This window comes from Xanthomonas sp. BRIP62415, from assembly GCF_003993515.1.
Lineage (GTDB): Bacteria > Pseudomonadota > Gammaproteobacteria > Xanthomonadales > Xanthomonadaceae > Xanthomonas > Xanthomonas euroxanthea.
In genome coordinates this window covers 515,737-571,994 of sequence record NZ_QEZH01000023.1, presented here as the reverse complement: position 1 = coordinate 571,994, position 56,258 = coordinate 515,737, and the positions used below count along the sequence as shown (strand labels likewise).

The window sequence follows — 56,258 nt, the reverse complement described above, 5'->3', positions numbered from 1 at the left end:
GACTCCGGCAACAGGTGGAGATCACCTTAGTCGGTGCCGGTGAACCGTGGGTTAGCGCAACACCGGATGCAGGGTGGCCGAATAGATCTCCCAGTCGTCGCTGCCGCTGCGCGGCTGCAGCCGGTAAGCGCCGGCCAGGCGTTGGGTGCCGGCCTCGGTGCGCACGATCAGCCGCACCGGCACTTCGATCAGGCGCGGGGGCTGCGCGTGGTCCAGTGCGATGGGCGGGTCGTTGTCGATGCGCATCGACTGGATGTTGGTAATGCTGCGCAGCGCCGCATCGTCCGGTACCGGCGCAGGGCGACCACCGCTCCACAGTGCATCGGCATCGCCGCGCGCCGCGCCGGGCAAGGCGCCCAGATACCGCTGCACGGTTGCGCTTGCTTTGGCAAAGCTGGCGCGCGCGGCGGCATCGTCAAGGTTGGCATCGGTTGCGGGTCGTGCGGGCGCATCGCCCTCAGTGGCGCCCCCTGGCGTCTTGGTCGCCGCCATGACTTGCGAGGACGCTGCCGTGGCGGTTTCTTCGTCAGCGCTGCGATGACAACTGCAACCGGCGATGGCCGCTGCAAACATGACGATCCCCAACCCACGCATGGCGCATCTCCCGTCCCCGATATGCGCAGTGTAGCGATCACCGCGGCGTCGGTCTCAGCTGCCGGGAGCCGGCTGCACGCGCTGCAGGCGCTCCAGCAACAACTGCAGTTTTGGCCGCAAGGCCTCCAGCGCATCGCTTGGCTGCGCGCGCGGGCGGGCGGCCAGGTCTTCCAGCAGCTGCGAACCGACGGTCAGTGCGGCACATTCGTCGCTGCTAAGATCGCGTCGCAGGTGCAGTTCCTCGAGCAACCGCATCCAGTCGGCACGCGAGCGCTGTTCGAATTCGATGGTGCAGCGATCGCTGCAGGGGCGGCCATCGCTCTCGATGGGCGTGACCGTAATGCGATAGCGTTTTCGGGACATGGAAAGGGCGTCGTTCCTTGGGCTGACTCCACCATAGGCGCAGCCAGCAACGGCCTCGATAGCGCGGGCCATGACGCAGTGTTCCAGCATGCTCACTGTGCCGGCTGTGGCACGGGTTTGCGCAGCAGCGGCAGCGGATCGTACGCACCGTTGCGCCCATAGACACCATAGTGCAGATGCGGCGGCGTGCCGCGCGCGTTGCCGGTGGTGCCGACCATGCCGAGCCGTGTGCCGGGCTCAACGACATTGCCAACGGCCAGGCCGGCGGCCCAATCGTCCAGGTGCGCATAGTAATGGCGTTCCATCGCCGGCCCGAGCACCCAGACCTGTTTGCCGCCCAGGCCTTGATCGCGGATGGCACTGACCACCCCGCGCGTCGCGGACAGCACCGGCGTGCCGCGCGGCGCGAAGATATCCACGCCGGCATGGCGTCGGTCGCGACCGCGCGGTGCGCCGAAGGTATCGGCGATGCGGCGCGCCTGCACCCCTTCGACCGGTACCGATAACTGCGCCGGTGGCGGCATGCGCGACAGCTCCCAGCTGGTGCGCAGTTGCTCGGCAATCGGCAATTGCCATGCCCAACGCGCCGCCACACCCAGGACGCACAGCAGTGCAATCGACACCAGCAGGCGGCGCAGGCGACGTGCAGGGCTGCGGGCTGCCGATGGCATCGGTGTGGATGGGCGGGGAGACGATGGATCGGTCACATGCACCTGCTGCGTTGCGAATCAGCGTGCAGGGTAGGCAAGTGCCGATGAGCGGCATGTGGGTAGTGAGGCGGGCGGTCACGTGCGCAAAAAAAAAGACGGCCCGCAGGCCGCCTTCGTGGCACCGGAGGCATGCTCGGATTAGAGCGCGGCGTCCTTCAACTTCTTCAGCAGGCGCGCCTTGACCTTGAAGCTGGCCGGCTTCGCTGCAAAGGTCTGCTCTTCCTTGGTGAACGGGTTGATGCCCTTGCGCTTCGGCTTGGCCGGCACGTGGACGCTGGTCAGCTTCAGCATGCCCGGCAGGGTGAACGAGCCGGCGCCCTTCTTGTTCAGCGACGAATGGGCGGCCGTTTCCAGCGAAGCCAGAACGGCGCGAACGTCCTTCGGAGCCAGCTGGGTGGATTCGGCAATGTGCGCGACCAGGCCGGTCTTGCTCAGCGCTTCCTTGATCGGCTTCGGCGCAGCGGACTTGGCAGCAGCGGCCTTGGCCGGCTTTGCGGTCTTGGTCGCGGCGACCTTTTTCACTGCCTTCTTGGGGGCAGCCTTCTTAGCGGCGGTTTTTGCCATGAGTTATGTGTTCCGTGATCGTTGGTGGTGTTGGGTCTGCCGACCCGGTCGGCAACGCGAAATGTAGGGCAACTGCTGCGCGCCGCCAATAGGCAAACGATGAAACAACCGAAAAAAAGCGTCTTTTGACGGGGATTCGTTCACCGCTGGCAGAAAACCCCCGCCAAAGCGCTGTCGAAGCGGCTGCAATGCGCATGGCGATGCGGTGTCTGACGCACAGCAGCAGGTCCTTTGCGCGAAGGCATGTGTGCTTTTTTGCAGCGCGCTCGGTGCCGAGCGTCGCTCACGGTGTGCTGCCGGCGGTGGCGTTCGCTGCCGCGATCAGCGTTGCTGCGTGGCTACGCCTTGCAGGAGACGTCTGGCGTTGCCGGCGGTTGGTACGCGTACCAGAGGCCTTGTTCGATCCGTCGATCCGCTGCGTTCGCGCTGTTGCTGCCATGTGCGCCAGTCACGTGCGCCGGGTTTTTTCCTGCACCTGGCAGGCACCGATGCGCGACGCGTCGTGACGGTTCCACCGCACAGTCGCCTTGGCACTCCCGCGCGCGGCACGGCCGGCCGCTGCGAGACATTCCTGCTTTGGATGATGTCCCGTCACCGTCGACTAATCATTGGCCGCCGACAAGCTGCGGCCGCGTTCGGTCGCTGCGGCAATCGCCTGGGCGGTGAGCGCTTCGAACTGGCCGGCCTGAAAAGTTTCGATTGCCGCCTGCGTGGTGCCGTTGGGCGAGGTCACCCGGCGGCGGAGCAGCTCCGGTGCTTCGCCCGATTCGGTCAGCATGCGCGAGGCACCGAGCAGGGTCTGCAGCACCAGTGTGCGTGCGGTCTCGGCTGGCAGGCCTTGCGCACGCGCGGCGGCTTCCATCGCTTCGGCCAGCAGGAACACATAGGCCGGACCGCTGCCGGAGACCGCGGTCACCGCGTCCATCTGCGCTTCGTCGTCGATCCAGACGGTGACACCGGCGCTCTCCAGCAAGCCGGTTGCCTGCGCGCGTTGCTCGTCGGACACGCGGGAATTGGCATACAGCCCGGTGACGCCGGCACCGAGCAGCGCGGGCGTATTGGGCATCGCGCGCACCACCGCAAGGTTGCCGCCGGACCAGCGCTCCAGCTGCGGCGCGGTGATGCCGGCGGCGATGGACAGCAGCAACGGCTGTTGCGCCTGCGCAAGATCGGCCAGCTGCGCGCATACCGCCGGCAGCACCTGCGGCTTGACCGCCAGCACCCAGACGGCTGCGCCGTCCACCGCGCTGCGCGCCTGCTCCACGGCATGCACGCCGAAATCGCGCGCCAGCGCATCGCGCAGTTCGGCCACCGGCTCGGCGACGCGGATGCTGGCAGCGGGGACGCCTTGCCGGATCAGCCCGGCAATCAGGCTGCGCGCCATGTTGCCGCCACCGACGAACGCGGTGAGCGCAGCGGCAGTAGGCGAGGGCGCGGGGGCGGAGGGCAGAGTCATTGCGACACCTTAAATAAGAGGAAGCAGGATAAGAGGGCGCAGCGACGCTGCGCGCGGCTGACCGGAAAGCATGCTCAGGACGCTGCGGCAGCCGATGCCGCGCGTTCGCCGAACAAGGCAGTCCCCACCCGTACCATGGTCGCGCCAGCTGCGATCGCTTCGGCAAAATCCGAACTCATGCCCATCGACAAGGTATCCACCTGCGGATACCGGCGCTTGAGGTCTTCGAACAGGTTCTGCATGCGGGTAAACGCCGCCATGCGGCGCGCCTGCTCGGGAAACGGCGCGGGGATCGCCATCAGGCCGCGCAATTGCAGCTGCGGTTGCAGCGCGATGGCTGCGGCCAGGCCGTCGACGGCCTCCGGCGCGCAGCCGTGCTTGCTGTCCTCGTCGTCGATATTGACCTGGATCAGCACATTCAACGGGGCGCGATCGGCCGGCCGGTGCCTGGCCAGCGGTGCGATCAGCTTGGCGCGGTCCACGGTCTGCACCCAGTCGAACCACTGGCTGGCCAGTTCGGCCTTGTTGGATTGCAGGTGGCCGATCAGGTGCCACTCCAGGCCCAGCGCCTGCAGCCGGGCAATCTTGGTTTGCGCTTCCTGCACGTAGTTTTCGCCGAACGCCCGCTGGCCCTGCGCCGCCAGCGCGGCAACCGCATCCGCCGGCCGGGTCTTGGACACTGCCAGCAGGCGCACATCGGCGCGCGCGTGCCGAGCCGCGGCGGCGTGGATGGCATCGAGAATCTGCTGCAGCGACGAAGCCGGCACGTGGCAATCCAGGCGAGAAAGGAACGCTATAGTGCCGCCCCCGGCAGCGTCCTTCCAGCGGGGTTGCCGAATCGGGCCGGCCAAGGACGCTGCACCGGCGCGCGGCGGTGCCGGGACCGGCCGCAGGCGTGGCGAGCCGGCAGTCGATGTCCGAGCCGGACCAGGCAAGGAGCGTGCCCGTACCGCAGCCCCAAACCAACGCCTTCAGGCCCGCCCGATGGTGCCGGCCTGAACCGGCCGCGCGCCGCTTCCCGCCGGCAGCCAGAACGCTATACTGCCGCTTGGGGAGTAACTTCCAATCGCAGCCTAGGGGAAAAGCAGCGCATGGATATCGCTGAACTATTGGCGTTTTCTGTCAAGAACAAGGCATCGGACCTGCATCTGTCGGCTGGCTTGCCGCCGATGATCCGTGTCGATGGCGATGTCCGTCGCATCAATATTCCGGCCCTGGACCACAAGCAGGTACATGCGCTGGTCTACGACATCATGTCGGACAAGCAGCGTCGCGATTACGAGGAATTTCTTGAGGTCGACTTCTCGTTCGAGATCACGTCGCTGGCGCGCTTCCGCGTCAATGCGTTCAACCAGAACCGCGGCGCCGGTGCGGTGTTCCGTACCATTCCGTCCGAAGTGCTGACGCTGGAGGACCTGGGCTGCCCGCCGATCTTCCGCCAGCTGATCGACCAGCCGCAGGGCCTGATCCTGGTCACCGGCCCGACCGGTTCGGGCAAGTCGACCACGCTCGCCGGCATGATCGACTACATCAACAAGAACGAATACGGCCACATCCTCACCGTCGAGGATCCGATCGAATTCGTGCATACCTCGCAGAAGTGCCTGATCAACCAGCGCGAAGTGCACCGCGACACGCACGGCTTCAACGAGGCGCTGCGCTCGGCGCTGCGCGAAGACCCGGACATCATCCTGGTCGGCGAATTGCGCGACCTGGAAACCATCCGCCTGGCGTTGACCGCCGCCGAAACCGGCCACCTGGTGTTCGGCACCCTGCACACCAGCTCGGCGGCCAAGACCATCGACCGCATCATCGACGTGTTCCCGGCCGGCGAAAAGCCGATGGTGCGCTCGATGCTGTCCGAATCGCTGCGTGCGGTGATTTCGCAGGCGTTGCTCAAGAAAGTGGGCGGCGGGCGTACCGCTGCCTGGGAAATCATGGTCGGCACCCCGGCCATCCGTAACCTGATCCGCGAGGACAAGGTGGCGCAGATGTATTCCTCGATCCAGACCGGCCAGCAATACGGCATGCAGACGCTGGACCAGCATCTGCAGGACCTGGTCAAGCGCAGCCTGATCACTCGCAACCAGGCACGCGAATACGCCAAGGACAAGCGGATCTTCGAGTGATTCGGGAATAGGGAGTCGGGAATGGGGAATCGCAACAGCAGGTTTCCTGACCGGTCCCGGCTCCCGGTTGCTGGCTTTCCCGATTCCCGATTCTCGATTTCCCATTCCCGGCTCCGAAGGAGCACGCCATGAGCACCATCGACTTCACCTCCTTCCTCAAGCTGATGGCGCACCAGAAGGCGTCGGATCTGTTCATCACCTCGGGGATGCCGCCGGCGATCAAGGTGCACGGCAAGATCAGTCCGATCACCCAGACGCCGCTGACCGCGCAACAGAGTCGCGACCTGGTGCTGAACGTGATGACGCCGTCGCAGCGCGAAGAATTCGAAAAGACCCACGAGTGCAATTTCGCCATCGGCGTGTCCGGGGTCGGGCGCTTTCGCGTGAGCTGCTTCTACCAGCGCAACCAGGTCGGCATGGTGCTGCGCCGGATCGAAACGCGCATCCCCACGGTGGAGGAGTTGAGCCTGCCGCCGGTGATCAAGACGCTGGCGATGACCAAGCGCGGGATCATCATCTTCGTCGGCGCCACCGGTACCGGCAAGTCGACCTCGCTGGCGGCGATGATCGGTTACCGCAACCAGAATTCCACCGGGCACATCATCACCATCGAAGACCCGATCGAATTCGTGCACAAGCACGAGGGCTGCATCATCACCCAGCGCGAAGTCGGCATCGATACCGACAGCTGGGAGAACGCGCTGAAAAACACCCTGCGCCAGGCGCCGGACGTGATCATGATCGGCGAGGTGCGCACCCGCGAGGGCATGGATCACGCCGTGGCCTTTGCCGAAACCGGCCACCTGGTGCTGTGCACCCTGCATGCCAACAACGCCAACCAGGCGATGGACCGCATCATCAACTTCTTCCCGGAAGACCGGCGCAACCAGCTGCTGATGGATCTGTCTCTCAATCTCAAGGGCGTGGTCGCGCAGCAGCTGATTCCGACCCCGGATGGTCGCGGCCGGCGTGTGGCGATGGAGATCATGCTGGGCACGCCGCTGGTGCAGGACTACATCCGCGACGGCGAGATCCACAAGCTCAAGGAGATCATGAAGGAGTCCACCAACCTGGGCATGCGCACCTTCGATCAGAGCCTGTTCGAGCTGTACCAGGCCGGCGAAATCAGCTACGAAGACGCGCTGCGCTACGCCGACTCGCAGAACGAGGTGCGCCTGCGCATCAAGCTCTCGCAGGGCGGCGACGCCAAGACCCTTGCCCAGGGCCTGGATGGCGTGGAGATCGCCGAGGTTCGTTGAGCGATTGCAGGTGTGCTGCCGTGGCCGATGGCCGGGGCATGCGCTGAAGCAGGATGGCCTGCGCCGGGCGCGGCGTGTTGCTGACTGCAGCTGTCCGGTGCGCGATGCCAGCGGCGGATGGCGCCGCAGCGACACGGGCGCAGCGGACGGCGCGGACGGTGTGATGTTTCAGATGTAACCAGGTGCGCCGATAGTGTCTAATATCCGCACCCCACCGCAGTGCCCAGCCCGTGAGCCTTCCCGATTCCGATCTCCGTCCGGAGCAAGAGCCGTTGCCCGACGACGGTGCCGTGTTCACCTCCGGCCCGCTGACGCCGCCGCCGGATTCGGCCGGTACCAGCGCCGATGACCACGCGTATCACCACTCGGTGGCCGAGGATGCGCAAGGCATGGTGCTGGCGACGTTGGTGGCATCGCTGGGGCTGGCGATCTTCGCCAAGGGCGGCCTGATGATCGGTGGCATGGCCGGGGTGGCTTTCCTGCTGCACTACGCGTTGCACTGGAATTTCGGCCTGGTGTTCGTGCTGGTCAACCTGCCGTTCTATTGGTTGAGCGTGCGCCGCATGGGCTGGGAATTCACCTTGAAGACCTTCGCTGCGGTGGGCGCCTGCGGGGCCTTGACCGACCTGCTGCCTCGTTGGGCCGACTATGCGCACATGAGCACATTGTTTGCCGCAGTGGTGGGCGGTGCGTTGGCCGGGCTGGGCATCCTGTTCTTCATCCGCCACCGCGGCAGCCTGGGCGGCATCGGCATCCTGGCGGTGTATCTGCAGCGCGAGCGCGGCTGGAGTGCGGGCAAGGTGCAGATGAGTTTCGATGCGATACTCATGCTAGTCGCGTTCTTCGTGCTGACGCCGGACAAGGTACTGTATTCGGCCATTGGCGCGCTGATGCTGAGCCTGGTGCTGATGTTCAACCACCGGCCGCACCGCTACATGGGCGTGTGAGCGCGCAGCGGAATTACACGACCTCCTCGCGCGCCGGGCAGTCTGTGGGCAGGTCCAGTCGCTGCATCAGGCCGCGCGCATCGAACGGTGCGTGCACCTTCATGTCGTTGTCGAAATAGCAGTACACGTCGCGCCGCGCGCGCTTGCTGGCACGCGGCCCGACACGCTGCGCATCGGAGGGCTCACCGCCTGCGGCCCAGGCCGCGATCCGCTCGCGCCAGCGGTCCAGAGCGTGGTCGCTGTAGCCGCTGGCATACAGCTGCGCGTCGCCATGCAGCCGCAGGTAGACAAAGTCGGCAGTGACATCCTCCAGGTACGGAAACTTGCCTGCAGTGTCGGCCATCACCACGCCCACCTTGTGCTTGCGCAGCAGCTTCATGCAGGACGGGTCGCAGAAGCTGGAATGGCGCATTTCCAGCGCATGCCGTAGCGGGCGCTTGCGATCGACGCTCAAGGCCGTGCGCCCATGCATCAAGGTGGTGTCGCGTTTGCGCGCCAGGGTGAGTGCCGCCTCGGTGTCGTGCGGCAGGTTGGAGAGAAATGCATCCAGCACCGCTGCGTCAAAGCGCAGGCTTGGCGGCAATTGCCACAGGATCGGCCCTAGCTTTGGCCCCAGCCGCAGTACGCCGGATGCAAAGAAGTTGGCCAGCGCCTGTTCGCAATCGCGCAGCCGCTTCATATGCGTGACAAACCGCGGTCCTTTGACCGCGAAGACGAAGTCGTCCGGCGTCTCGTCATGCCAGCTCTGGTAGCTCTCCGGCCGCTGCAGCGAATAGAACGAGCCATTGATTTCCACGCTGGGAAAACAGCGCCCGGCGTAGGCCAACTCGCGCCGCTGGGCCAGGCCAGTCGGGTAGAACGTGCCGCGCCAGCGTGCATAACGCCAGCCTGAAATGCCGATGCGGATGCTCATGTGCCGACCATGCCGCGACGGGTGTGCAGTGATCGTGGATGCTGCGGCAAGGCCGCGTCATCTAGTGCGCCGCGTGCGTGCGAGTGGATAAGCGGGACGGCATCGTCGAAACGATCGCGCCGCTGCAAGGCGGGCGCGGCCGGTGCGCGGAGTAGGCATGGAGCGCGCGCCGGTACCCGCCTGGTGCGCAATCACTGTCTGGCTGTACCTGTGGGCGTGGGGGCGGCTGCGCGGAAGCCATCGTTATGACCCGCAGCACTGTGATTTGGGTAAATAGACCGGTGCCGCCCACATAGGCGTCATCCAGCAGATCGCGTTGGCCGTCCTCGTCCAGGTCGATCAGGGTGTAGTGGTGGCTGCGGTTCTCGGAGAGATCGTCTGCTTCGCTGGTGGTGCGCGTGCGTTAGGCTTGCAGCGCGTGCCACTCGGCATCGGTGACGCCGGCCGGCTGCGTGGGTGACACTGCCTAGGAGTCTTCCGCCGGATCCGGGCTCGCAATGTCGAAGCTTTGCCCGCTGGTAGCGGCGTAGCGTTTCATCACGGTGTCGATGGGCGTGGGGTCGCTGGCCGGCACGGCGGCAATGTCACGGCGCAACTGGTCCAGCACCTGTGTCAGCGAAAGCCCAGGCACCTTGTGCGCGTCTGCCTGCGGCACTGCCGCGGCGAAGGCAATCAGCAACGCTCAGCGAGCAGCGCAGGCGAGAGGTGTGATGCGGTGTGGCCGCGGCACGGAGTGCTGGCGCCCCGCACGCGGCACGCAGGGTGTCGCTCACGCGCTGCGCATCCAGGGCGGCGACAGTGCCTGAATGTCCGCAAATACCGGGCACTCGGGATGGTGCGCGCCGGGCAGGTAGCCCAGGCTCATCAGGAATTCGCCAGTGATCTCGCCGCCGGTGAAGCGGAAGGTCTTCTTGAACAGCTTGACCCAGGCGGCTTTGTCGAGCGGGTGCTGCGCGTCCAGCCATTGCGCGAAGCTGCCGTGCGTGGTGCGCAGCTGCTGGATGATCTGCGCGTTGTGGATGGCTGCCAGCACCTTCAAGCGGTTGCGGATGATGCCGGCATCGCCGAGCAGCCGTGCGATGTCGCTCTCGCCATAGGCCGCCACCGTGTCCACGTCGAAGCCGCCGTAGGCGCGCTGGAAGTTGCCGCGCTTGCGCAGGATGGTTTCCCAGCTCAGCCCGGCCTGATTGATCTCCAGCACCAGGCGCTCGAACAGCTCGGACTCCTCGCGTTGCGGAAAGCCGTATTCGTGATCGTGGTAATGGCCATGGACCGGATGGCCTGGGGCGATGCTGCAATAACCGCTCATGAGATGCCTGTTGTTGATGGACCGGTTGTAGGTGGACCGGCTGTGAGTGGACCAAGGGCCGGCGCTGTGGCCGGGAATCCGATGCACGGCCACAGCGACCGAACAGCGACGCGTGGGTGGATAGATCGACTGCCGTACCGGAGCAGATCGATCGCGGTAAGGCACAGCCTGTAGGGCCGCTGCGCAGCCGCCAGCAATCTGAATGGGCCGGTCTTGCCTGACGGACCATCGGTGGCGTCTGCAAGGTCCAAGTCCATCGGCCACATCGGCAGTCCAATGACGCCTGGGTGCAGCAAGTATGGCAGCGGCTCTGCGCGCGGCGAAGCGAACGGCTAGAATGCGGCCATGTCCGTTTTGCCCACGCCTCTGGCCAACCAACTGCTGATCGCGCTTCCGGCGCTGTCCGATCCCACCTTTTCGCGTAGCGTCGCGCTGATCTGCCAGCACGACGAGAACGGCGCCATGGGCGTACTGGTCAACCGGCCCTCCGAGTACACCCTGGGCGAGGTCCTGTCGCAGATGGGCATCGACACCGTCGACGACCACCTGCGTGAGCAGGTCGTGCTCAGCGGCGGGCCGGTGCACCCGGAGCGCGGCTTCGTCATTCACGACGATGCGCGCGACTGGGATTCCAGCCTGGAAGTGGGGCAGGGCGTGTACCTGACCACCTCGCGCGACATTCTCGAAGCCATGGCGGCCGGCGAAGGCCCGCGCAATGCGCTGGTGGCGCTGGGCTGTGCCGGCTGGGGCGCGGGGCAACTGGAATTCGAACTGGGCGAGAACAGCTGGCTGACCGCGCCGTCGGACGCCAACGTGCTGTTCGCCACCGCGCTGGAAGATCGCTGGCAGACCGCTGCCGGGCGCATCGGCGTGGATCTGTTCCGGCTGACGGATTATTCCGGGCATGCCTGAGGCGGGCGCGATCCGCCCCGATGGCACGGTGCTGGGCTTCGACGTGGGGTCGCGCCGGATCGGCGTGGCGGTCGGTACCGCATTGGGTGCCGGTGCGCGTGCAGTGGCGGTCATCCCTGTGCATGCGAATGGCCCGGACTGGGTCGCGCTGGACCGCGTGCACAAGGAATGGCGCCCCGACGGCCTGGTGGTCGGCGACCCGCTCACTCTGGACGACAAGGATCAACCGGCACGCAAGCGCGCACATGCCTTTGCCCGCCAACTGCGCGAGCGCTATGCGCTGCCGGTGGTACTGATCGACGAGCGCTCCAGTTCGGTCGAAGCTGCGCAGCGCTTCGCGCGCGAGCGCGCCGACGGGCGCAAGCGCCGCCGCGATGCCGAGGCGCTGGACGCGATGGCGGCCGCGGTGATCGTCGAACGCTGGTTGGCCGCGCCCGACCAAGCCACCCTTCTTCCCTGACACTCCCGACCTGCGATGACCACCATGCAACTCGATTCGGACGGACGCCTGCGCCACCTGCTCACCCTGGAAGGACTGCCGCGCACCACGCTGCTGCAACTGCTCGATCGTGCCGGCCAGATCCGCGACGCGGCGGTGGGGCGCGTAGGCAAGCGCAGCGTGCTCGCCGGCACCGCGGTGTGCACGCTGTTCTTTGAACCGTCCACGCGCACGCGCAGCTCGTTCCACCTGGCTGCGCAGCGGCTGGGCGCGGACGTGCTCAATTTCGATGCCTCGACCTCCTCGACCCGCAAGGGCGAGACCGCACGCGACACCTTGAAGAACCTCGAGGCGATGGGCGTGCGCGGCTTTGTGGTGCGCCATCCCGACGACGGTGCGGTGGAAGCGCTGGCCGCGGCCGCAGGCGAGGGCACCGCGCTGATCAATGCCGGTGACGGCCGCAGTGCGCATCCCACCCAGGGCCTGCTGGACATGCTCACCCTGCGCCAGGCCAAGGGCACCGATTTTTCCAAGCTCAAGGTGGTGATTGTCGGCGACGTGAAGCACTCACGCGTGGCGCGCTCGGACCTGCATGCACTGCGCACGCTGGGTGCCGGCGAGATCCGCGTCTGCGGTCCGGCCAGCCTGCTGCCAGACGACGACATGCTGGACGGTTGCGTGGTCGGCCAGGACTTCGATGCCATGCTGGACGGTGCCGACGCCTTGATGATGCTGCGCCTGCAGCGCGAGCGCATGGAAGAAGGGCTGGTGCCGTCGCTGGAGCAGTATCACGCCGACTACGGACTCACCCGCGAGCGCCTGGCACGCGCCGGCCGTGATGCCGCCGTGCTGCATCCGGGCCCGATCAACCGCGGTGTGGAAATCACCGACGAAGTCGCCGACGGCGCGCAATCGTGCGTGCTGCGCCAGGTCGCCAACGGCGTGGCGGTACGCATGGCCGTACTGGAAACCCTGCTAGGTTGAACCAGCCCGGCGACGCGACCGCGCATCCACAATGCGGTCGCGGTCGCCGCCGGCCGAGCGTCTTCGCGCAGACGCTCGCAAAGCCCTTGCGATCAGAGCGCACGCAGCCTGCTCTTACCATTCCCATTCCCATTCCCGATTCCCGATTCCCGACTCCCGACTCCCGACTCCCGACTCCCGAATCCCGAATCCCGAATCCAGGCACCACGCCATAACATCCACTCGCCTATCGTGACCGCTCCTTTCATCGCAGGAGATCGCAATGGGTATTTCACGTCACGCCACCGCTCACTGGGAAGGCGACCTCAAGACCGGCAAGGGCCAGCTCAGCACACCGCAGAGCGGGCTGATGGACAAGACCCGCTACGCCTTCAGCAGCCGCTTCGGTGACGAGAAGGGCACCAACCCGGAAGAACTGATCGCCGCCGCGCATGCCGGCTGCTTCACCATGGCGCTGTCCGCACAGCTGAGCGAAGCAGGCTTTCCGCCCACCTCGCTGGACACGCGTGCAGACGTGGACCTGTCGATGGAAGGCGGCCCGCAGCTGTCGCAGATCCGCCTCAAGCTCACCGCCGTGGTGCCGGGGATCGACGAAGCCAAGTTCCGCGAGCTGGCCGATGCCGCCAAGAAGAACTGCCCGGTGTCCAAGGCGCTGAGCGCGGTGCCGATCAGCCTGGAAAGCGAGTTTTCCAACCAGGCGTGATCCCTGTGCGTGCGCCGGCGATGGTGGCCGGCGTACGCAGCTGGCGGCGACCTGAATAGGGCTTTGCAGGGGGCGGTTCGGTTCAGGGCGGTTTCACTGGCGCAGGCCGAGCATCGGCTGCGTGTCCTCCCTGTGAAGCTGCTGCAATGAAAACTCTCGTGCTTGGTGCTCTGGTGGTGGGTCTGGCCGTTGCAGGCAATGCAACCGCGCAGCGCTATGACGGCGGCTACAACGGACGTGGCAACTACGAGGATGGTCGCTACGAATACGCGCGAGTGGTACGCGTGGACCCGATCATCGTCACCGATACGTACAACGAGCGCAGCAGCGAACGCTGCTACAACCGCCCGGCCGACGGCTACTACACCAGCAACGATGGTTACTACCGCGATGGTGGCAGCTACGGCCAGGCCGGCGTGTCCAATCGCGGGGTGGCCAGCGTGATTGGCGGAATCGCCGGTGCGGTGCTCGGCAGCCAGGTCGGCGGCGGCAATGGCCGCCTGGTTGGTACCGCCGTCGGCACCATGGCCGGGGTCGCGGCAGGCCGCTCGATCTACGAAGCCAATAATCGTAACTACCAGGGCAATGTCAGCGTCTGCGAGCCGGTGTCCTACCGCCGCGAACGCGATCGTGTCGATGGCTACGACGTGACGTACGAATACGCGGGCCGCACCTATCACACGCGTAGCGATTACAACCCGGGCGATCGCATCCGCGTGCGCGTGGACGTGCGTCCCGACTGACCGGTGTGGTGTCGCGCGCTGCGGTCAGGTAATCGACATCAGCCTCTTGAATGACGAAAACGCTGTGGGAGGCCACAGCGTTTTTCGTTTCGACCCAGGCGCGCGTCAGCCGCAGGATCAGGCGGCGATCACGCCCAATCCAGCGTGCCGCGAATCACCGTCTGCACCTGGCCGCCCGACCACACGTCGCCATTGGCATCGATGCGCAATTCCAGCAGGGCGTCGAAGCCGATCTCGCGGCCCTGGCTGACCACATAACGGCGTTCCTTGCCGGGCAATGCGTTGCGACTGTCCAGCCAGGCGGCAAGCACCGCATTGGCCGCGCCGGAGGCGGCATCTTCGAAGCGCCGGCCATTGCCGACGAAGGCGCGCACCGCCAGATCGTAGGCGCCGGGCGCTGCGGCGCCGGCATAGGCGAACACGCCCATGCTGCCGGTGGATTCGGCCAGCGCGGCGATCGCCTCCCAATCAGGCTGCAGGCCGCGCAGTGCCGCCTCGCTGGCCAGTTCCACCACCCACCAGGTGCGGCCGCCGTCCATCAGCGCGGGCGGCAGCCCGCCGAGGGGCCAGCCGCGCAATGCATCGCGCAGGCGCGGGTCGTCGGCCTGCACTTGCTCGGCCACGCGCGCGCGCGGGGTGCGGATGGCGATGCTGCGGTGACCTGCGATCTGCTCCACGCGCAGCGGCAACTGGCCGGCGATGCCGTCCTGGATCAGCACACCGTCGTCGGGCGCGGCCAGGCCGGCCTCCAGCACCGCATGTGCGGTGCCCACGCTGGGGTGGCCGGCAAACGGCACTTCCTTTTGTGGCGAAAACATCCGCAGCCGATAACTGCTGTGCGCGTCCGGCGCCGCAAACACGAAGGTGGTTTCCGGCAGCCTGGTCCAGCGTGCGATGGCCTGCATCGCGGCATCGTCCAGGCCTTCGGCGTCCAGCACCACTGCCAGCGGGTTGCCGCTGCCGGGGCGGGCGGAGAACACATCCAGTTGCAGGAAGCGGCGGGTGGTCATCGTGGCGGATCCGCGAACAGGGCGCGGCAGCTTACCAATCGATGCGGCCTTCGATCACTTGCCTGGTCGTTCCGCCGATCCAGACCTCGCCTTGGTGATCCACCTCCACGTGGACGCGGCCGTCGCGGCCGACCTCGCGGCCCTGGCTGGCGACATAGCGCGACGCCTCGCCCGGTACGCGTCCCTGGCCGTGCAGGCACGCAGCAATGCAGGCGTTGGCGCTGCCGGTGACCGGATCTTCCGCAATGCCGTCGCCGGGGCAGAAGGCGCGTACCACCAGGTCTGCGTCGCCATTGGCCTGCGGCGCGTAGATGGCCAGGCCGGTGGCCGCGCTGGCCTGGGTCAGGCGGGTGATCGCAGACAAATCGGGCGTCGCCTGGCGTACCGCCTGCGCGTCGGCCAGTTCCAGCAGCCACCAGCCGGGGCCGTTGTTCCAGAGGGCGGCCGGGTGGTCGGCCACGCGCAGACCCGCGCAGGCATCGTGCAACGCCGCGGCATGGATCGCGCCGGTCTCGATCGCTTGCGCACGCGGTGCCTGCAGCCGCACCAGCAGGGCGCCATGCCGGTCGATCACCTGCACCGGCTGCACGCCCGCCGCACATTGCTGGCGCATCCGGCCGTCCGGCTTGAACGCCACCAGCCCGTGGGTTGCCGCCGCCCATGCGGCGCCGACGCTGGGGTGGCCGGCAAACGGCAACTCGGCGCGCGGGGTGAAGATGCGGATGTGGTAATCCGCATCGGGCGCGCTGACCGGCAGGAAAAAAATCGTCTCCGACAGGTTCAGCCACGCGGCGATCTGCTGCATCTGCGCGGACGACAACGCCTGCGCGTTGAGGACCACGCCCAACGGATTGCCGTTGCCGTGCTGGCCGCCGAAGACATCCAGTTGCAGGTAGCGATGCTTGCTCATGGGGCATGGATCTCGATCGATGGAATGCGCGCGATGGTTGCAGCGCAAACCGTTGCAGTAGTGAAAGCGGCGCTCGGCATGCTGTGACCGCACGCGGGGTCATGCGGGCGACATTGGCAGTAGAATCGGAGGTTCCGCCCGGCGTACCGGGCGTTTTCCCCTCATCCTAAACGCCTATCTCCATGTCAGCTCCCCACTCTACCGATCGTTGGATCGTCCTCAAGTTCGGCGGCACCTCGGTGTCGCGTCGTCATCGCTGGGACACGATTGGAAAACTGGCGGGCAAACGGGCCGAGGAAACCGGTGGCCGTGTGCTGGTGGTGGTGTCTGCATTGTCGGGCGTGACCAACGAACTCACCGCGATCGCCGATGGCGCCGCCGACAGCGCCCAGCGCGTGGCCGCGCTGGAGCAGCGTCACCGCCAGTTCCTGGCCGAGCTGGAGCTGGATGCAGATGCGGTGCTGGGCGAGCGCCTGGCCGCCTTGCATGCCTTGGTCGGCGACGCGCGCGCGGCCGCGCGCGCGCTGGACTGGCAGGCCGAGGTGCTGGGGCAGGGCGAGTTGCTGTCTTCCACCATCGGTGCGGCGTACCTGCATGCCAGTGGCCTGGACATGGGCTGGCTGGATGCGCGCCAGTGGCTGTCGGCGCTGCCGCCGCAGCCCAATCAGAGCGAATGGTCCAAGCGCCTGTCGGTGTCCTGCCAATGGCAGTCCGACGCCGACTGGCGCGCGCGTTTCGATGCGCAGCCCACCCGCCTGTTGATCACCCAGGGCTTCATTTCGCGGCACGCCGATGGCGGCACCGCGATCCTGGGGCGTGGCGGTTCGGATACCTCGGCGGCGTATTTCGGTGCGCTGCTCGGCGCCAGCCGCGTGGAAATCTGGACCGACGTGCCCGGCATGTTCAGCGCCAATCCCAAGGAAGTGCCGGACGCGCGGCTGCTGACCCGCCTGGACTATTACGAAGCGCAGGAAATCGCCACCACCGGCGCCAAGGTGCTGCACCCGCGCTCGATCAAGCCATGCCGCGATTCCGGCGTGCCGATGGCGATCCTGGATACCGAACGGCCCGATCTGCCCGGCACCAGCATCGACGGCAATGCCGAGCCGGTGCCGGGCGTCAAGGCGATCAGCCGGCGCAACGGCATCGTGCTGGTGTCGATGGAAGGCATCGGCATGTGGCAGCAGGTCGGCTTCCTGGCCGATGTGTTTACGCTGTTCAAGAAGCACGGCCTGTCGGTGGACCTGATCGGGTCGGCCGAAACCAACGTCACCGTGTCGCTGGACCCGAGCGAGAACCTGGTCAACACCGACGTGCTGGCCGCGCTGTCGGCTGATCTGTCGCAGATCTGCAAGGTCAAGATCATTGTTCCCTGCGCGGCCATCACCCTGGTCGGGCGTGGCATGCGCTCGCTGCTGCACAAGCTCTCCGATGTGTGGGCCACGTTCGGGCAGGAACGCGTGCACATGATTTCGCAGTCGTCCAACGACCTGAATCTGACCTTCGTCATCGACGAAGCCGATGCCGATGGCCTGCTGCCGATCCTGCATGCGGAATTGATCGACAGCGGCGCGATGCCGGTGAGCGAAGGCGAGGTGTTCGGTCCGCGCTGGCGGCAGATCATCGGTTCGGTGCGCCCGCGGCCCACGCCGTGGTGGCATGCCGAGCGCGCGCATCTGCTGACGCTGTCCAGGGCCGGCACGCCGCGTTACGTCTATCACCTGCCCACCGTGCGCGCGCGCGCGCAGGCGCTGGCGCAGATCGCGGCGGTGGATCAGCGTTATTACGCAATCAAGGCCAATGCGCATCCGGCGATCCTGATGGCGCTGGAACAGGCCGGGTTCGGCCTGGAATGCGTCTCGCACGGCGAGCTGCGCCGCGTGTTCGACACCTTGCCCGAGCTGTCGCCGCGGCGCGTGCTGTTCACGCCGAGCTTCGCGCCCAAGGCCGAATACGAAGCGGGATTCGCGCTGGGCGTGACCGTCACCGTGGACAACGTCGAAGCATTGCGGCGCTGGCCGGAGGTGTTCCGTGGCCGCAACGTGTGGCTGCGCATCGACCTGGGGCATGGCGACGGGCATCACGAGAAGGTCAACACCGGCGGCAAGGCGTCCAAGTTCGGCTTGTCGTCCACGCGCGTGGATGAGTTCGTGGAAGTGGCGCGCACGCTCGAGGTCACCATCACCGGCGTGCATGCACACCTGGGCAGTGGCGTGGAGACCGGCGAACACTGGCGGATGATGTACGACGAACTGGCCGGCTTTGCGCGCCGCATCGGCACGGTGGAGACCATCGACATCGGTGGCGGCCTGCCGATTCCCTACAGCGCCGAGGACGAGCCGTTCGACCTGGAGGTGTGGGCCAAGGGCCTGGCCGAGGTCAAGGCGGTGCATCCGGGCTATCGCCTGGCGATCGAGCCGGGCCGCTACCTGGTGGCCGAAGCCGGCGTGCTGCTGGCGCAGGTAACCCAGGTGATCGAAAAGGATGGCGTGCAGCGCGTGGGCCTGGATGCGGGCATGAACACACTGATCCGCCCCGCCTTGTACGACGCCTGGCACGACATCGAGAACCTCAGCCAGCTCGATGCGCCGGCCGATGGCAGCTTCGATATCGTCGGGCCGATCTGCGAATCCTCCGACGTGTTCGGCAAGCGCCGTCGTCTGCCTGCCGCCACCGCACCGGGCGATGTGATGCTGGTGGCTGATGTCGGTGCCTACGGCTACTCGATGGCCAGCACTTACAACCAGCGCGAATTGCCGCGCGAAGAGGTGATCGATGCGCCCGCAGGCTGAATTCGTTGCGCTCAGTACGCTGGCCGGTGGCGGAGCGATCGTGTTCGCCACCGCGCTCCAGCAACTGAGCCTGGGCATGCCGTGGAGCGACATCTTCAAATGGGCGCTGCCCGCGTTGGTCGCCGCCGGTATCGGCGCATGGCTGGCCGGGCGTTGGCAACGTCGACGCGATGCGCGGGCTCCGGCACGCCGCAGTGGCGGGATGGCGGTGCGCACGGTGTTGTTGAGCGCGCTGAGTTATGTACCTGTGGTGGCGCTGTATCTCGCCATCGCCTTCGCGGTGTCCGGCGATGCGACGGCCGCACGCCCGGATGTGCTGGTGCTGGCGGTGCTGTTCGGTTGCCTGCCGTTGCTGTGGGCCGTGGTGCCGTTTTCCATGATTGAATATGTCCTGTGCCGACGTTATCTGCGTCGCGTACGTGTTCCTGCAGGTAGTCCATGAGCGCTTTCGACAAACACCAGATCTCCACCTTTCGTTTCGTGCGTTGCGCACTCGACGCACAGACCGGCGTGGCGACGCTGGTGTATGCCTTCGACCAAGGGCCGGAACTGGTCGAGACTGTCGCGGTGCCGGGTGCACCCTTTGCGCTGGACGGCGCGCATGCCGCTGCGGTGCAACAGGCGCTGCGCCTGCTGCACCTCATCGCCGGCGTCAGCTATTTCAAGGCGGCGGTGCCGCCGACCATCCAGATCGACGATTACGCCATCGACGCTGACACCGCCGCGCTGGTGGAAAGTGTCTACCTGCACGGCCTGGGCGAGTTCGCCTACCGCAATGGCTTGAACCTGCACGGCAGGATCCGCTTCCCGGTGGCCGCACCGGCAACTGCCGATGCGCCGGCGCTGGGCCTGCGCGAGCATGCCCTGGTCGCGATCGGCGGCGGCAAGGATTCGCTGGTCAGCATCGAAGCCCTGCGGCACGCCGGCATCGACCAGACGGTGAGCTGGATCGGCGGCTCGCAGCTGATCCGGGCCTGCGCAGAGCGCACCGGTCTGCCGGTGCTCAATATCGGCCGCGTGCTGGCGCCGGAATTGTTCGAGCTCAATCGCCAGGGCGCCTGGAACGGGCATATCCCGGTCACTGCGGTGAACTCGGCCATCCTGGTGTTGTCGGCCTTGCTCAATGGCGTGGACCAGGTGGTGTTTTCCAACGAGCGTTCGGCCAGTTACGGCAGCCAGATTCCCGGCACCGGCGAGGTCAACCACCAATGGTCCAAGGGCTGGGCGTTCGAGCAGGCGTTCGGCGATTACGTGCAGCGGCACGTGGCGGCCGACCTGCGCTACTACTCGCTGCTGCGGCCGTTGTCGGAGCTGGCGGTGGCGCGCCAGTTCGCCAAGACCGATCACTACGACGCGCATTTTTCCAGCTGCAACCGCAACTTCCACATCATGGGCGAGCGCCCGGTGCATCGCTGGTGCGGGGTCTGCCCGAAGTGCCATTTCGTGTTCCTGGCATTGGCACCGTTCATGCCCAAGACGCGGCTGGTCAAGATCTTCGGACGCAATCTGCTCGACGATGCAACCCAGGCCGGCGGCTACGATGCGCTGCTGGAATTCCAGGACCACAAGCCGTTCGAATGCGTCGGCGAAGGGCGCGAATCGCGCGCGGCGATGGCGGTGCTGGCCAGCCGTGCCGAATGGAAGGAAGACGCGCTGGTGCTGCGTTTCATCCGCGAGATCCAGCCGCAGCTGGACCAGCAGGCGCTGCAGCTGGAGCCGTTGCTGGCGATCGACGGCGAACACCGGATTCCGTCGGCGCTGTGGGAGCGCGTGCGTGCGAATTTCGCAGCTTGAGGGCAAGGCGGTTGCGTTATGGGGCTGGGGGCGCGAAGGGCGCGCCGCGTATCGCGCACTGCGCGCCGCGTTGCCCACGCAAACGCTGACGGTGTTCTGCAACGCCGACGAAGCGCGCGAGCTCGAGACGCTGGCCGATGCTGCGTTGCATGTGGAAACCGACGCCAGCGCGCAGGCGCTGGGCCGGTTCGATGTGGTGGTGAAATCGCCCGGCATCAGTCCGTATCGCCCCGAGGCGCACACCGCCGCAGCCGAGCACGGCACGCAATTCATCGGCGGCACCGCGTTGTGGTTTGCCGAGCATGCGCAGCCTGACGGCTATGTGCCTGGCGCCATCTGCGTCACCGGCACCAAGGGCAAGAGCACCACCACCGCGCTGCTGGCGCATCTGCTGCGTGCGGCCGGCCATCGCACCGCCCTGGTCGGCAATATCGGCCAACCCTTGCTGGAAGTGCTGGCACCGCAACCGCCGCCGACATATTGGGCGATCGAGTTGTCCAGCTACCAGACCGGCGAGGTGGGGCGCAGCGGCGCGCGTCCGGAATTGGCGCTGGTGCTGAACCTGTTTCCCGAGCATCTGGACTGGCATGGCGACGAGGCGCGCTACGTGCGCGACAAGCTGGCGCTGGTCACCGAAGGCCGCCCGCGCATCGCCTTGCTCAACGCGGCCGACCCGCACCTGACCCAGCTGCAGTTGCCCGACAGCCAGGTGCGCTGGTTCAACCATCCCGATGGCTGGCATCTGCGCGGCGATGTGGTGTATCGCGGCGAGCAGCCGGTGTTCGACACCACCAACGTGTCGCTGCCGGGCGAACACAATCGGCGCAACCTGTGTGCGGTGCTGGCCGCGGTGGAAGCCTTGGGCCTGGACGCTGCGCCACTGGCGCCGGCCGCAGCGAGCTTCCGCCCGTTGCCGAACCGCCTGCAGCTGCTTGGCAGCGTGGACGGCATCAGCTACGTCAACGACTCGATCAGCACCACGCCGCATGCGTCACTCGCGGCGCTAGCCTGCTTTGCGCAGCGTCGTGTGGCCTTGCTGGTGGGTGGGCACGATCGTGGGCTGGACTGGCAGGAGTTTGCCGCGCAGATGGCGCAGAAAGCGCCGCTGGAAATCGTCACCATGGGGGCGAACGGGCCGCGGATCCATGCGTTGCTGGCCCCGCTGGCCGAGAGCGGCCGTTTCGGCCTGCATGCGGCCGCCGACCTGGAACATGCCGTGCGGCTGGCACGCGAGGCCCTCGGCGAGCAGGGCGGTGTGGTGCTGCTGTCGCCGGGGGCGCCCAGCTTCGGCGCGTACAGCGACTACGTCGCGCGCGGCCGCCATTTTGCGCAGTTGACCGGGTTCGACCCGGCGATGATCAGCGCGATTCCGGGCCTGGGCGTGCAGTAGCGCTGCAATGACCGCGCCGGTCGATGGCGGGCATTCGCCTCGAGTTTTCGATCGCGGCTGCAGGCCGCCGACGCAACCGCTCTGCCGTCGCCGGCGATGACCCGGCCTGCACGGCAACAGCGCCTACACTCGCCGGACCTTCCCGGGAGCAGGCACATGCACAAGCAATGGAGATGGCGTGGCGTTGGGGTGTTCGGTGTCCTGGCGTCGCTGGCGTTGCCCGCCGCCGCTGCGATGCAGGCCAAGCCGCTGGAATGGACGATCGGCAAGGACACCTTCAGCGGCGTGCTGGTCTACGACGATGCCGGTGCCGCCAGGCGCCCAGGCCTGGTGATGGTGCCGAACTGGCGCGGGGTCAACGATTCGGCGGTCACCAAGGCCAGGCAACTGGCCGGCGACGACTACGTGGTGCTGGTTGCCGACGTCTACGGCAAGGGCAGGCGTCCGGCCAACGACAGCGAGGCCGGGCAGTTTGCCGGTGCGCTGAAGAAGGACCCGCAGACGCTGCGCGCCCGCGCGCTGAAAGCAGTGGACGTGCTCAAGGCGCAGGCCGGCAAGGCGCCGCTGGATGCATCGCGCATCGGTGCGGTGGGCTTCTGCTTCGGCGGCACCACGGTGCTGGAACTGGTGCGCGCGGGCGCGCAGCTGGCCGGTGTGGTCAGCCTGCACGGCGGTATCGCCACACCCAGCCCGGCGGCCGCCGGTTCGGCCAGGACACCGCTGCTGGTGCTCAACGGCGCCGACGACAAGAGCGTGACCAAGGCGGACATCGCCGCGTTCGAAACCGAGATGACTGCGGCCGGCGCGGACTGGCAGTTCGTCAACTTCAGTGGGGCCGTGCATTGCTTTGCCGAAGCCGATGCCAACAGCCCGCCGGGCTGCCTGTACAACCCGCGTGCGGCGACGCGTGCATACCGCATGCTGGGCGACTTCTTCGATGAGCGGTTTGGTCGATAGCAGGGAGTGGTGATTCGAGATTCGAGATTCGGGATTCGGGATTCGCAACAGCGTGGTCCCGTTCTTCGAATCTTCCTGTGAGCTAGTGCTCTGGGCTTTAGCCGGGAGTGGTGATTCGGGATTCGGGATTCGCAACGGCGTGGTCCCGTTCTTCGAATCTTCCTGTGAGCTAGTGCTCAGGGCTTTGGGCTGAGCGTCGTTGCGCCATCGCATGCCGGGAGTCGTGAAAGCACAAGCAGCCGATTTTGCGAATCCCCAATCCCAAATGCCCACTTCCGTCCGGGGCGTCCAGCCCCGGATCAGTGCGTGCGTTGCACCGCGTAGCGAGCCAGGCCGCGCAATGCGGCGACCGCCGGGCTGGCGGGCAGGGTGTCCAGCGCCTGTTCGGCGGCGGCTGCGTATTCGGCGGCGCGCTGGCGGCTGTAGTCCAGTCCGCCGGTGGCGTGGATGGCGGCCAATACTTCCGGCATCGCGGCTGCATCGCCTTGCTCGACGATCTGGCGCAGCCGCTCCCGTGTGCCCGCATCCGAGTGCGCCATGGCGTGGATCAGCGGCAGGGTCGCCTTGCCTTCGGCCAGGTCGTCGCCCAGGTTCTTGCCCAGGTCGGCTGCGTCGGCAGCGTAGTCGAGTACGTCATCGGCAATCTGGAAGGCAAAGCCCAACTGCATGCCGTAGTCGTACAGGCGCTGCTGCACCTGCGCGTCCGCGCCCGAGGCCAGCGCGCCCAGGCGGGTGCCGGCGGCGAACAGCACCGCAGTCTTGCGCTCGATCACGCGCAGGTAGGCGGCTTCGTCGGTGTCGGGGTTGTGCACGTGCAGCAGCTGCAGCACCTCGCCCTCGGCAATGCGGTTGGTGGTGTCGGCCAGGATCTGCATGACTTCCATGCGATCCAGCTCCACCATCAACTGGAAGCTGCGCGAATACAGGAAGTCGCCGACCAGCACGCTGGGTGCATTGCCCCACAGCGCATTGGCGGTGCTGCGCCCGCGGCGCAGGTCCGACTCGTCCACCACGTCGTCATGCAACAAGGTGGAGGTGTGGATGAACTCGATGATCGCCGCCAGCTGGTGGTGCTCCGGGCCGGAGCCGCCAGCGGCGTGACCGGCCAGCATCACCAGCATCGGACGCAGGCGCTTGCCGCCGGCGGAGATGATGTGATCGGCGATCTGGTTGATCAGCACGACGTCCGAGGCCAGGCGGCGGCGGATCAGCGCGTCGACCGCGGCCATGTCGGGCGCGGCGAGGGACTGGATCTGGGGCAGGCCCAGGACGGTGGGGAGGTCTTCGGCGATGGTCATGCGCAGGCGTTCGTGATGTGCGCCGATTATAGGTGTCTGGGCCAGATCCGTCCCGTCGGCCGTGTCCGGAGGTCCTCACGGCAGCCGCAAACCCTTGCGGCGTCAGCGCCGGGCAGGTTCGGGAGTGCCCGGATTCCGACCTGCCGGCGCGGCATTCCCCGGCCCGGCGCTGCGGGGACCTACAGGCACCGGGGCAGGGCAGGTGCGGTAACATTGGCACCAAGACATTCACCGCCGCGCCCCATCGGCGCCGGCGCACCATCTCGGAAGCATCTATGGCCCGCGGCATCAACAAAGTCATCCTCGTCGGCAACCTCGGCAACGATCCCGACACCAAGTACACCCAGGCCGGCATGGCGATCACGCGCGTGAGTCTGGCCACCACCAGCATGCGCAAGGACCGCGAGGGCAACAACCAGGAGCGCACCGAGTGGCACCGCGTGGTGTTCTTCGGCAAGCTGGGCGAGATCGCCGGCGAGTACCTGCGCAAGGGTTCGCAGGTGTACGTCGAAGGCGAGCTGCGCTACGACAAGTACACCGGCCAGGACGGCGTGGAGAAGTACAGCACCGACATCGTCGCCAACGAGATGCAGATGCTCGGCGGCCGTGGCGAAGGCGGTGGTGGTGGCATGGGCGGCGATCGCCCGCAGCGCAGCCAGGCGCCGCGCCAGCAGCAAGGCGGCGGTGGTCAGGGCGGCGGTCAGGACTATGCCCCGCGTCGTCAGCAGCCGGCCCAGCAGCAGTCGGCACCACCGATGGACGATTTTGCCGACGACGATATCCCGTTCTGATCGGCAGCCAGCCTGTTTGTCATTCCGGAAGGCCCGCCTTGTGCGGGCCTTCTGCGTGCTGGCCATTGGCGGCATCGCTGCACGCCGGCGGTTTCGAAGCTGCTGCACGCGCAGGCTGACCTGGCCGGTACGGCGGCGCCGCTGACCAGTCTCGACCAGGCATGGCTGGCACCCCCTCGCAAGCAATCGCCAGGCGGGTGCAAGCGCCGCGCAGCAGGGGGGCGTGCGCCTGGCACCTGCCGATTCCGAGCGCGAGACGCGCCCACCCGGCGTTGCGCGCAGTGGTGTTGTCCGCTGCGCTAGGCCGATGTGCGATTCCGGCCGTTCTGCTTGGCGCGATACAGCGCCGAATCGGCGTCATGCACGAAGGCATCCGGGCTGAGTGGCACTTCGCCCGGTTCGAACGTCGCTGCGCCGACGCTGACGGTGACGTGCGCGCTGGTCGGGCTGGACATGTGCATCAGGCCGAGCGCGGCGACGGCGCTACGGATTGCATCGGCCAGTCGCAACGCGCCGGCAGCGTCTGTCTGCGGCAGGATCATGCCGAACTCTTCGCCGCCGTAACGCGCGGCAATGTCTTCGCTGCGCCGTGAGCAGCCGGCGATTGCGCCCGCGATCAGGCGCAGGCAGGCGTCGCCATTCACATGGCCGTAGGTGTCGTTGTAGAGCTTGAAATGATCGACATCGATCATCAGCACCGACAATGGCGCCTGTCGATGCACCGCCTGCTGCAAGGCGCGCGAGAGCCGGTGATCGAATGCACGCCGGTTGGCAATGCCGGTGAGTGCATCTATCCAGGCCTCGGAGCTGAGTTTTTCCTCGTTGCGGTGCATGCGGCGCAATTGCAGATCCAGCCAGATGCCCACGCCCAGCAGCAGCACGCATCCCAAGGTGGCGATCATGATCCGCTGGCGCGCGGATTGGCGCCAATTGGCCAATGCGTCATCGACCGAGACGCCGGTCAAGACGGTCAGTGGATACGCCTGCGCCGGCGCGAAACTGGAAATACGCTCCACGCCGTCGATCGGCGAACGATAGGTCGCAGTTCCGTGCCTGCGTGCGCGCATAGTGACGTAGATCGAGGTGCCGGCGATCGAGGTGCCGATCACGCCAGGTTTGTCGGGCCGTCGTACCAGCACGATGCCATCGTCGTTGGTCATGCCGATGGTGCCGTTCGGGCCGACCTCGAAGCTGCTGTAGTAGTTCTGGAAATACTTCAGTTGCAGGGTGACCAGGACAACGCCTGCAAATTCGCCGCCGGGCGTGTTGAGGCGCCGGCTCAACGTGAGCACCCAGCTACCATCGGAGCGGCTCTGGACCGGCGGCCCGACCAGCGACAGGGCGTCGCGATGGTCGCGGTGATATTTGAAATAGGCACGATCGGCGTTGTTGTGTGTCCTGGGCGTGCTGCTCAGTGACGAACTCATCCAGGTGCCATCGGCCGCATAGATGAAGATGCCGTGCAACCGGTCCGAGCGACGCGCCTCATGTACCAGAAAGTCATGCATGACCAGTCGCGCACTGGCCGAGCCCTGGTCATGCTCCACCCGCGACACCAACCCGGACAGCACGGCATCGGCGATGGTCATGGTGTCGCTGGCATGCTGCGCCAGCGAATTGGCGAGATTCAACGATTGTGCTTCGGCGGCATGCAGCGCGCTGGTGCGCTCGTCATGGATGGACCAGTACTCCGAACCAAGCAGCAGCAGGCACGAAATGCTCAGCACAAAGTGCAACGCGATGCGTTGTGCACGTTGCCGCCGTCGCTTGCTGGTCGATGTCACGGAAGGTACCTGTCTGGACAGCAGGAGGTTGCAATTGCCATGCCAGCCTAGCTGTTGGCGCCGCGTGGAATCGCTCGCACCGCGTCGTGCAATGCAGATCTGTGATTGATGCCTCATGCGCTGCGGGAACGCTCACCTGGCATGCAACCGCGCCGCTGTCCAGCCTGCTGTTGTCACCGTGCTCGACGATGCGACGAAACACGGCAGCCGACAGCAGCGCCAAAAGCCAGCTCGACTGCATGCGGCTAACGCCCGGCGTGTTATCTCGAACGCCGATCACAACAGGGAGTGCCGTATGCGCGCCATTCGTTTAGCTCATCCTGCAGGTTTGAACGCATTACATGCCGTTGCGCTGCCAGACCCCGGGCAGCCGGCACGCGGTCAGATCAGAGTGCGGCTGCACGCAAGCTCGCTGAATTTCCACGACCTTGGCGTGGTGTCGGGGCAGGCACCGACCGCTGATGGCCGCATCCCCATGTCCGACGGCGCCGGTGTAGTCGAGGCCGTCGGGCCGGAGGTGGATGAGTTCGCCGTCGGCGACCATGTGGTATCCACCTTCTTTCCCGACTGGCTGGATGGCGAGCCGCTACGTGCCGGTTTTGCCACCACGCCTGGCGATGGCGTGGACGGGTATGCGCGTTCCGCAGTCGTGGCCGCTGCGCACGCGTTCACGCATGCGCCGGCCGGCTACAGCCATGCCGAAGCGGCCACCTTGACCACGGCCGGCGTCACGGCATGGCGCGCCCTGGTGGTCAATGGCGGACTCAAGGCCGGCGATAGCGTGCTGGTGCTCGGCACCGGCGGTGTGTCGATCTTTGCATTGCAGTTTGCCAAGGCGATGGGCGCCACCGTCATTGCGACATCGTCGTCCGACGAAAAGCTGGCCAAGGCGCGCGCGCTGGGTGCAGACCACGTGATCAACTATCGGCAGCACGCCGAGTGGTCGGCGCAGGTGCGGGAGATCACCAACGGACGCGGCGTGGATCACGTGGTCGAGGTCGGTGGGCCGGGCACGTTGGCGCAATCGATCCGTGCTGGACGGGTGGGCGGGCATATCGCCTTGATCGGCGTGTTGACCGGTGCCGCCGGTCCGGTGCCGACCGCGGAAATGATGGTCCGGCAGCAGCGCTTGCAAGGGCTGGTAGTCGGCAGCCGCACGCATCAGCAGCAACTGGTGCGTGCGCTGGACGCCTTGCCGCTGCGGCCGGTGATCGATCGCGCCTTCGCGCTGGACGAGATCGCCGACGCGTTCGCGTTGCAGCAGGCAGGCGGCCACCTGGGCAAGATCGTGCTGGAGTTCTAGGAGCAGTTGCAAACTGCCGCGCTTGCCACCGGGCGGGCGCGGCCGCTGCGCCGAGTCGTCATGTACCACGCCGAGACGCCAGGGGCTGCACGCTGTCCATGCGCGTGACACGCGGTAGCCGCTGCGGGTTGATCATTCGCACCGGATGTTCTCTACCTGGATGCTCTCTACACAGTGCGCCCGGCTGCGCCAGACGCTCATGGTGAAGCGGAAAAATGACGGAGCGCGCGTGTCGCGTAGAGGCTCTGATCGTCGTCGCCCACGCAGCTGGCAGGGATGCGGGCATCCCTGCCAGCATGTCGAGAAAACATCTTGCATCACCGCAAGCGCTGCGACGCGCTGTCCACACATACACGCGCTGCCGGTGCGCCTTGATCGATGTGCAGGCCGGCGCGCACCGCATGCCAACAATGATGAGCGCGTTTCATAGGCACATGCCGTCCATGTCGCCAATGCCTGCCTGCAGCGCCTCTAGAATCAAGGCATACCGCCGATTCACACCCGCACACACGTGCTGCATGCTCACGCGATTGTGACCGGCCGCGCTGCACATTATTTAAGAACTGTATAAGCCAGCATTGTTGGAGATGCCAGCCATGAGAGATATCAAGATGACCCGTCGCGAGGTACTGATCGCTGGCACGGCGTCGGCAGCCAGCGTTGCCGCAACCCAATCGATGGCTGCAACTGCCGCCACTGCGATGTCGCAGCGGCAGGCAGTCGAGCCTGCCAATGCATCGAGCCAGGTTGCGTTCGAAGTCAACGGCAAGCCGGTGACGCTGACCCTGGACAATCGCACCACCTTGCTGGATGCCCTGCGCGAACACCTGCAGCTGACCGGCACCAAGAAAGGCTGCGACCACGGCCAGTGCGGTGCCTGCACCGTGATCGTCGATGGGCAGCGGATGAATTCCTGCCTGTCGCTGGCGGTGATGCACCAGGGCGGCAAGATCACCACCATCGAAGGTCTTGGCACGCCGGACAAGCTGCATCCGATGCAGGCGGCCTTCGTCAAGCACGATGGATACCAGTGCGGCTATTGCACGCCCGGGCAGATCTGTTCGGCAGTGGCGGTGCTGGACGAGGTCAAGCGCGGCATTCCCAGCCACGTCACCGAAGATCTCACCGGCAAGACCCGGCTCACCACGCCGGAATTGCAGGAACGGATGAGTGGCAACATCTGCCGCTGCGGCGCGTATTCCAACATCGTCGATGCGATCAACGAAGTTGCCGGAGAGCGCGCATGAAGGCGTTTAGCTACGAGCGCGCGACCTCACCCGCCGATGCAGCGGCCAAGGCGGCGCGTCAGCCGGGTGCCAAATTCATCGCAGGCGGCACCAACCTGCTCGATCTAATGAAGCTGCAGATCGAAACGCCCTCGCACCTGATCGACGTCAACGGGCTGAGCCTGGACACCATCGAGGAAACGCCGGACGGCGGCCTGCGCATCGGTGCGCTGGTGCGCAATACCGAGCTGGCAGCCGACGCCCGCGTGCGTCGCGATTACGCAGTGCTGTCGCGCGCGTTGCTTGCAGGTGCCTCGGGGCAGTTGCGCAACCGCGCCACCACGGCGGGCAACCTGTTGCAACGCACGCGTTGCCCGTATTTCTACGACACCAATCAGCCGTGCAACAAGCGCCTGCCGGGCAGCGGGTGCGCGGCCATCGGCGGCTTCAACCGGCAGTTGGCGGTGATCGGCGTGAGCGAGGAATGCATCGCCACCCATCCCAGCGATATGGCCATTGCGATGCGCGTCCTCGACGCGGTTGTCGAAACCGTGCGCCCGGATGGACAGACGCGTGCGGTGCCGCTGTCCGAGTTCTATCGTGCGCCCGGCAAGACGCCGCACCTGGAAACCGTCCTGGAACGCGGCGAACTGATCACCGCGGTAAGTCTGCCCAAGCCGCTCGGCGGCACGCATGTCTACCGCAAGGTGCGCGACCGCGCCTCGTATGCATTCGCCCTGGTGTCGGTTGCGGCGGTCGTGCAACGCGATGGCAGCGTGCGTGTCGGCGTCGGCGGTGTCGCCCACAAGCCGTGGCGCAGCGAGGCGGCCGAAGCGCAGTCGCGCCAGGGTGCGCGTGCGATTGCCTCCGTGCTGCTCGATGGCGCACAACCCACTGAACACAATGCCTTCAAGCTGCCGCTGGTTGAGCGCACCTTGACCGCGATCCTGGCCGACACGAGGGCCTGATATGAAATTCGACACTCCCGCCAGTACCAACCCCATCGACCAGCTCAAGGTCGTCGGCAAGCCGGTCGACCGTATCGACGGTCCGCTCAAGACCACCGGGAAGGCGCCGTATGCGTACGAGCATCACGACCTGCCTGGACGTGCCGCCTACGGCCATGTCGTCGGTGCCGGCATCTCCAAGGGCAGCATCCGCAGCATCGATCTGAGCGCTGCGCGCAATGCGCCAGGCGTGCTCGGCATCGTCACCGCGCAGAATGCAGGCAAGCTGCAGAAAGGCAAATACAACACCGCCAAGTTGCTGGGCGGCCCGGAGATCCAGCATTACCACCAGGCCATTGCCGTGGTGGTGGCCGAGACCTTCGAGCAGGCACGCGCCGCAGGCCAGCTGATCAAGGTCGACTACGGCCGCCATGTCGGTGCCTACGATCTGGAGAAGGCACGCGATGGCGCCAAGGTCACCAAGGAGGGCGGGGCGCCGAACAGCGCAGTCGGCGATTTCGATAGCGCCTTCGCGGCAGCCCCGGTACAACTGGATGCCGAATACACCACGCCGGACCATTCGCACGCGATGATGGAGCCGCACGCATCGATCGCCATGTGGGAAGGCGACAAGCTCAGCGTGTGGACCTCCAATCAGATGATCGACTGGAGCACGGGCGATCTGGCCAGGACGCTCGGTATTCCGCGCGAAAACGTGCGTCTGATGTCGCCGTATATCGGTGGCGGCTTCGGCGGCAAGCTCTTCCTGCGTGCCGATGCGGTGCTGGCCTCGCTGGCCGCACGCCAGGTCGGACGCCCGGTGAAGGTGATGTTGCCGCGGCCGCTGATCTTCAACAACACCACGCACCGCCCGGCCACCGTGCAGCGTATCCGTATTGGCGCACAGCGCGACGGCAAGATCACCGCGATTGCGCATGAGAGCTGGTCCGGCGACCTGCCCGAGGGCGGGCCCGAGATTGCGGCCGCGCAGACGCAGTTGCTGTACGCCGGTGCCAACCGCCTGGTTGCCACACGCCTGGCCGTGCTCGATCTGCCCGAAGGCAATGCGATGCGTGCGCCTGGCGAAGCGCCGGGATTGATGGCGCTGGAAGTGGCCATGGACGAAATGGCCGAGAAGCTGGACATGGATCCGGTCAAGTTCCGGATCGTCAACGATACCCAGGTGGATCCGGAAAACCCGCAGCGTCCGTTCTCGCAGCGTCAGTTGGTCAAGTGCCTGGAAGATGGCGCAAAGCGTTTCGACTGGTCCAAGCGCAAGGCCAAGCCGGCCAGCAACCGCGATGGGCGCTGGCTGGTCGGCATGGGCGTGGCCGCGGCGTTCCGCAATGCACCGGTGATGACCTCCGGCGCGCGCATGCGCCTGGAGCAGGGCGGTCGCGTGGTGGTGGAAACCGACATGACCGATATCGGCACCGGCTCCTACACCATCATTGCGCAGACCGCCGCAGAAATGATGGGCGTGCCGCTGGACTGGGTGGATGTGCGGCTGGGCGATTCCAGTTTTCCTGCCTCGGCCGGTTCCGGTGGGCAGTGGGGTGCGAACAGCTCCACCGCCGGTGTGTACGCCGCAGCGGTGAAGCTGCGCGAGGCCGTCGCCAAGCAGCTGGGGCTGGACCCGGCCAAGGCCGAATTTGCCGACAGCCATGTGCGTGCCGGCGGCAGGCGCATCGCGCTGGGCGATGCGGCCGCCAATGGCGCCTTGGTGGTGGAGGACAAGATCGAGTTCGGGGACCTCTCCAAGACGCATCAGCTGTCGACCTTTGGCGCGCACTTCGTCGAAGTCGGCGTGGATATCGCCACTGCCGAGGTGCGCATCCGCCGCATGCTCGCGGTGTGTGCGGCCGGACGCATCCTCAATCCCAAGTCTGCACGTAGCCAGGTCATCGGCGGCATGACGATGGGCGCGGGCGCGGCCCTGATGGAAGAGCTGGCGGTCGACAAGCGGCTGGGCTTTTTCGTCAATCACGACCTGGCCGGTTACGAAGTGCCGGTGCATGCAGACATCCCGCACCAGGAAGTGATCTTTCTCGAAGAGAGCGACCCGATGTCGTCGCCGATGAAGGCCAAGGGTGTCGGCGAGCTGGGCATCTGCGGCGTGGCCGCGGCAATCGCCAATGCGGTCTACAACGCTACCGGTGTGCGCGTCCGTGAGTACCCGGTGACGCTGGACAAGCTGCTTCCGCATCTGCCCGAGCTGTTGCGCGCGTGAGTGCGATGGTGGCCCCGGTCACGCATGCGGCGCCGGCCGAGCCGGCGTGGCCGGCATGGCCAAGCTACGCGTTGCACGATGACCTGCTGCCGACGCTCAGCGCCTGGCATCGGGCGGGCCAGCGCGTGGCCATCGCCACGCTGATCGACGTGCAAGGCTCCTCGCCGCGCCCGTTGGGCAGCGAGATGGCCATCAGTGCCGATGGGCGGGTGGCCGGCTACGTCTCGGGCGGGTGCGTGGAGGCGGCAGTGGCGCACGAAGCCATCGCCGCCTTGCGTGACGGCACCCCGCGCTGGCTGGACTACGGCGAAGGCAGCCAGGTGCTGGATATCCAGCTCAGCTGCGGTGGCCGTATCGGCGTGCTGGTCTGGCCGGTACAGGATCTTGGCGAGCATCTGGCACGCTGGCGCAATGCGCGCCAGCATCGTCGCCCGTTTCATGTCGCGCTGGATCGGACCACCGGCGCGGTCCGTTACCCAGCGAGCACGCAGGATCTGCGTCCCGATGAATTCCTGCGCACCCATCGCCCCCCGCTGCGGCTGGTGCTGGTCGGTGCCGATCCTGCGCTGCTGGTGCTGGTGTCACTCGCCAGCCAGATGGGCATCGAAGTGCGCGTGTTGCGGCCGCATGGTCCCGGCGAACCGCCGCCCGGACTGGCTGCTGACCATTACGATCGCCGTGCCTTGGGCGAGGCCTTGCAGGATCTGCATCTGGATGCGGACACCGCGCTTTACAGCCTTGCGCACGACGGCGACAGCGATCTGCAGGTCGCCTGTCGTGGGCTTGCCTCCGGGGTCGCCTGCATCGGCATCCTGGGCAGTCGCCAGAAGCGTGAGGCACGCCTGCAGGCACTGCGTGCGCTCGGGTATGACGATGCGGCCCTGGCCAGATTGCGGCTGCCGGCGGGCTGGCGCATGGGGCACTCCTCACCGCACACGATTGCATTGGGCATCATTGCCGAAGCCACCCAGGCGGTGGCCGATGGGCAGGCCGCCGCGCTGGCCGGCTGAGGCTGTTGCGGTCAGGCGAGCGGGCAGCAGGGCGCAATCGCGCATCTGCATTGACTTCGATCTGCGGTGGGCTATCGCGTTGGTCTGTTGCTCGTAGCCGAGGTTTCTGCTGCGGTGCGGCGTCGTGGAAAGCGGATGGTTGATAGGCCCTTTGGGTATGTCTCTACTGCATGCCTTTCGCGGCCGCGATTGACTGCCTCATCCCGCGCTAACAGTAACGCACTGCGATGTTTATCGTAGCGCTGCCGTGGCAACGCAATACCCGCCATGCCATTGGTCAGGTGCAGGCGGCGCCATCCAGCGCGAGCCGGAGACTGCGCTGCATTTAGTCACTCGGCGCGCACAGTTGAATCTCTACGCTGGCGCATCTCCAAAACCACGCCACGTCGCCATGACCGAACTACATGATCACGATGACGACGTCGCTTGCGACGCAGCTCGATTGCCGTCGCCCGTCATTGCCGGCCCTTTATCCGCGACTTTGCGCGATGCCGGTTTTGACTGGTCTCCAATGCCGCCGGCATCGTGCCATCGCTCGCCTCGTGCGATGGCAGTTGACGCATGAGCAGCGATCACGTCGCGCTGCTGCTCGCCGCAGGTGCAGGACGCCGGCTGGGGCGTTCCAAACAATTGTTGCTGCGCGACGGTGAACCGTTGTTGCGGCGTTTTGCACGCATCGCGTTGCAGACGGGGCCACGCCGCTGCGTGGTGGTGCTGGGCGCAGATGCGGACGCGCTGAGCGATGTCCTGCAGGGACTGGAGGTGGAGGTGTTGCGCCACGCCGACTGGGCCGCCGGCATGGGCTCCAGCCTGGCGGCGCTGCGCCAGCATGTGCAGGACGATACCTCGCTGCGGCGCAGCCTGATCCTGGGGTGCGATCAGCCTGCGCTGGATGCGCCGCATCTGCGCGCCTTGCTCGAAGAGGCCGACCGTGCCGCCTCCGGGTGCTCCACCAGCGGGTATGCCGGTGTGCGCGGCATTCCCGCAGTGGTCACGCACGCGGCCTGGGCCGACGTGCCGCTGCAGGGCGACAGCGGCCTGCGTGGCTTGTTCGCCGGCCTGGACGTGCAGACCTTGGGCTGCGTCAGCGCCCCGGCGCTTGCGCTGGACGTGGACACGCCCGCCGATCTGCTCGCAGCGCAACAGCGTGGCTGGGTGGATGCGGATTGAGACACCGTGACGGGTGCAGCTGCGCGCTATCCGGCAGCCTGGCGGCAGAGCTGCATCAGGACCACAGCACGATCGCTTCCCTGATCACCAGGACATAGCCCACCACCATCGCGGTCTTGACCGGAAACTCGAACTTCCTGAGCAGATGCATGCGACTCCTCCCCCGAGGCATTTCTACGAGCGACCAATTCCCTCGCGCCGTCTGCGCCCGTTGACGGCCACTTGCGACGTCGGTTCGCCGCTCGAGCGCGAATCTAACGCCCGCCCTGATCGGTGTCACGTAGGAATTTTCCTACCTTCATGCCAGTGTCCGCCCGACGGTATTGGCATAAGCGAAGAAGCATTCTTGCTATGCCGGACGCGGGGCCCCTGGCCACTCTCCCGCGGCCCCTTGAGTAAGGGCGCGCCGGCATCCCCGGCAGGACCATGGCACCCCCAGCGCCGGTGCGCTGCGCCTCCCCGCGCTGCCCACCTCAATCGTTCGATCGCTGCATCTACCGGCCGGAGGCCCTGATGGACGAGTCCCGCTATGTTGTCCGTATTCATCCCGAACAGGGCGGTTGGTGGGTCACCCGGCCGCAATGGTCGCCGCTGCGTTATCTGCGCGAGCAGGGCGCACTGGAAAATGCCGAATTGATGGCCAAGCTGCACTGCCTGACCACCGGTCAGCCCAGCGGCGTGGTGTTGCATACCGCCGAAGGCGATCGCGTGGTGCGTCGCTACGGCTGACCGGGCCGGCACCCTGCAAGCAGGGGAAAGGCGGCGCTGACCGTCCGCCCGGGCAGGCGGGGGCGATCGCGCGCACCCGGCAACCTGCGGTTGCGTAAATCCGGCCACTTTGTAGGCACCCCGTGGTTGCGAGGATGGCCAGTCGACTGGATGCACGCGATCGGCCATTCTTGCTGGGATCCGCACGTTGGCGGCTCCCAGTCGAGAGTGTCGCCCCAGTGAACGTTGCCGGTTCTGCCTTGATCCAAAACGATATCGTCGTCTTCGGCCTGATCGCCGTCACCTTGGGCGCGGTGTTCTGGACCTCCTCGCGCGAGCAGGGGCCGTGGCGCCGCTTCTACGCCGTCGTCCCGGCGCTGCTGCTGTGTTACCTGCTGCCAGGCATCTACAACACCGTTGGCCTGATCGACGGTGCCAATACCCGCCTGTACAACCCGATCGCGCGCGACGTGCTGCTGCCGGCCGCGCTGGTCCTGCTCACCTTGAGCGTCGACCTGCGCGCCATCCTGGGGCTGGGGCCCAAGCTGGTCGCCATGTACCTGGGCGCATCGCTGAGCATCATGCTCGGGGCGGTGGTGGCGTTCTGGGTGATGGGCTGGCTGCATCCGGCCACGGTGGCCGGCGATACCTGGGCCGGCATGGCCGCGCTGGCGGGCAGCTGGATCGGCGGCGGGGCCAACATGCTGGCGATGCGCGAGGTCTTCAACGTGGACGCCACCACGTTCGGGCAGTTTGCGGTGGTGGATGTGGGCGTCGGTTATGTGTGGATGGCGGCGCTGATCTTCCTGGCCGGGCGCGCACGCAGCATCGATGCGCGCAGCGGAGCCGATACCCGCGCGCTGGATGCCCTGCAGGCGCGCATGGCGCAGTTCCAGGCCGAACACGCGCGCATTCCCAGCCTGGCCGATCTGATGGTGATCGTGGCGGTGGCGTTCGGCGGGGTCGGGCTGGCGCATGCGCTGGCCACGCCGCTGGCCGCCTGGTGCAAGGCCAACCTGCGCTGGTCCAGCCAGTTCAGCCTGGACACGCCGTTCGTCTGGGTGGTGGTGCTGGCGACCAGCATCGGCCTGCTGCTGAGCTTCACCCGCGCACGTACGCTGGAGGGCGCTGGCGCGTCCAGGATCGGCTCGCTGCTGCTGTACTTCCTGATCGCCTGTATCGGCATGCAGATGGATCTGCTGGCGTTGCTGGACCGGCCATGGCTGTTCCTGCTCGGGCTGATCTGGATCGCGGTGCATATCGGGTTGCTATGGGGCCTGGGCCGCCTGTTGCGGGTGCCGTTCTTTTATTTCGCGATCGGCTCGCAATCCAATATCGGTGGACCGGCCTCGGCGCCGGTGGTGGCCGCCGCGTTCCACCCGGCCCTGGCGCCGGTCGGCGTGCTGCTGGGCACGATGGGCTACGCCACCGGCACGTATCTGGCCTATCTGGTCGGCATCACCCTGCGGGCGATGGCAGGCGCGGGCTGACCGGGCCTGCCGCTGCCTGGCGCGCCGTCGGACCGTGTTGCCGGGCGCGCGCGGGCGTTGCCACGCCTCTGCCGCAGTGCCGGATGCACCCGCTGCCTCCATGCGACAACCGTTCGCCAAGGGGGGGCGGCCACATCGAGTCGGGCACCGGCAGCGCCGGTGCCCGACCACGATTACTGCTGAAGACCGCGGCGCTGCGCTTCCTGCTGCGTGCTCTGCTGCGACTGCTGCTGGTTGTGCTGCTGCAGCTGATCGACATTGCCGTGCGCCGGCTCGTTGGCTGCCGAGGCGGTCTGCACATGGCTGCGCAGATGCGCCGGGTCGTCCATCCGGCCCTGCACCGCAATCAGGCTGTCGCCATCGCGGTTGGGCACCAGGTGGTCGATCCGCTGCAGACCGTCGCTGCTGGCACGCGCGGCCACGCTAGCGGCGGTATTGAGAAACGCGGTGTCGTCGCGCAGGCCCAGGCGCTCGCGCTGGCCGTCCAGCCGCACCACCGCATCGTTGAACAACTGGCTGCCGGTACCTTGCGCCTGACTTGGCGATTGCATGTCCTGCGCCTTCATCACCGAGTCCATGCCGTGCAGGTCCAGGCGGTGCTTCAGCATCATGCCTGGCACCAGGCGTTGCCCGAACGACAACGGGTCCGGTTCCGGCAGCTCGATCTGATGGCCGGCCGCATTGGGCATCGCCCATTTCAGCGGGATGCTGTCTTCCTGCAGGTGGGTGAGGATCTCGTTGCGGACGTGGTAGCCGCGGATCAACTCGCTGCTGGCGTAGTCCTTGGCCGCCGAGGCATCCAGGCCCTGACGTTCCAGCGTGCGGTCGTTGACGCCGGCGGCGTTGTAGGTCACGGCGGGGATGTCGTTGACCATCGCCGATGCCGCCGCCAGACCGCCACCGAGCGAGTGTCCGGAGATCACCACCTGGTCGCCGAACGCCTGCCTGGCCTGGCTGCCGAGCTGGATCGCGGACGCGTACTGCGCGTCGTCGAAGCCCAGGCCCTGGCCGAGGTTGTGCTTCCAGTCCTTGCCTTCGTCGGTGCCGCAGAAGCCGAGCACCACCTGGCCCTGGTCGTTGCGGTAGAACGCGGCATCGAAACCGCTCTTGGCGTCGTGCAGCAGGCCGGGGTCGATACCGGCACGCTGCAGCGTGCCGTCGTCCATGCGCGTCCAGCCGTTGGGCAGGGGCGCGAAGGTTTCAGCGCTGCCTTCGCGTCGCTGCGAGGCAGTGGCGTAGAGGTCTTGCAGCACCGCCGGAAACTGGCGGTCTTCCGGCTGCGGTTGCTGTCCACGCATCGACTCTGCGAATGGCGTGGACGAGTGGGTGGAATCTGACGGGCTCATGCGCGGCTCCTTGCGTTCGTCGTGCGAAAAGCCCGCTTAGCGGCTGCTTTCCACGGGAATGTTGTGGGCGCTCAACCATGCGCGCACGTCCGCCCTGACCTGCTGACCGGCGGCATTGAGCAGGCGATCGGGGGTGGTGAAGAAATACGCCTGAAAGGTTTTCTGTTGTGCGTTGCGCAGCGTCGGATCCACGCCGGCCTTGAGCAATTGCAGCACTGCCGGACTCGCCGCGCCGCTTTGGGCGGCCAGGTGCAGCACGCTGTTGCCGGTGTTGTCGACGCGCTGCAGATCGGCGCCGGCATCGATCAACAGCGCGATCTGCGCATCGCGCTTGCTCTGCACGGCGCGGAACAACGGTGTCCAGCCTGCGCGTGCGCTGACCACGTCGATCGGCGCCTTGTGCTGCAGCAGGATCTTCAGGTACTCCGCGTCCTGCGCCATGGCGGCCATGTGCACGACCGTTTCCTGGTCCATGCCCGGCAACGACGGGTCTGCGCCTGCATCGAGCAATGCGGCCAGGGCGCGGGGTTGTTCATTCCAGATCGCCCACTCGAGCAGGGTGACGTTCTGATCGCCGTGTGCGGCGAGGTCGACTGTCGGTGCGAGTGCGCCGATTCGGGCGACGTCACCGTGCGCAATGGCGTTGGCGATATCGCTCAGGCCGGGGTCGCGGAAGGCGACGGTGTGGTCGTGCAGCGTAGCTGACATGGTGGTTTGCTCCTTGGCACCGGGCGAGGCGGTGCATGAGACCGCGAAGAACGAGGTCGCAAGAACGAGCAGGGTGGGGAATCGCGGTTGCATCGAAATCTCCTTCTCCTGATCGCATTCCTGGTGGCACTGCGGTGTGTCCTTCCGCAGCCGGGCCGATCCTACCAGCTGCCCAAACGACGCGCGGTAAGATTTCGTGACATGCGTCGGCGCCTGGGTGTCGGCCGTTGAGGCCGCTCGCCGTGGTGGTGTCTGCATGGTGCCGATGCACCCACGATGGGCTTTGCACGCGGATGCAATCTACAACAGCCAACGGTCACAACGCGGCCGGCATAATGGTGCTTTGCGAACAGATGGGTGCAATGGTCTACGAATTACTGATCAGCGACTGCGATGGCGTGCTTGTCGACAGCGAGATACTGGCCGACCGGGTGATGCGCGAGGCGCTGGCGGCCTTCGTGCCGGCCGAGGCGTTGGAGCATTTGCTCGGGACAACGTTCGGGCAGACCACGCGTGAGGTATTGCTGCGCGTACAGGAACACTTCGCCGTGCAACTGCCGGAGACCTTGCTGGCCCAGATCCAGGCGCGTAGCGAAGCCTTGATCAAGGCCGAGGTGCAGCCGATCGCCGGCGTGCGCGACGCATTGGAACGGATACCGTTGCCGCTGGCGGTGGCCTCCAACAGCCGCCGCCACAATGTGATCGCCTCGGTCGAACGGGTGGGGCTCACCGCACGTGCGGCGGGGAATGTCTTCGCTGCCGATATGGTGGAGCGTCCCAAGCCGGCGCCGGATGTCTATCTACTGGCTGCACGCACCCTGGGCGTTGCGCCGGAGCGCTGCCTGGTGATCGAAGACAGCCCCACCGGTGCGACTGCCGCGTTGGCGGCCGGCATGCAGGTGCTGGGTTTCACCGGGGCCAGCCATATCCCGCAGGGGCATGCCGACACCTTGCGTCGGCTTGGCGTGCTGGCGGTGTTCGACGATATGCGCGATTTACCGGCGTTGTTCGAGCGGCTTGCGCAAAAACGCGCTGGCTGAGCGCTGCTGACAAGAGATGTTGAATGCGGTGTCGATGGCGGCGAAGTGGCAGCCAGCTCGTTCTTCAACCGCAGTCGGCCAGATCGTGCAATCGACTTGCGATAACAGAGCTGTTGAGCCGTAGCGTGGTTTGAGTTCAGTCAAACGCTCAGGTCAAAGTCCAGGTCAACAGATCGGTGGGTCGAGGGCGCGGTGCCCTCACCGCTCGCGGGACACGCCGCAAGTACGTCCATGGAGGCGCGGTGGCGGCATCCATGCCGCCACACGGTCCCGCAACCGGCGAGGACACCGCACCAGACGTTGGTCGGTGGTCAGGTGAAACCTGCTTGTTGCCAGACCTGCGGTGAGGCGCTGAGAAAAAGTCGTAGGGTGCCTGTTCAAAGCTTGCCTGTCGCTCGAACTGCAATGAGTATTTTCAGGCGCAACATGATCCAAGCAACGTAGGTCATGCCCTAGCTCGCAACTACGCACACCGACCCTCTTGACTGGTCCTTGCCCGCCCACCGTCGCGGGACCTTGAGCGGCATGGATGCCGCGCCAGAGCCTACAAGGACGTACTTGCGGCGTGTCCCGCGATGGTGGGCGGGCAAGGGCCCTGCAGCCAGGCCGCAGATCACCCGCCCTCCAACTGATCCATCGGCAAGGCCGTCCATCGGCCGCCTGGCCTTGCGGCGTGTCCGCGCTGGTGAGTGCGAGCGGACTCCCTGCGGCCAACCCCAAGCCATCAACGCAGCAGGGCGCGATTTGCATCGCGCCCTGCTGCATTCCGACTCGCCACCTGCCCGGTCATCTGGTCAGCAGCAGCGAAACCCGCTCTTGCCGCCGTAACGCGCGTCCTGGCGCTCGCGGAAGAAGGTGGGGTAGTCCATCACCGGCTTGTCGGGGTGTTTTTCCAGCATGTGACGCACATAGTTGTCGTAATCGGGAATGCCGCAGCACAGGCGGGCGATCTGTATCAGGCGCCGCCAGATGCGGCGATGCACCTGGTACTGGCTGGCAAGAACGAGTTGGGTGCCCATTACAGGTCCGCCATCTGGTGTGGCTGCAAGGCCACGTACGGGGTTTCGCGATCACTGCGCTGCGGATTGCGGCGCGCAATCACGATCGTCCTGACCGCGTAGACCAGGATCGATCCCACCACGAACAGGAACAGCACCGTCAGCCCGGTGTTGACGTAGGCATTGGTGACGATCTGCTGCATCTGCGCCACCGTCTTGGCCGGCGCGGTGATGGTGTTGCCGGCGATGGCATCCTGGTACTTGTGCGCCTGCGCCAGGAAGCCCTGCGCCGGGTTGCTGTCGAAGATCTTGATCAGCCCCGCATACGTGGTGCAGATCAGCAGCCACAACGCCGGCACCAGCGTGACCCAGGCGTAGCGGTCGCGCTTCATCTTGAACAGCACCACCGTGCCCAGCATCAGCGCGATCCCGGCCAGCATCTGGTTGGAGATGCCGAACAGCGGCCACAGGGTCTGGATGCCGCCGAACGGATCGATCACGCCGGTGTAGAGCAGATAGCCCCACAGCGCCACGCAGCCGGCCGTGGCGATGATGTTGGCGGTCCACGATTCGGTCTTCTTCAGCGCCGGGATGAAGTTGCCCAGCAGGTCCTGCAGCATGAAGCGGCCCGCACGTGTGCCGGCATCCACTGCGGTCAGGATGAACAGCGCTTCGAACAGGATCGCGAAGTGGTACCAGAACGCCATGGTGTCTTCGCCCGGCAGCAGATGGTGCAGGATCTGCGCGATGCCCACCGCCAGGGTGGGCGCACCACCGGCGCGTGCCAGGATGCTGTGCTCGCCGATGTCGCGTGCCGTGGCTTCCAGCACCTCGGGCGTGATCGCAAAGCCCCACTCGGACACCTTGGCCGCAACCGCCACCGTGTCGCTGCCGACCAGCGAGGCCGGGCTGTTCATGGCGAAGTAGATGCCCGGCTCGATGATCGATGCGGCCACCAGCGCCATCACCGCCACGAACGATTCCATCAGCATGCCGCCGTAGCCGATGTAGCGCATGTGGCCTTCGTTGGCGAGCAGCTTGGGCGTGGTGCCCGAGGCGATCAACGCATGGAAGCCGGAGACCGCGCCGCAGGCGATGGTGATGAACAGGAACGGGAAGATGCCGCCTTTCCACACCGGGCCGTCGCCGGTGGACGCGAACTGGGTCAGTGCCGGCATCTTCAGGTCCGGCATGACCACCACAATGCCGATCGCCAGTGCCAGGATCGTGCCGATCTTGAGGAAGGTGGACAGGTAATCGCGCGGTGCCAGCAGCAGCCACACCGGCAACACCGAGGCGACGAAGCCGTAGCCGATCAGCATCCAGGTGATCTGCTTGGCGGTGAAGGTGAATGCCGGGCCCCAGCTCGGATCTGCCGCGACCTTGCCGCCCAGCCAGATCGCACCCAGCAACAGGATCAGGCCGACCACCGAAATCTCGCCGATCTTGCCGACCCGGATGTAGCGCATGTACACGCCCATCATCAGCGCGATCGGCATCGTGGCGATGACGGTGAACATGCCCCACGGGCTTTCGGCCAGCGCCTTGACCACCACCATCGCCAGCACCGCCAGGATGATGATCATGATCAGGAAGGCGCCGAACAGGGCGATGGTGCCGGGCACCTGGCCCATTTCCTCGCGCACCAGATCGCCCAGCGAGCGGCCGTTGCGGCGGCTGGACAGGAACAGCACCACGAAGTCCTGCACCGCGCCGGCGAACACCACGCCGACCACCAGCCACAGCAGGCCGGGCAGGTAGCCCATCTGTGCGGCGAGCACCGGGCCGACCAGGGGCCCGGCGCCGGCGATCGCGGCGAAATGGTGGCCGAACAGCACGTGCTTGTTGGTGGGCACGTAGTCCAGGCCGTCGTTGTTGGCCACCGCCGGCGTGGCGCGGGTCACGTCCAGCTGCATCACCTTGTCGGCGATGAACAGGCTGTAGAAGCGGTAGGCGATCAGATAGATCGACACCGCCGCCACCACGATCCATAGCGCATTGATGTGCTCGCCACGCCGCAGCGCCACGGTACCCAGACAGAACGCGGCCAGCAGCGCCAGCGCGCCCCAGACCAGCTTCGAGAACCCTTTCATGCATGCCCCTCAGGAACGATTCGCCCAAGGGTCTCCCCGTGCCAGGCTGCGGTCAATGGCAGCGTTCCGCGGCAGGGTAAAACTTTGGTCGTAGAGTATTCGGGTACACGATGCGCTAGCGCCCGCCATAGGAGGCCGACGATTGGAACGATCGGTTGCAGCGGCCGTGGTTGGGCGTTGCAGCAGGCGCACCCATCATTGGTGCACCGACCCACTGCACAGGGATCACGCAATGATCACCCCCACCACGACAGCGGCGCATGTGCTGCGCACCATCCGCGGCATGCCGACCTCCGACGGCGCCGGGGTCAAGCTGACCCGCGTCATCGGCACCCAGCAGCTGCCGGATCTGGACCCGTTCCTGATGCTCGACGAGTTCGGCACCGAAAAGGCCGAGGACTACATCGGCGGTTTCCCAAGCCACCCGCATCGCGGCTTCGAGACGGTGACCTACATGCTGGACGGGCGCATGCGTCACAAGGACAACCACGGCAACGAAGGCCTGCTGACCCCGGGCAGCGTGCAGTGGATGACCGCCGGCCGCGGGTTGATCCATTCGGAAATGCCGGAGCAGGAATCCGGGCGCATGCGCGGCTTCCAGCTGTGGGTGAACCTGCCGGCGCGCGACAAGATGACCGACCCCAGGTATCAGGAGTACGCACCGGACAGCATCCCGGTCGCGCAGCCGGCGCCCGGTGTCACGGTCAAGGTGATCGCCGGAGCCGTGGGCCAGGTGCGCGGCCCGATCGTGCAACCGGCCACCGAGCCGGTGTACCTGGATATCGCACTGGCACCGGAGGCGTCCTGGGACTATGTGCTGCCCAGCGGCCACAACACGTTTGCCTACGCCTTTGAAGGTGCGGTGACGGTGGGCGAGGGCGATGCCGCGCGTGCGCTGCCGGCGCAGGAACTGGCGGTGCTGGGCGGCGGCGAGCGCCTGACGCTGCGGGCCGGTGCCGACGGCGCGCAGCTGATCCTGGTGGCGGGCCGCCCGCTCAACGAGCCGGTGATGCGGCACGGCCCGTTCGTGATGAATACCAAGCAGGAATTGATGCAGGCCTTCGTCGACTTCCAGGAAGGCCGGTTTTAGCCGGCCGCTCGCGCCACGCGTAGGAGAGCGGCGTGAGTGACCGCCTGCTGGACGGGCCGACATCTGCCCGCTCCATCGGCTGCGCACCGACGAGGTGCGCGCCGATACGGCATGCGGGGTGACGGCGACGCGTCGGGGTGCAGCAGGCATGTGAGAGCGCAGGCGCGCCCGGTATGCAAAGGCGTGTACGCAACTGGCGCGCCCGCCGGGCCGCATCAGGCCGGCATGACCTGGCGCTTCACTACCGGTTGCGTCAGCGCTGCAAGGCCAGGCTGGCGGGCTGCAGATCCATGTTCTGCACCAGCGATTGCATCGAGGCCAGCTCTTCGGTGCTGGCGCCGTCGATCCAGAGCTGTGCATAGCGTTTCTTGCCCAGCTCGACCACGGTGACGCGGCGCGATTCCATGCCCGGCAGCTCGCGGCCGCCCAAGTCGAGCTTGTACCAGTAAAAGTCTTCCTGCTGGATCTGGCCCTTCTCCGCGCGGCGGTCACGCGCCAGCGTCATCGCCGGGTCGCGCGTGGTCAGCATCACGCCCATCACCTGGCGACCGTCTGCAGTCAAGGCCTTGCAGAACAGATAGTCCGCACCTGAAAGCTCGCTCCACTGCAGCCCGGAGGCTGGCGGCAACGGTGGGCAGACCGGTGAGGTTTGGGCGTGAACGGTGGCGGCGGCCAACAGCAGGCTCAGGCCGACAAGGCAGGATGCGGACTTCATTCAAGTGTTCCCCGGCGTTGGATGTCTGCGCAGGGACAGCGTTGTTGACCGTGTCACGGCATCAGCCCATGCGCTCCCCGCCCGGCTGTGCCCGCACGCAACCTGTCCCCAACCTGTCGACATCACTACCACAGGTGGGGCTGCAAGCTCAAGCGCAATTCGCAGGTTGGGCTGCAATCGATCGTGCGCGCGGGCACTCCCGTTGCGAGACCTGGGTGGGCTGCGCGGCACTGCCGGGCTGCCGGCTGCGGTCAGGGGTAGTTGACCGGCTTGGGCGCCGGGGTTTGCGGCAGCGGAATGAATTCCTTGTCGTCGCCGGGAATGCGGCCGAAGAGGCCGGCCTGCCAATCGTCCTTGGCCTGCTCGATGCGCTCCCTGGAACTGGAGACGAAGTTCCACCACAGGTGGCGCGGCCCATCCAGCGGTTCGCCGCCGAGCAGCATCGCCTTGAGCGGCGTCCTGGCGCGCAGGCGCCCGCGGCTGCCGGGCGAGGGAACGATCAGGTGGCGCGCGGGCACGTCGGTGCCATCCAGCTGCGCCTCGCCTTCCAGGATGTAGAGCGCACGTTCGGCGTGGCCGGTGTCCAGGTCGATCTCCGCCTCCGGCTGCAGATCCAGCGCGACGTTGAGCGTGCCGCTGAACACCTGCACCGGCGATTCCTCGCCGTACGCGCGGCCGGCGATCACGCGTAGCCAGACACCAGCGCGGCGTTGCTGCGGCAGGCTGGCGGCGGCGTGGTGATGGAAGGCCGGCGCGGTCTCTTCGGCCGAGCGCGGCAGCGCGATCCAGGTCTGCATGCCGTGCAGCGCATGCGTGCGGGCGCGCTCGGGGGCCGGCGTGCGCTCAGAATGGGCGATACCGCGGCCGGCGGTCATCCAGTTGACGTCGCCGGGGCGGATCACCTGGTCAGAGCCCAGGCTGTCGCGGTGGCCGATCTCGCCGGACCACAGGAAGGTCACTGTCGCCAGGCCGATATGCGGATGCGGGCGCACGTCGATGCCGTGATCCGGCTCCAGCACTGCCGGGCCCATATGGTCGACGAACACGAATGGGCCGACGCTGCGCGCCTGCAGCGTGGGCACGGCGCGGCGCACTTCCAGCCCGCCGATGTCATGCACGCGGGGAGCAATCAGGGTGGTCATGGCGGCGGCTCTGATCAAGTCGAATGGACACCAGCTTTGCATGCGCGCGCGCGGCCTGGCGAGCGCTTCACCAAGACGGATCGTCCCGGAGACAGTCGCTGCGCGGCGTGCTGGCGGCCAGAACGAACGTGCCGAGATGGGCGGTTGCAGACGACAGAGACAGGCACGCGCACGGTTGATCGTGATTGGCCGCCGCGCGCTAGAACAGCTGTCCGGAGGCGGCGCTGTGCAGGGCGATTTCGCCGCGCCGCGAGGCCAGCCGATCGGCCAGGCGCGTGGGCTCGGGCAGGCGATAGGCGCGCAACGTACGCAGCGTCCAGTCGAGCGCGCCCTGCATCGAGACGCGATGGCCAGGCGAGACGATCAGCGGATTGCAGCGTGGCTTGCTGCGCAGCGCCCAGCCGATCTGCGTGCCGCCCAGCAGGATCGGGCTGTGGTCGCCGCGCTCGGGGCCCGGCGCGACGAAGCTGCCCGCCAGGCGTTGCTTGGCCACGCCGATGCTGGGCAGGCCGGTCACCACACCGAAGTGCGCAGCGATGCCGAGCTTGCGCGGATGCGCGATGCCCTGGCCGTCGATGAAGACCAGATCCGGGGGGCGCGACAACAGTGCCAGCGCCTGCAACAAGGCCGGCAGCTCACGAAAGCTGAGCAGGCCCGGCACGTACGGCATCGACGTGGGCACCCGCGCGATGTGCGTTTCCAGCGGCATCAGCGTGTCTGCATCCAGCAGCACCGCTGCCGCGCGCGTGGTCTGGCCGTCGTCTTCGAAGCCGACGTCGAAGCCGGCGAGCAGTTGCGGTGTTGCGCCGAGCTGGTCCTGCAGCACCACGCGGTGTGCCAGTTGCTGTTGCAACTGTCGCGCCTGGATGACGCTGCCATCCCAACCGGCAAAGACGGGATCGATCGTTTGCATGGCCCCAGCATCGCGCGCTGGCCGTGGCGGTCTCGTGCACGCCTGCGATGCGCTGGCTGCCGTTACAATCGCAGGCTGATCGGCCCCAATCGGAGAACCGTAGTGACCCGTAAACTCGTACTGCTGCGCCATGGCCAGAGCCAATGGAACCTGGACAACCGTTTCACCGGCTGGGTGGATGTGGAACTCACCGAACAAGGCCGCCAGGAAGCCGCTGCGGCCGGCAAGCTGATGAAGGACGAAGGGCTGCAGTTCGATGTGGCGCACACCTCGGTGCTCAAGCGCGCCATCCATACGCTGCAGGGTGCGTTGAAGGAACTGGACCAGGACTGGTTGCCGGTGTCCAAGAGCTGGCGCCTCAACGAGCGCCACTACGGTGGCCTGCAGGGGCTGGACAAGGCCGAAACCGCGGCCAAGCACGGCGAAGAGCAGGTCAAGATCTGGCGCCGTTCCTACGACATTCCGCCGCCGGCGATGGACGTCAACGATCCGGGGCATCCGTGTCACGATCGTCGCTACGCCACGCTGGATCGCAATGCATTGCCGGGTACCGAGTCGCTGGCGACCACGCTGGTGCGCGTGCTGCCGTACTGGCACGACGCGATCGCACCGCAGTTGAAGGCTGGGCAGACCGTGCTGGTGACCGCGCACGGCAACTCGCTGCGTGCGCTGTACAAGTACCTCAACGCGGTCTCCAACGAGCAGATCCTGGAGCTCAACATCCCGACCGGCATCCCGTTGCTGTTCGAGCTGGACGACACCCTGCAGGTGCAAAGCTTCCGCTACCTGGGCGACCCGGAAGCGGCCAAGCGTGCCGCCGACGCGGTGGCCAATCAGGGCAAGGCGAAGTAATCGCCGCATCCGCTGGCCACGCTGCGTGCATGGCGCGCAGCATGGCGTGGAGTTTGCGGCGCGCGCTCGATTGACGCGTGCGGATTTGACACGCGTGCGCGCCTGTTGGTGGATCGGGCAGGTGCGCATGCGCGGGTTCTTGCAGGGGAGACATGATGTCCAGCAAGCGGAAAAGGCAACAGATGAGTGCCACCTACTGCCGCGCGTATCTGGTGACGTTGGGGCTGCTGTTGGGCGGTGGCGGCGCTGCGTTCGCGTTGCTGGCCCGGGGCAGTGTGTCCGGTTCGGCGCTGGGCCTGGCGCTGCTGGTCGGCATCGTGGGTGTGGCGCTGCTGGCGTTCGGTTTCTGGGGGCCGTCGCGACGGATGGAGTCCTGGGCGGAGGCGGCGTCCGGGCATGAGGTCGCGCTGGTGCTGATGGTGCTGGCGTATCCGGTGTACCTGGTGATGGCACCGCTGTACGCGCGCAAATGACCGCAGTCGATGGCGCTGCTGCTGCGCCGGATTGCCGGGGCGGTTTCTGCGGCGGCAACAGCGGTGGCATGTGCCCAGGCCACGCGGAGTGCGTTGTGGGACGTGTGCTCTTCGATAGGGCGCGGCAGCGGACGTCAGGACGTTGCGGTGCCGTTGCAATGATGACGTGGTTGGTGCGTCTGCGCTGATTGCCTACTTTTTTTTTTGACTGCGCATGACGCGGTCGCATGCCTTGGAGAATGGAAAGATGTTGAGCAAATTCGCGCCACTGTCGCTTGCGGTGGCCATCGCGGTGACGCTCTCGGCGTGTGGCCGCTCCGAGGACACCGCCAGGCCGGCACCGGCCGCACCGCCGGCCGCGCCGACCAGGGTCGATGTGTCCAAGCTCGATGCGCCGATCGTGGCCTTCGGCGTCAATGACCTGGATCCGGCCATCAACGCGTGCCAGGACCTCAACGGCTTCGTCAACGCCAAATGGCTCAAGGCCAACCCGGTGCCGTCGGACCGCACCAGCTGGGGCAGTTTCGAGGTGCTGGCCGAGCGTTCGCTGACCATCCAGCACGCGTTGGTGGAGCAACTGGCGCGCGGCAACCTGTCGGCCGGCTCGGTGGACGCCAAGATCGCCGACCTGTGGCGCACCGGCTCGGACGAAGCGGCGATCGACAAGGCCGGCATCACGCCGCTGCAGCCGCAGCTCAAGGCGATCGATGCGCTGACCGATGCGCCGTCCATCGCCGCATGGTTGCGCGACAGCTACGCCAAGGGCCAGGGCTTCCTGTTCTCGTTCGGCGCCAATGCCGACTACAAGCATTCCGAACAGATGATCGCCTACGCAGGCCAGGGCGGTCTGGGCTTGCCCGAGAAGGGTTATTACACCGATCCGGCGCAGGCCAGGATCCGTGAGCAGTACGTGGCCTACATCGCGCGCGTGCTGGAGTTGTCCGGCGTTCCCGCCGCGCAGGCGGCCACGCAGGCCAAGGCGGTGATGGCGTTCGAAACCCGCCTGGCCGCCGCCTCGCTGTCGCGCATCGAACTGCGCGACCCGGCCAAGCGCTACAACCCGGTCGATGTGGCCGGTGCCAACGCGGTGACACCGCATTTCGACTGGCAGGCGTTCTTCAGCGCACTCAAGGTGCCGGCAGGGACGTTCTCGCTGAGCCAGCCGGGTTACTTCACCGAACTCGATGCGATGCTGGCCGATACGCCGGTGGAAACCTGGAAGGCCTACCTGCGTTTCCACAGTGTGGACGAGGCGGCACCGTATCTGGCCAAGCCGTTCGAGCAGGCCAACTTCGATTTCTATGCCAAGACGCTGCGTGGCCAGCAGGACATGCTGCCGCGCTGGAAGCGCACCTTGAATGCGGTCAACGAGGCGATGGGCGAGGCACTGGGCCAGCTGTACGTGCAGTCCGCATTCCCGGCCGAGTCCAAGCAGCAGATGCAGCAGCTGGTGCAGAACCTCTCGGTGGCGCTCAAGGCGCGGCTGGAAAAGCTCGACTGGATGAGCGCGGAAACCAAGCAGCGCGCGCTGGAGAAGTGGGCCAGTTTCACGCCCAAGATCGGCTACCCGGATCAGTGGCGCGACTGGTCGGGCCTGGAAACCCGCGGTGATGGATTCCTGGCCAACATGCAGGCCGCGCAGGCATTCAACTATCGCTACATGCTGGACAAGATCGGCAAGCCGGTCGACAAGCGCGAGTGGCATATGACCCCGCAGACGGTCAATGCGTACTACAACGCCACCCGCAACGAGATCGTGTTCCCGGCGGCGATCCTGCAGCCGCCGTTCTTCGACCCCAAGGCCGACCCGGCATTGAATTACGGCGGGATCGGCGCGGTGATCGGGCACGAGATGATGCATGGCTACGACGACTCGGGCAGCCAGTTCGATGCCAAGGGCAACTTCGATACCTGGTGGACCGATGCGGACCGCAAGCTGTTCACCCAGCGCACCGACCAGCTGGTGGCGCAGTTCGACGGCTATGAGGCGATCCCTGGCGTCAACGTCAAAGGCAAGCTGACCCTGGGCGAGAACATCGGCGATCTCGGTGGCCTGACCGTGGCCTATGACGCGCTGCAGATGGCATTGAAGGAACAGCCCGGCGCCAACAAGGACATCGACGGTTATACGCAGGACCAGCGCTTCTTCATGAACTGGGCCACGGTGTGGCGCCGCAACTTCACCGACGGCGAATTGCGCGTGCGCCTGAACACCGACCCGCATGCGCCGGCCAATTTCCGCGCCAATGGTGCGCCGTCGAACATGCCGGCATTTGCGCAGGCGTTCCAGTGCAAGCCGGGCGATGCGATGGTGCGTGGCGACAAGGATCGCGTTGCGATCTGGTAAGCGGCATCGCATCCGGCGCGGACTGTTGCGACAGTCCGCGCCGGGAAATCCGCTGTTTTTGCGCGTTTGTCGAGCTCGCTTGTGCGCTTGCGTCTGCACATCGACACGCAGGTGCAGCGTCTAGACTGCCGCGCTCTGCAACACGGGGGCGGCAGTGACGAGGCGAAAAATCATCAAATGGGTGGGCATCGGTGCACTGGTGCTCCTGTTGGGCAGCGTGCTGTCGCTGTACGGCTACGGACGCTTTGCCGATCGTCAGCGTGGTGCGGTGAGCCACGCGCTGCCTGCCACGGCGATCGCCACGCCGATCGATCAGGTGGTCGCGCCGCTGCAGCAGGCACATGCCGGTCAGACCGGCATGGTGATCCTGCCCGACAATGTCGATGCGTTCGCGGTGCGTGCGCTCACGGCGCGTGCGGCCGGGCGCAGCCTGGATCTGCAGTACTACATCTGGCATGCCGACTTCACCGGCAACCTGCTGCACAACGAACTGCTGCATGCGGCCGATCGCGGCGTGCGCGTGCGCCTGCTGCTGGACGACATGAACATCCACGGCAGCGATTCGGTGCTGGCGGCGCTGGACAGCCACCCGATGATCGAGATCCGTCTGTTCAATCCTACCCGTGCGCGCGAAGGCACGCTGATGCGCGGGGTGGAGATGGTGCTGCGCATGTTCAGCATCAACCGGCGCATGCACAACAAGGCCTGGATTGCCGATGGCCGGATGGCGGTGGTGGGTGGCCGCAATGTGGGCGATGAATACTTCGATGCGGCGCGCGACACCAATTTCATGGACATGGACGCGGCACTGATGGGGCCGGCCGTGGGCCAGGCCGAGCAGGTCTTCGATGCGTACTGGAACAGCCCCAATGCCCTGCCGCTGGCTGCGCTGGTGACCGCCAAGCCGCAGGCGCTGGATGCGTTGCGCGGCAGCCTGGATGCGGGCCTGGAGTCGGCACGCGCGCACCCGTATGTGCAGCGGCTGCGCCAGTCACCCAGCGTGCAGGCGTTGACGCAGGGCCAGCGCCAGGTGCAGTGGCTGGACCAGGCGCGCATCGTTTCCGACCCGCCGGAAAAGGCCGAGGGCGCACCGCCGCAGGCGGACTGGATGACGCCGGTGTTGATCGGCGAGATGGCGCATGCGCAGCGCGAACTGAAGGTGATCTCGCCGTACTTCGTGCCGGGCGAGGACGGCATGCGCTGGATCGGCGCGTTGCGTCGGCGCAATGTGCGCGTGAGCGTGTTGACCAACTCGCTGGCAGCAAACGATGTGGTTGCCGTCCACAGCGGCTATGCCGATTACCGGGTGCCCCTGCTCATGCAAGGCGTGCGCCTGCACGAGCTCAAGCCGATGGGCAAGCCGGACGGCAGCCTGTTCGGCTCCAGCGGTGCCAGCCTGCACACCAAGGCGTTCGTGGTGGACGACAGCAGCGGCTTCATCGGCTCGTTCAATCTGGATCCACGCTCGATGAACCTCAATACCGAGATGGGCCTGCTGTTCAACGACCGCGCAGTGGCCGCGCAGCTGGAGCAGGTCTACAACCGCAAGATCGGCGCGCCGGTGAGCTACCGCGTGACCCTGGAGCAGGGCGAGTTGCGCTGGCACGACGATGCAGCGCAACCGCCCGAGGTATGGTCGCAAGAGCCGGCCGCGAGCGTGTGGCGGCGTGGCGCGGCGGCGGTGATGGGCTGGTTGCCGCTGGAGTCGCAGTTGTAATTGCGCCGTTTGCGCGTGCGGCGCGCTACTGCAGCTGCGTCACGATCTCGCGCGCCATCGCGCCCAGCGGCAGGATGCGGTCGGCGCCGCCGCGTTTGATCGCTTCCTTGGGCATGCCGAACACGATGCTGGTGTGTTCGTCCTGCGCCACCGTGCGCGCGCCGGCCTGGCGCATTTCCAGCAGCCCGGCGGCGCCGTCGTCGCCCATGCCGGTCATGATGATGCCCAGCGCATTGCTGCCGGCCGCGCGCGCGGCCGAGCGGAACAGCACATCCACCGACGGACGGTGCCGGTTGACCGGCGGGCCTTCCATCACTTCGACAAAATATTGCGCGCCACTGCGGCGCAGCAGCAGGTGCTTGCCGCCGGGCGCGATCAGCGCGCGCCCCGGCATCACCCGGTCGTTGTTGGCGGCCTCTTTCACTGCGATCTGGCACAAGCCATTCAGGCGCGCGGCGAAGGCGGCGGTAAATTTCTCCGGCATGTGCTGCACGATCACGATGCCGGGGCAGACGCGCGGCAACGCGGTCAATACTTCCTCCAGCGCCTGGGTGCCCCCGGTGGAGGTGCCGATGGCGACGATGCGCTCGGTGGTCTGCGCCAGCGCGCGCCCGCTTTGCGCCGGCAGGATCACATCGGCGGTGTGCTTGACCTCCGCTTCCAGCGGCGCCGCGGCAACCCGCGCGGCCAGCCGCTTGACGTTGGCGCGTGCGGCGCTGCGCACGGTATTGACCAGTTCGTCGGCCGAGTCGGTGAGGAACTGCTTCAGCCCCAGGCGCGGTTTGGTCACCACGGCCACCGCACCGGCGGCCAGGGCATCCATGGTGACGCGTGCGCCTTTTTCGGTGAGCGTGGAACAGATCACCACCGGGGTGGGGCGTTCGCTCATGATCTTGCGCAGGAAGGTGATGCCGTCCATGCGCGGCATTTCCACATCCAGCACGATCACGTCCGGCCATTGCTTGCGCATCTTCTCGATCGCCAGCAGCGGGTCGGCCGCGGTGGCGATGACCTCGATGTCGGGCGCGTCGTTGAGCACGCCCACCAGCACCTGGCGCACCACCGCCGAGTCGTCGACGACCATGGCCTTGATGGCATCGGTGCGGGCAATGGGGCTGGCGGCAGGGCGGTTGAAGGCGGTCGACACGGCGGATCCTTGGCTCAGGCCTTGCGGAAGATCGAGGGTGCCACCTGGACCAGATCGATGTCGAGTTCGCTCAGGCTCTCCGAATGACCGATGCAGAAATAGCCGCCCGATTTGAGGTTGGACAGCACACGCAGGATGACCTCGCGCTTGGTCTGGCCATTGAAATAGATCATCACATTGCGCAGGAAGATCGCATCGAAGCTGCCCAGCATCGGCAAGGCCGCATTGAGGTTGGCATGCACGAACCTGACCCGGTCGCGCAGGCGGCGTTCCACCAGCAAGGTGCCGTCGTATTCGCCCTGGCCACGCAGACAATAGCGCTTGAGATAGGGCTGCGGAATGCCGTCGATGCGCTGCAGGGCGTAATGCCCGGTGCGCGCCTTGGCCAGCACGCGGGTGCTGATGTCGCTGCCGACCACTTCGAATGGCCGTCCCTGCAAGGCGTCGTCCAGCACCATCGCCATGCTGTAGGCCTCTTCGCCGCTGGAGCTGGCCGCGCTCCAGCAGCGGAACGGCAGGCCGCCGCGATGTTCGCCGGCCAGCTTGCGCAGCAGCTCGAAGTGCTTGGGCTCGCGGAAGAAGTAGGTTTCGTTGGTGGTCAGCAGGTCGATCGCGGTCTGGATCTCGGCGCGGTCCTGGCGGCTTTCCAGCAACTGCAGGTACTGCGTGTAGGTGCTGAACTGGTGTTCGCGCAGGCGCCTGCCCAGCCGGCCGCACAACATGGCTTTCTTGCCGGTGGAAATGCTGATGCCCGCCGCTTCGAAGATGAAGCGCTGGAAGCGGCCGAACTCCTGTTCGGTGATGGCGGTGGCTGTGCTCATGGTCAGGCGACATCCGCATCGCTGGGCAGCGCGTTACCGCACAGGCGTGCGATGCGCACGGTGTGTTCGCGCCACCATTCCGACAGCATCGGCCCGGGCATCGGCGAGCCCATCAGGTAGCCCTGTGCCAGATCGCAGCCCAGCTCGCGCAGCAGGCGCCAGTCCTCCGGCGTTTCCACCCCTTCGGCCACGGCGGTGAGTTCGAGCCGGTGCGCCAGTTCCAGCGTGGATTCGAGCACGGTGCGCTGACTGCGGCTGCGATGTGCGGCATGCACGAAGCTGCGATCCAATTTGAGTTCGGTGAAGGGAATGCTGGCCAGGCGCTGCAGCGAGGAAAACCCCGTGCCGTAGTCGTCGATCGACAGGCCGAAGCCGTGCAGGCGCAGGCGCGCCAGCATGCTCAAGGCATTGGCCGGCTCCACGATGGCGCTTTCGGTGAGTTCCAGCACCAGATCGGCAGGGCTCAGGCCGTTGTCGCCCAGCTTGCCGCACAGCTGTTCGAGAAAGCCCTGCTCGCCGAGCAGGTTGGGCGACAGGTTCAGCGCCAGGCTCAGCTCCAGGCCTTCTGCGCGCCAGTCCACCAGTTGCGCGACTGCCATGTCGATCACCTGCTGGGTCAGGGCATGGATCAGGCCCTCGCGTTCGGCCAGCGGAATGAAGCGGTCCGGCCCGATCATGTCGCCTTGCGGGCGGCGCCAGCGGGCGAGCGCTTCCACGCCACGCAGGCGACCATCCTTCAGATCGAGCTTGGGCTGGTAGGCCACGCGGATTTCGCCGCGGCGCATGGCCCGGTCCAGCCGCGAGGCAGCCGCGCCGCCGCTGGACATCAGCGGCGAGATCGCCGCCTGGGCAAACGCGGGCGCGTTCGTGGCCAGTCCCGGCTCGCACTCAAGCACGTTGGCCAGGTCCTGCAGATGCATCGGCTTTTCGATGCCGCCGAGCACGCGCACGCCGGCGCTGCGGCTGAGCTGCATCACCGCATCGATCAGGGCGCCGCCGCGCTGCGAGACCACCACCACCGGCACGCTGTACTTGCCGCGTGCCAGCGCATCCAGCAGCTGCACGCCATCCATGCCCGGCATTTCCAGATCGATCAGCAGCAGCGACGGGGCCACTGCACTGCTCAGCCAGGCCAGCGCGGCGTGGCCGTCGACTGCGCCGTCGACGGCGACGGCGCCGAGCTGGCGGCACAGCGCCATCGCGTGTTCGCGCTGGACCACGCTGTCGTCGACGACCAGTACCGGGCCGTCCAGCGCGCAGCTGCAGGAGAGAAGGGTGGGGCGCATGGGAGTCCTTGCGTGCAGGCTGGACATGTCAGGCTGCCAGCTCGGCGACAGGCAGCTGGGCGAGTGCGTCGTTGCCCAGCACCGCATCGGCGTCGAGCAGGATCACGAAGCGCTCGCCGATCCTGGCCATCGCATGGATGCATTCGCGTGCGATGCCGGCGCCAAAACTGGGCGCGTCGGCGATGGCGTCGGGCGCGATCTCCAGCACTTCGCTCACCGCATCCACCAACAGGCCGAGCACCTGATGCGTGTGGCCATGGGCGATCTCCACGATCACGATGCAGCTGCGCTTGGTGATCGTGCTGGCATTGCGGCCGAAGCGCTGCTGCAGATCCACCACCGGCACCACCGCGCCGCGCAGGTTGATCACCCCGCGCAGGGCCGGCGGCATCATCGGCACGTCGGTCGGCATGCGGTATTCGATGATTTCCTTGATGCCGAGGATGCCCAGGCCGAACATCTCCGTGCCCAGCACAAAGGTCAGGTATTGCTGCGGCGCCGTCGATGGCGGCGCGACGGCGGTTGGCATGGTGCTGGCTGCGCTGTGCGGTTGCATCGTCGTGTCCTCAGAAGCTGGCGAACTGCGATTCGTCGATCGCATCGGCGGTGGCTGCCACCGCGCTGAACTGGCGCACGTTGCTGCGACGCGGCGGTGCACTGATTGCGGTGCTGCTGCCGTGCGGTGCGATCCGGCGCGGGCCCGGCTTGTTGCTGGGCGATGCCGCCGCGCGCGCG

The 56,258-nt window shown here is 66.5% G+C and carries 53 protein-coding genes (1 of these 53 running past the window's edge); 28 read left to right on the top strand and 25 right to left on the bottom strand.

Features of this window, described 5'->3' with window-relative positions; all coding sequences use genetic code 11:
- Positions 1 to 51: 51 nt before the first annotated feature.
- The 6 genes from EO141_RS21525 to EO141_RS10175 all read right to left on the bottom strand — a co-directional run bounded on the left by EO141_RS21525 (position 52) and on the right by EO141_RS10175 (position 4,454).
- Positions 52 to 594, bottom strand: coding sequence for a hypothetical protein (locus EO141_RS21525; protein ID WP_164739149.1), 543 nt, complete (start codon positions 592 to 594; stop codon positions 52 to 54).
- Between the two features lie 54 nt (positions 595 to 648).
- The gene (locus EO141_RS10195; protein ID WP_104583084.1) at positions 649 to 957 is read right to left on the bottom strand and encodes a DUF3861 family protein; all 309 of its coding nucleotides are present in this window, start codon (positions 955 to 957) and stop codon (positions 649 to 651) included.
- Positions 958 to 1,049: 92 nt separating this feature from the next.
- Entirely contained in the window at positions 1,050 to 1,628 is a 579-nt protein-coding gene (locus EO141_RS10190) for a M23 family metallopeptidase (protein WP_127169119.1), read from the bottom strand.
- A gap of 177 nt (positions 1,629 to 1,805) precedes the next feature.
- Complete coding sequence (locus EO141_RS10185; protein ID WP_104583086.1) at positions 1,806 to 2,231, bottom strand: HU family DNA-binding protein; 426 nt, start codon at positions 2,229 to 2,231, stop codon at positions 1,806 to 1,808.
- Positions 2,232 to 2,832: 601 nt separating this feature from the next.
- Entirely contained in the window at positions 2,833 to 3,687 is an 855-nt protein-coding gene (gene proC, locus EO141_RS10180) for a pyrroline-5-carboxylate reductase (RefSeq protein ID WP_127169118.1), read from the bottom strand.
- 74 nt (positions 3,688 to 3,761) lie between these two features.
- Positions 3,762 to 4,454 carry a YggS family pyridoxal phosphate-dependent enzyme gene (locus EO141_RS10175; RefSeq protein ID WP_127169117.1) on the bottom strand — a complete coding sequence of 231 codons (693 nt, stop codon included), beginning with the start codon at positions 4,452 to 4,454 and terminating at the stop codon, positions 3,762 to 3,764.
- Between the two features lie 324 nt (positions 4,455 to 4,778).
- On the opposite strand from EO141_RS10175, the gene EO141_RS10170 reads away from it, so the two are divergent.
- From EO141_RS10170 to EO141_RS10155, 3 genes are all read left to right on the top strand, one after another.
- On the top strand, positions 4,779 to 5,816 hold the full coding sequence (locus EO141_RS10170) for a type IV pilus twitching motility protein PilT (protein ID WP_104583089.1): 1,038 nt from the start codon (positions 4,779 to 4,781) through the stop codon (positions 5,814 to 5,816).
- A 128-nt stretch (positions 5,817 to 5,944) separates the two neighbouring features.
- On the top strand, positions 5,945 to 7,075 hold the full coding sequence (locus EO141_RS10160; RefSeq protein WP_016902355.1) for a PilT/PilU family type 4a pilus ATPase: 1,131 nt from the start codon (positions 5,945 to 5,947) through the stop codon (positions 7,073 to 7,075).
- 272 nt (positions 7,076 to 7,347) lie between these two features.
- Positions 7,348 to 8,022: a YitT family protein gene (locus EO141_RS10155; protein WP_164739170.1), complete on the top strand. Its 675-nt coding sequence runs from the start codon at positions 7,348 to 7,350 to the stop codon at positions 8,020 to 8,022.
- A 13-nt stretch (positions 8,023 to 8,035) separates the two neighbouring features.
- On the opposite strand, the gene EO141_RS10150 is transcribed toward EO141_RS10155, so the two are convergent.
- The 3 genes from EO141_RS10150 to EO141_RS10140 form a co-directional block, all read right to left on the bottom strand.
- Complete coding sequence (locus tag EO141_RS10150; protein WP_127169116.1) at positions 8,036 to 8,935, bottom strand: DUF72 domain-containing protein; 900 nt, start codon at positions 8,933 to 8,935, stop codon at positions 8,036 to 8,038.
- Positions 8,936 to 9,401: 466 nt separating this feature from the next.
- On the bottom strand, positions 9,402 to 9,614 hold the full coding sequence (locus EO141_RS21700) for a hypothetical protein (RefSeq protein ID WP_241236646.1): 213 nt from the start codon (positions 9,612 to 9,614) through the stop codon (positions 9,402 to 9,404).
- 90 nt (positions 9,615 to 9,704) lie between these two features.
- The gene (locus EO141_RS10140) at positions 9,705 to 10,244 is read right to left on the bottom strand and encodes a DNA-3-methyladenine glycosylase I (RefSeq protein ID WP_127169115.1); all 540 of its coding nucleotides are present in this window, start codon (positions 10,242 to 10,244) and stop codon (positions 9,705 to 9,707) included.
- Positions 10,245 to 10,589: 345 nt separating this feature from the next.
- Between EO141_RS10140 and EO141_RS10135 the strand changes: the two genes are divergently transcribed.
- From EO141_RS10135 to EO141_RS10110, 5 genes are all read left to right on the top strand, one after another.
- Positions 10,590 to 11,156: a YqgE/AlgH family protein gene (locus EO141_RS10135; RefSeq protein ID WP_115677633.1), complete on the top strand. Its 567-nt coding sequence runs from the start codon at positions 10,590 to 10,592 to the stop codon at positions 11,154 to 11,156.
- Entirely contained in the window at positions 11,149 to 11,616 is a 468-nt protein-coding gene (ruvX, locus tag EO141_RS10130; RefSeq protein WP_104583092.1) for a Holliday junction resolvase RuvX, read from the top strand. Before EO141_RS10135 ends, ruvX begins: the two co-directional genes overlap by 8 nt.
- A gap of 15 nt (positions 11,617 to 11,631) precedes the next feature.
- Positions 11,632 to 12,579: an aspartate carbamoyltransferase catalytic subunit gene (locus tag EO141_RS10125; RefSeq protein ID WP_104583093.1), complete on the top strand. Its 948-nt coding sequence runs from the start codon at positions 11,632 to 11,634 to the stop codon at positions 12,577 to 12,579.
- A gap of 262 nt (positions 12,580 to 12,841) precedes the next feature.
- The gene (locus tag EO141_RS10115; protein ID WP_104648124.1) at positions 12,842 to 13,282 is read left to right on the top strand and encodes an OsmC family protein; all 441 of its coding nucleotides are present in this window, start codon (positions 12,842 to 12,844) and stop codon (positions 13,280 to 13,282) included.
- 146 nt (positions 13,283 to 13,428) lie between these two features.
- Positions 13,429 to 14,025: a glycine zipper 2TM domain-containing protein gene (locus EO141_RS10110; RefSeq protein WP_164739147.1), complete on the top strand. Its 597-nt coding sequence runs from the start codon at positions 13,429 to 13,431 to the stop codon at positions 14,023 to 14,025.
- 128 nt (positions 14,026 to 14,153) lie between these two features.
- Here EO141_RS10110 and EO141_RS10105 read toward each other — a convergent pair whose 3' ends face one another.
- The gene (locus EO141_RS10105) at positions 14,154 to 15,035 is read right to left on the bottom strand and encodes a PhzF family phenazine biosynthesis protein (protein WP_127169113.1); all 882 of its coding nucleotides are present in this window, start codon (positions 15,033 to 15,035) and stop codon (positions 14,154 to 14,156) included.
- Between the two features lie 31 nt (positions 15,036 to 15,066).
- Positions 15,067 to 15,945, bottom strand: a complete 879-nt coding sequence (locus tag EO141_RS10100) for a PhzF family phenazine biosynthesis protein (protein ID WP_127169112.1) — start codon at positions 15,943 to 15,945, stop codon at positions 15,067 to 15,069.
- Positions 15,946 to 16,127: 182 nt separating this feature from the next.
- Between EO141_RS10100 and EO141_RS10095 the strand changes: the two genes are divergently transcribed.
- From EO141_RS10095 to EO141_RS10075, 5 genes are all read left to right on the top strand, one after another.
- Positions 16,128 to 18,737, top strand: a complete 2,610-nt coding sequence (locus EO141_RS10095) for a bifunctional aspartate kinase/diaminopimelate decarboxylase (RefSeq protein ID WP_127169111.1) — start codon at positions 16,128 to 16,130, stop codon at positions 18,735 to 18,737.
- On the top strand, positions 18,721 to 19,179 hold the full coding sequence (locus EO141_RS10090; protein WP_127169110.1) for a hypothetical protein: 459 nt from the start codon (positions 18,721 to 18,723) through the stop codon (positions 19,177 to 19,179). The genes EO141_RS10095 and EO141_RS10090 overlap by 17 nt, the downstream gene beginning before the upstream one ends.
- The gene (murL, locus tag EO141_RS10085; protein ID WP_127169109.1) at positions 19,176 to 20,531 is read left to right on the top strand and encodes a UDP-N-acetyl-alpha-D-muramoyl-L-alanyl-L-glutamate epimerase; all 1,356 of its coding nucleotides are present in this window, start codon (positions 19,176 to 19,178) and stop codon (positions 20,529 to 20,531) included. Before EO141_RS10090 ends, murL begins: the two co-directional genes overlap by 4 nt.
- Positions 20,512 to 21,921, top strand: coding sequence for a UDP-N-acetylmuramoyl-L-alanine--D-glutamate ligase (gene murD / locus EO141_RS10080; RefSeq protein WP_127169108.1), 1,410 nt, complete (start codon positions 20,512 to 20,514; stop codon positions 21,919 to 21,921). The genes murL and murD overlap by 20 nt, the downstream gene beginning before the upstream one ends.
- Positions 21,922 to 22,077: 156 nt before the next feature.
- Positions 22,078 to 22,878, top strand: a complete 801-nt coding sequence (locus EO141_RS10075) for a dienelactone hydrolase family protein (protein ID WP_164739146.1) — start codon at positions 22,078 to 22,080, stop codon at positions 22,876 to 22,878.
- 299 nt (positions 22,879 to 23,177) lie between these two features.
- Here the strand turns inward: EO141_RS10075 and EO141_RS10070 are convergent, their stop codons facing one another.
- A complete protein-coding gene (locus tag EO141_RS10070) occupies positions 23,178 to 24,176 on the bottom strand; it encodes a polyprenyl synthetase family protein (protein WP_115677625.1) in 999 nt (332 codons plus the stop codon).
- A 275-nt stretch (positions 24,177 to 24,451) separates the two neighbouring features.
- Between EO141_RS10070 and EO141_RS10065 the strand changes: the two genes are divergently transcribed.
- The gene (locus EO141_RS10065) at positions 24,452 to 24,967 is read left to right on the top strand and encodes a single-stranded DNA-binding protein (RefSeq protein ID WP_104648114.1); all 516 of its coding nucleotides are present in this window, start codon (positions 24,452 to 24,454) and stop codon (positions 24,965 to 24,967) included.
- A 299-nt stretch (positions 24,968 to 25,266) separates the two neighbouring features.
- On the opposite strand, the gene EO141_RS10060 is transcribed toward EO141_RS10065, so the two are convergent.
- Positions 25,267 to 26,751, bottom strand: a complete 1,485-nt coding sequence (locus tag EO141_RS10060) for a sensor domain-containing diguanylate cyclase (protein WP_104583105.1) — start codon at positions 26,749 to 26,751, stop codon at positions 25,267 to 25,269.
- Positions 26,752 to 27,046: 295 nt separating this feature from the next.
- On the opposite strand from EO141_RS10060, the gene EO141_RS10055 reads away from it, so the two are divergent.
- From EO141_RS10055 to EO141_RS10020, 8 genes are all read left to right on the top strand, one after another.
- Positions 27,047 to 28,054, top strand: coding sequence for an NAD(P)-dependent alcohol dehydrogenase (locus EO141_RS10055; RefSeq protein ID WP_104583106.1), 1,008 nt, complete (start codon positions 27,047 to 27,049; stop codon positions 28,052 to 28,054).
- A 587-nt stretch (positions 28,055 to 28,641) separates the two neighbouring features.
- Complete coding sequence (gene paoA / locus EO141_RS10050; RefSeq protein WP_256359916.1) at positions 28,642 to 29,301, top strand: aldehyde dehydrogenase iron-sulfur subunit PaoA; 660 nt, start codon at positions 28,642 to 28,644, stop codon at positions 29,299 to 29,301.
- The gene (locus EO141_RS10045; RefSeq protein WP_104583108.1) at positions 29,298 to 30,248 is read left to right on the top strand and encodes a xanthine dehydrogenase family protein subunit M; all 951 of its coding nucleotides are present in this window, start codon (positions 29,298 to 29,300) and stop codon (positions 30,246 to 30,248) included. The genes paoA and EO141_RS10045 overlap by 4 nt, the downstream gene beginning before the upstream one ends.
- 1 nt (position 30,249) lies before the next feature.
- Positions 30,250 to 32,457 carry an aldehyde oxidoreductase molybdenum-binding subunit PaoC gene (gene paoC, locus EO141_RS10040; RefSeq protein ID WP_127169107.1) on the top strand — a complete coding sequence of 736 codons (2,208 nt, stop codon included), beginning with the start codon at positions 30,250 to 30,252 and terminating at the stop codon, positions 32,455 to 32,457.
- Positions 32,454 to 33,467: an XdhC family protein gene (locus EO141_RS10035; protein ID WP_104583110.1), complete on the top strand. Its 1,014-nt coding sequence runs from the start codon at positions 32,454 to 32,456 to the stop codon at positions 33,465 to 33,467. Before paoC ends, EO141_RS10035 begins: the two co-directional genes overlap by 4 nt.
- A 561-nt stretch (positions 33,468 to 34,028) precedes the next feature.
- Complete coding sequence (locus EO141_RS10030) at positions 34,029 to 34,637, top strand: nucleotidyltransferase family protein (protein WP_127169106.1); 609 nt, start codon at positions 34,029 to 34,031, stop codon at positions 34,635 to 34,637.
- Positions 34,638 to 35,150: 513 nt separating this feature from the next.
- Positions 35,151 to 35,366 (top strand): hypothetical protein, encoded by a 216-nt coding sequence (locus tag EO141_RS10025; RefSeq protein WP_104583112.1) that lies wholly within the window; start codon positions 35,151 to 35,153, stop codon positions 35,364 to 35,366.
- A 218-nt stretch (positions 35,367 to 35,584) separates the two neighbouring features.
- Positions 35,585 to 36,835, top strand: a complete 1,251-nt coding sequence (locus EO141_RS10020) for a DUF819 family protein (protein ID WP_127169105.1) — start codon at positions 35,585 to 35,587, stop codon at positions 36,833 to 36,835.
- 173 nt (positions 36,836 to 37,008) lie between these two features.
- Here EO141_RS10020 and EO141_RS10015 read toward each other — a convergent pair whose 3' ends face one another.
- Complete coding sequence (locus EO141_RS10015; protein WP_127169104.1) at positions 37,009 to 38,181, bottom strand: XVIPCD domain-containing protein; 1,173 nt, start codon at positions 38,179 to 38,181, stop codon at positions 37,009 to 37,011.
- 36 nt (positions 38,182 to 38,217) lie between these two features.
- Complete coding sequence (locus tag EO141_RS10010; protein WP_164739169.1) at positions 38,218 to 38,982, bottom strand: ankyrin repeat domain-containing protein; 765 nt, start codon at positions 38,980 to 38,982, stop codon at positions 38,218 to 38,220.
- Positions 38,983 to 39,224: 242 nt separating this feature from the next.
- Between EO141_RS10010 and EO141_RS10005 the strand changes: the two genes are divergently transcribed.
- Positions 39,225 to 39,929, top strand: a complete 705-nt coding sequence (locus tag EO141_RS10005) for an HAD family hydrolase (RefSeq protein ID WP_164739144.1) — start codon at positions 39,225 to 39,227, stop codon at positions 39,927 to 39,929.
- Positions 39,930 to 40,723: 794 nt separating this feature from the next.
- Here the strand turns inward: EO141_RS10005 and EO141_RS09995 are convergent.
- On the bottom strand, positions 40,724 to 40,948 hold the full coding sequence (locus EO141_RS09995; protein ID WP_127169101.1) for a CstA-like transporter-associated (seleno)protein: 225 nt from the start codon (positions 40,946 to 40,948) through the stop codon (positions 40,724 to 40,726).
- Entirely contained in the window at positions 40,948 to 43,020 is a 2,073-nt protein-coding gene (locus EO141_RS09990) for a carbon starvation CstA family protein (protein ID WP_127169100.1), read from the bottom strand. The genes EO141_RS09995 and EO141_RS09990 overlap by 1 nt, the downstream gene beginning before the upstream one ends.
- Before the next feature lie 232 nt (positions 43,021 to 43,252).
- Between EO141_RS09990 and EO141_RS09985 the strand changes: the two genes are divergently transcribed.
- Positions 43,253 to 44,110 (top strand): pirin family protein, encoded by an 858-nt coding sequence (locus EO141_RS09985; protein WP_119127868.1) that lies wholly within the window; start codon positions 43,253 to 43,255, stop codon positions 44,108 to 44,110.
- Positions 44,111 to 44,363: 253 nt separating this feature from the next.
- On the opposite strand, the gene EO141_RS09980 is transcribed toward EO141_RS09985, so the two are convergent.
- The 3 genes from EO141_RS09980 to nfi all read right to left on the bottom strand — a co-directional run bounded on the left by EO141_RS09980 (position 44,364) and on the right by nfi (position 46,880).
- Positions 44,364 to 44,825 (bottom strand): hypothetical protein, encoded by a 462-nt coding sequence (locus EO141_RS09980; RefSeq protein WP_104583117.1) that lies wholly within the window; start codon positions 44,823 to 44,825, stop codon positions 44,364 to 44,366.
- A 251-nt stretch (positions 44,826 to 45,076) separates the two neighbouring features.
- Positions 45,077 to 45,967: a pirin family protein gene (locus tag EO141_RS09975; RefSeq protein WP_127169099.1), complete on the bottom strand. Its 891-nt coding sequence runs from the start codon at positions 45,965 to 45,967 to the stop codon at positions 45,077 to 45,079.
- Between the two features lie 199 nt (positions 45,968 to 46,166).
- The gene (nfi, locus tag EO141_RS09970) at positions 46,167 to 46,880 is read right to left on the bottom strand and encodes a deoxyribonuclease V (RefSeq protein WP_127169098.1); all 714 of its coding nucleotides are present in this window, start codon (positions 46,878 to 46,880) and stop codon (positions 46,167 to 46,169) included.
- 102 nt (positions 46,881 to 46,982) lie between these two features.
- Between nfi and gpmA the strand changes: the two genes are divergently transcribed.
- The 4 genes from gpmA (at position 46,983) to EO141_RS09950 (ending at position 52,269) form a co-directional block, all read left to right on the top strand.
- Positions 46,983 to 47,732, top strand: coding sequence for a 2,3-diphosphoglycerate-dependent phosphoglycerate mutase (gene gpmA, locus EO141_RS09965; RefSeq protein WP_104583120.1), 750 nt, complete (start codon positions 46,983 to 46,985; stop codon positions 47,730 to 47,732).
- Between the two features lie 155 nt (positions 47,733 to 47,887).
- Entirely contained in the window at positions 47,888 to 48,205 is a 318-nt protein-coding gene (locus EO141_RS09960) for a hypothetical protein (RefSeq protein ID WP_104648276.1), read from the top strand.
- 247 nt (positions 48,206 to 48,452) lie between these two features.
- Positions 48,453 to 50,552, top strand: a complete 2,100-nt coding sequence (locus tag EO141_RS09955) for a M13-type metalloendopeptidase (RefSeq protein ID WP_127169097.1) — start codon at positions 48,453 to 48,455, stop codon at positions 50,550 to 50,552.
- 154 nt (positions 50,553 to 50,706) lie between these two features.
- Positions 50,707 to 52,269: a phospholipase D family protein gene (locus EO141_RS09950; RefSeq protein ID WP_127169096.1), complete on the top strand. Its 1,563-nt coding sequence runs from the start codon at positions 50,707 to 50,709 to the stop codon at positions 52,267 to 52,269.
- 25 nt (positions 52,270 to 52,294) lie between these two features.
- On the opposite strand, the gene EO141_RS09945 is transcribed toward EO141_RS09950, so the two are convergent.
- The 5 genes in view from EO141_RS09945 to EO141_RS09925 are tightly spaced (at most 37 nt apart) and all read right to left on the bottom strand, a layout consistent with a single transcriptional unit that may run on beyond the window.
- Positions 52,295 to 53,434, bottom strand: coding sequence for a chemotaxis response regulator protein-glutamate methylesterase (locus tag EO141_RS09945; protein WP_164739168.1), 1,140 nt, complete (start codon positions 53,432 to 53,434; stop codon positions 52,295 to 52,297).
- A complete protein-coding gene (locus EO141_RS09940) occupies positions 53,431 to 54,237 on the bottom strand; it encodes a protein-glutamate O-methyltransferase CheR (RefSeq protein ID WP_127169095.1) in 807 nt (268 codons plus the stop codon). Before EO141_RS09940 ends, EO141_RS09945 begins: the two co-directional genes overlap by 4 nt.
- 2 nt (positions 54,238 to 54,239) lie before the next feature.
- On the bottom strand, positions 54,240 to 55,523 hold the full coding sequence (locus EO141_RS09935) for an EAL domain-containing response regulator (RefSeq protein ID WP_127169094.1): 1,284 nt from the start codon (positions 55,521 to 55,523) through the stop codon (positions 54,240 to 54,242).
- A gap of 28 nt (positions 55,524 to 55,551) precedes the next feature.
- The gene (locus tag EO141_RS09930; protein WP_127169093.1) at positions 55,552 to 56,052 is read right to left on the bottom strand and encodes a chemotaxis protein CheW; all 501 of its coding nucleotides are present in this window, start codon (positions 56,050 to 56,052) and stop codon (positions 55,552 to 55,554) included.
- A gap of 37 nt (positions 56,053 to 56,089) precedes the next feature.
- A protein-coding gene (locus tag EO141_RS09925; RefSeq protein WP_164739143.1) for a methyl-accepting chemotaxis protein crosses the window boundary here: on the bottom strand, positions 56,090 to 56,258 show its final stretch. 1,988 nt of this gene lie beyond the right edge of the window; only the last 169 of its 2,157 coding nucleotides appear in the window; the start codon falls outside the window, past its right edge — the gene reads right to left on this strand; the stop codon is at positions 56,090 to 56,092.

Excerpts from the sequence above, each read along its gene's own strand:
- EO141_RS10090 (WP_127169110.1), top strand. The coding sequence starts at position 18,721 with ATGCGCCCGCAGGCTGAATTCGTTGCGCTCAGTACGCTGGCCGGTGGC.
- EO141_RS10135 (WP_115677633.1), top strand. The coding sequence starts at position 10,590 with ATGTCCGTTTTGCCCACGCCTCTGGCCAACCAACTGCTGATCGCGCTT.
- EO141_RS09980 (WP_104583117.1), bottom strand. The coding sequence starts at position 44,825 with ATGAAGTCCGCATCCTGCCTTGTCGGCCTGAGCCTGCTGTTGGCCGCC.
- EO141_RS10100 (WP_127169112.1), bottom strand. The coding sequence starts at position 15,945 with ATGAGCAAGCATCGCTACCTGCAACTGGATGTCTTCGGCGGCCAGCAC.
- EO141_RS10195 (WP_104583084.1), bottom strand. The coding sequence starts at position 957 with ATGTCCCGAAAACGCTATCGCATTACGGTCACGCCCATCGAGAGCGAT.
- EO141_RS09990 (WP_127169100.1), bottom strand. The coding sequence starts at position 43,020 with ATGAAAGGGTTCTCGAAGCTGGTCTGGGGCGCGCTGGCGCTGCTGGCC.
- EO141_RS09955 (WP_127169097.1), top strand. The coding sequence starts at position 48,453 with ATGTTGAGCAAATTCGCGCCACTGTCGCTTGCGGTGGCCATCGCGGTG.
- EO141_RS09930 (WP_127169093.1), bottom strand. The coding sequence starts at position 56,052 with ATGCCAACCGCCGTCGCGCCGCCATCGACGGCGCCGCAGCAATACCTG.
- EO141_RS10115 (WP_104648124.1), top strand. The coding sequence starts at position 12,842 with ATGGGTATTTCACGTCACGCCACCGCTCACTGGGAAGGCGACCTCAAG.
- murL (WP_127169109.1), top strand. The coding sequence starts at position 19,176 with ATGAGCGCTTTCGACAAACACCAGATCTCCACCTTTCGTTTCGTGCGT.
- EO141_RS10005 (WP_164739144.1), top strand. The coding sequence starts at position 39,225 with ATGGTGCTTTGCGAACAGATGGGTGCAATGGTCTACGAATTACTGATC.
- EO141_RS09975 (WP_127169099.1), bottom strand. The coding sequence starts at position 45,967 with ATGACCACCCTGATTGCTCCCCGCGTGCATGACATCGGCGGGCTGGAA.
- EO141_RS09940 (WP_127169095.1), bottom strand. The coding sequence starts at position 54,237 with ATGAGCACAGCCACCGCCATCACCGAACAGGAGTTCGGCCGCTTCCAG.
- EO141_RS10030 (WP_127169106.1), top strand. The coding sequence starts at position 34,029 with ATGAGCAGCGATCACGTCGCGCTGCTGCTCGCCGCAGGTGCAGGACGC.
- EO141_RS10095 (WP_127169111.1), top strand. The coding sequence starts at position 16,128 with ATGTCAGCTCCCCACTCTACCGATCGTTGGATCGTCCTCAAGTTCGGC.
- proC (WP_127169118.1), bottom strand. The coding sequence starts at position 3,687 with ATGACTCTGCCCTCCGCCCCCGCGCCCTCGCCTACTGCCGCTGCGCTC.
- EO141_RS10185 (WP_104583086.1), bottom strand. The coding sequence starts at position 2,231 with ATGGCAAAAACCGCCGCTAAGAAGGCTGCCCCCAAGAAGGCAGTGAAA.
- EO141_RS09960 (WP_104648276.1), top strand. The coding sequence starts at position 47,888 with ATGTCCAGCAAGCGGAAAAGGCAACAGATGAGTGCCACCTACTGCCGC.
- paoC (WP_127169107.1), top strand. The coding sequence starts at position 30,250 with ATGAAATTCGACACTCCCGCCAGTACCAACCCCATCGACCAGCTCAAG.
- EO141_RS10170 (WP_104583089.1), top strand. The coding sequence starts at position 4,779 with ATGGATATCGCTGAACTATTGGCGTTTTCTGTCAAGAACAAGGCATCG.
- EO141_RS10105 (WP_127169113.1), bottom strand. The coding sequence starts at position 15,035 with ATGACCACCCGCCGCTTCCTGCAACTGGATGTGTTCTCCGCCCGCCCC.
- EO141_RS09995 (WP_127169101.1), bottom strand. The coding sequence starts at position 40,948 with ATGGGCACCCAACTCGTTCTTGCCAGCCAGTACCAGGTGCATCGCCGC.
- EO141_RS10045 (WP_104583108.1), top strand. The coding sequence starts at position 29,298 with ATGAAGGCGTTTAGCTACGAGCGCGCGACCTCACCCGCCGATGCAGCG.
- EO141_RS09985 (WP_119127868.1), top strand. The coding sequence starts at position 43,253 with ATGATCACCCCCACCACGACAGCGGCGCATGTGCTGCGCACCATCCGC.
- ruvX (WP_104583092.1), top strand. The coding sequence starts at position 11,149 with ATGCCTGAGGCGGGCGCGATCCGCCCCGATGGCACGGTGCTGGGCTTC.
- EO141_RS10110 (WP_164739147.1), top strand. The coding sequence starts at position 13,429 with ATGAAAACTCTCGTGCTTGGTGCTCTGGTGGTGGGTCTGGCCGTTGCA.
- EO141_RS10065 (WP_104648114.1), top strand. The coding sequence starts at position 24,452 with ATGGCCCGCGGCATCAACAAAGTCATCCTCGTCGGCAACCTCGGCAAC.
- EO141_RS10140 (WP_127169115.1), bottom strand. The coding sequence starts at position 10,244 with ATGAGCGGTTATTGCAGCATCGCCCCAGGCCATCCGGTCCATGGCCAT.
- EO141_RS10015 (WP_127169104.1), bottom strand. The coding sequence starts at position 38,181 with ATGAGCCCGTCAGATTCCACCCACTCGTCCACGCCATTCGCAGAGTCG.
- EO141_RS21525 (WP_164739149.1), bottom strand. The coding sequence starts at position 594 with ATGCGTGGGTTGGGGATCGTCATGTTTGCAGCGGCCATCGCCGGTTGC.
- EO141_RS10025 (WP_104583112.1), top strand. The coding sequence starts at position 35,151 with ATGGACGAGTCCCGCTATGTTGTCCGTATTCATCCCGAACAGGGCGGT.
- paoA (WP_256359916.1), top strand. The coding sequence starts at position 28,642 with ATGCCAGCCATGAGAGATATCAAGATGACCCGTCGCGAGGTACTGATC.
- EO141_RS10075 (WP_164739146.1), top strand. The coding sequence starts at position 22,078 with ATGCACAAGCAATGGAGATGGCGTGGCGTTGGGGTGTTCGGTGTCCTG.
- EO141_RS10160 (WP_016902355.1), top strand. The coding sequence starts at position 5,945 with ATGAGCACCATCGACTTCACCTCCTTCCTCAAGCTGATGGCGCACCAG.
- EO141_RS10010 (WP_164739169.1), bottom strand. The coding sequence starts at position 38,982 with ATGCAACCGCGATTCCCCACCCTGCTCGTTCTTGCGACCTCGTTCTTC.
- EO141_RS09935 (WP_127169094.1), bottom strand. The coding sequence starts at position 55,523 with ATGCGCCCCACCCTTCTCTCCTGCAGCTGCGCGCTGGACGGCCCGGTA.
- EO141_RS10055 (WP_104583106.1), top strand. The coding sequence starts at position 27,047 with ATGCGCGCCATTCGTTTAGCTCATCCTGCAGGTTTGAACGCATTACAT.
- EO141_RS10070 (WP_115677625.1), bottom strand. The coding sequence starts at position 24,176 with ATGACCATCGCCGAAGACCTCCCCACCGTCCTGGGCCTGCCCCAGATC.
- EO141_RS10150 (WP_127169116.1), bottom strand. The coding sequence starts at position 8,935 with ATGAGCATCCGCATCGGCATTTCAGGCTGGCGTTATGCACGCTGGCGC.
- EO141_RS10190 (WP_127169119.1), bottom strand. The coding sequence starts at position 1,628 with ATGCCATCGGCAGCCCGCAGCCCTGCACGTCGCCTGCGCCGCCTGCTG.
- nfi (WP_127169098.1), bottom strand. The coding sequence starts at position 46,880 with ATGCAAACGATCGATCCCGTCTTTGCCGGTTGGGATGGCAGCGTCATC.
- EO141_RS10125 (WP_104583093.1), top strand. The coding sequence starts at position 11,632 with ATGACCACCATGCAACTCGATTCGGACGGACGCCTGCGCCACCTGCTC.